Raw genomic sequence first — 57671 nt, forward strand, 5'->3', positions numbered from 1 at the left:
GTTTCTATTTAATAGCTTAGGAACCCGCCCAGCGGGATTATATTAAGATGAATTTTTTAATTTCAAGCAACTTTTAATTCTTACAGACAGATTCATATTCATCCATAAATCACAAGAATGAAACCTTAACGAACTATTGAGACTATTAAGAAAATTAAAAACAGTTAGCAATCTGATTTAATGACCATTACATAAAACAACATTTTTTGGTCAGAGTCTACCCAAACTAAAGGGATTGCCATTCAATGATACAGATAACACTAAAGGAGAATTATTGGAAAAACCTGATAGTAGATAATTTGTATGGACATAAACATCTTATCTTTTAATGTAAACTGCCTCAATATTCAATTTCTTAGCTATAAAAAACGGTTTAAAAACTTCATTTTACAATATAAATACTGTCCGGCAGAAATTTGATAGAATCTACACAATCCCTTTCAATCAAGTGGTAACCTAGGCGATACTGAAGCAAGGAATTGCATTTTTTTCTACTTATGCTCGAAGCCTAACGTGACTGCCCAGATAGGATCGTACTAAATAACTCGACAGTTGTTAAAATTGGCCTGATTTATTGCACAATATAACGCTTGCCGAAGAAGAATATATCGGTAAAACAAGTAATTATGAATTATATTAATGAACTGCTAACAACAAGACATCATTTTTAAACCAGTAGAGTTTAGATATGTATGCTATTTACCACTCCAAAATAGAATAGCAAAAGTTAATTTCACAGAAAACAAAGACTGATTCTATCTAGAATTCCGCTGTAGTAACTTCAACATCTATAACTATAGTTATAAATTCATTTCTAGTACCAATTGTACTAGGAATTACCAAAGTGGCTTTTCCACCAATTCTCATAAAACTCATGCCTTCGTGTAAACCAGAAAACCAACTCTCATCTCCGATTCGAATCACATCTGGTTCTCCTCCACCATAATTACTATATCTTTTTAACAATGCAGGCTCTTCTGTATCAGGATGCCTGAGTAGTTCATAATAATCGTATCTAAATGAGGCATATTTATGAAGTCCCAAAGTATCTCCCACTCCTCGCTCAGTACCAAGAAATAGCAAGCCAGATTTTTCTCTGTTATCAATAATCGTGTCAACCGCCAAGGCAAACAGACTATCCTCATACATTTCATAAAACTCGGCCAGAAGTTTTGCCTCCTCACGCTGAAATCTTGTATAGTCGATTCCCCTGTAGGGGTCACTACAACCAATCGCCAAAAGAGTAAAGATCGACAACCCTAAAATTACATTGACAATTTTCTTAAAAAAACTAATTAAAAACATACTATAATATTTTTTATTATTGACGCACAATTATTGACTATTTTGGATTTACCAGCTCCACATCAAAACGAAGAGGCGAATTTGGAGGGATTATCCCCTGTCTCCTGTCTCCATATGCAAGATGAGAGGGAATTAGAAAAGTTGCCCTGCTGCCTTTGGTCAGCAATCCGAAACCTAGGTGCCAGCCTTGTATCACATTTCCGGTTTCATACCTGAATTGAAAAAGCTTAAAGTTTTCATCTTTCATCTTTTCGTATGCAATTACTTTAGCTTGAAATTCGGCAAGTTCTTTATCATATTCTTCTTTCTCCTCATCTGTAGCATCATCTGAGGGTTTCACAGGTTTAAGGGGAACCGGGTAATCACCCGAACTAAATCTGCGATGTTTTATGGTATCAAAACCTTGGCCTGTTAATAAATGCCCTGTATAATAAACATATAAAACTTCATCCCTGACCGGTTTACTTCCTGACCCCTCGTAGTGCACAATTACATACATTCCGTTATCCATGCTGTCGACACCGGGAAAATGCTCCCTTGCGTAGTCATGTATATCAACATACTCATATTCAATTTCAGGAGTTTTGTCCTTGTCCTTGCTGCAACCAACAAAAAGGAAGGAGAATAAAAAGAAGCCTGCAATAAAAAATCTCATCATTGTTTAAAAATTATTTGTCTTTAACATCTAATACTTCAACTTCATATTTTAAAATGGCTCGATAAGGAATTCTGTCGTCATCGCCAATAAGCCCATGAGCAAGATGCGGCGGCATGATAAAGGTTGCTTTGCTCCCTTTCTTTAACATTAGAATACCTTCCTCTAGCCCTGACTCAACACCTCCGTGCCCAACCATAAAAACCTTATGGCCATCTTCATCAGAACTGTAACATAAAGTTCCATCTAACAACCATATATTATAATTAAGTGTAACTATCTGTCCCGTCCTAATATCAGCACCATCAACAGGATTTTCAATGGTATACCAAAGTCCTGTTTCAGTTCTTTGCATATCAAGATCCATTGAATCAACAAACTGAGAAATTATTCGTTGATCAGATTCTATCAACAGCCTGTTAATCTCAATGTATTGATCCCTGGTGATTTGGGAACTCCGCTGTGATTGTTGTCGATTCTGAGAATCGGAGCAATTGCAAAAAATGAACAGCAATGAGATTAGAAATATTATATTTAAAACCCTCATCTGATATTGTTTAACTGAAATGTTTCGTCACAACTGATATAAATCGTTCTACTACTTTTTCAAAATCACCCTTCATTTCTCCACCGGCAGCATTTCTGTGGCCACCACCAGAAAAATATTTAGCGGCAAAATCATTAACAGGTAATTTTCCGCGCGAACGCATTGAAATCTTCACAAATCCAGGCTCCTTCTCAGTTATCAAGGCTGCCACCTCTATCCCATCAATTGACAAAGGGTAATTCACCAATCCTTCTGTATCCCCTGGCTTATAATCAAATCTTTTAAGTTCATCCTCACAAAGGGCAATATAAGCAATTTTGCCATCTGCTAACAACTCCAACTTACTACATAAAGCGTGCCCAAATAAACGCATTCGTGATAAAGAGTTGCTGTGAAATACTTCCTGATGCACATAATCTTTATCAACACCGATCTCCAGCAAATCAGCAATTACATGATACAGCCCCGGTCTTGAAGAATTATGATTTAACATACCGGTATCTGTCATGATACCGGTATATAAGCATGTAGCTGAGAACGGCGATGGTTTCAAGTTAAGATACTTCATTACCGAGTAGGACAATTCGCAAGTCGATGACACCTCTGTATCTGAAATCATGACTTCAGTTAAATCCATATCAGGATAAGGATGATGATCGATGGTGATTTTTGGAATAACTAGTTTCGACAAAACCTCCTGCATATCGCCGGTTCTGCCTATCCCATTAAAATCGAGGTATAACGCCAAATCACAGTCATTAATCTCCTGAAGAGCGATGTTTTTATCTTTAGAAAAGACAATGATTGAGTCAGCTCCCGGCATCCATTGAAGTGTAACCTGCACATCGTTGGGTGACACAACCACTCCTTTTATTCCACTCTCTTTAAACAAGTTATACCATGCCAAAGAAGAACCTATGGCATCGCCATCCGGATCTTTATGTGGAATGATTAGTACTTTTTTGGCATCGGCCAAAAAAGATTTGAATCTTTTTATCTCTTGAATATCTGAACTCACAAAAATTCTGGTTTTCTATAAACTCTTTTACCCCCAAAGCACAAGTCTCAATTTCAACGGGGTTTTTAATCTTCAATCAACAAAGATAAATTAAATTATCAGCCAAGCGATTATTTTTTATGATTTATCAAGTAAAAAAGGTATATTGTTGGTATGCTAACTTTAAAGTTAGCATCAATTGTAACCCATTAAATTCTGGATATATGAACAACGGCAGAATTACATTGACCATGATAAAGCCATATGCTGTAAAGCAACATCACGTTGGGGCAATTTTATCAAGAATCGAAAAAGAAGGTTTTCATATTCGGGCGTTAAAAATGACCCAATTACCTGCTGAAAAAGCTGAAATATTCTACGAAGAACATGCCGGAAAATCCTTTTTCCCCGATCTGATTGAGTTTATGTCATCAGGGCCAGTGGTTGTTGCCATACTTGAAAAAGATAATGCAGTGGATGATTTTCGCAAGCTAATTGGAAATACTGATCCCACACAGGCAGAAGAGGGAACCATCAGGAGAACCTATGCAAAAGATAAAACCCGCAACGCCATTCATGGTTCAGACAGTGATGAAAGCGCAAAAAGAGAGACACGCTTTTTCTTTAGCTCGATGGAAGAGTTTCCATATTAACGGATTACCAAATCGTAAACCACGTTGCCACCTGCTTCGCGGTTTAATGATTCAATGATTTTTGTTTTGTGCATCAGAAGTTCGCTTCTGATGATGCTGGAGTTAAGATTTACATACAAAACTCCCTTATAAAACTTTACCTGTGTGGTTATACGAGCCACTGACGGGCCTAATACTTTTGGCCAGGCCTGTATTGCACGGCTCTCTTTTATGCCACGACTTAATGCCGGACTGTCAACAATATCAGAAAGAATCTCCTGAAGGGATTTTGTGTTGTTATATCGGTTTCTGTCGTCTCTATACATCGTCGAAAATCTTTACTTCTTCAAATATCAAAATTAATCTCTCCATTGTCAACCTGAAAAAAGCGATGCTCTTTACCGGTTTGCTTCACAATGTCATGAAGACGCTTTCTTTGAGTATCGGTAATAAAAATCTGTTGAAAAGTATCCCTGCCGGCCAACTCAATTAAACTACTCACCCTGTCATCATCCAGTTTATCAAACAGATCGTCGAGTAAAAGAATGGGCGAAAAACCAAAAAAATCTTTCAGGAATTCAAACTGCGCCAGCTTAAGTGCGATAAAGAAAGTTTTTTTCTGTCCCTGCGATCCGTCTTTCTTTACAGCGTATCCATTCAACAACAGTTCAAGATCGTCCCGATGAATGCCTTTGCTGGTGTATCCCAACACCAAATCCTTTGCACGTCTTTTTAATAGTTGCTCCGTAAGTTTTCCTTTCTGATGATGCGAATGATAAATGATGCTGACCTGCTCATGTCCGCCGGAGATAAAACGGTAATATTTCTGAAATACAGGCTCTAACTCCTTAATAAACGTTTCACGTTTATTAAAAATCTGTTCTCCGGTAATTGTCAGTTGTTCATCCCATACATCCAACTGCGATTCTATTAACTTAATATTGCCTCTTGCGCTTTTAAGAAGAACATTTCTCTGGTTAACAATCCTATTATACCTGATAATCAAATCCAGATAAGGCTTATCAAATTGAGACACCACACTGTCTATATATTTTCGTCGCAATTCGCTTCCTTCCGTAATTAGACGCTCATCACCGGGAGAGATCATCACTAAAGGTAACAATCCTATGTGATCGGATAAACGGGTATATTCCTTCTTGTTACGTTTAAATTGCTTTTTCTGGTTTCGCTTTAAACCTGCATAAATCTGATCTTCCTGATCTTCCCTGATGTAACTTCCCTGAATAACGAAAAAATCTTCGTCGTGATGAATCAACTGACTATCAATTGAATTAAAATAACTTTTACAGAAAGACATATAAAAAACAGCATCCAGGAGGTTTGTTTTTCCGGCACCATTTTTCCCAACAAAACAGTTTATTCCTGAGGTAAGATCAAGTTCACACTGCTTTAAATTCTTAAAATTTAAAAGATTGATATGTTTTAAGTACATTTATAACGAAATTATAGTGTACAAAAGTAATCATTTGAAAAAGCAAAAAACAGAAATCCCATTTAAAATAATTAACACCTTAATCATTAACAACATATAGTTTTGGCATTTTGTAAAATGCCAAAAATATTTAGGGCTATTGCTCATATTATATCTAATTTATTAAATTTGCGAATCTAAAAAATTAATGAAGATATGTCTAAGAAAGAAAACACTTCAGAAAACAAACTGGAAAATGTTGAGCAGGCGCTCGGTAGAACCGAAAGGTTCATTGAAGAGAATCAAAAAACTCTGACCATTGCTGTACTGGCATTGATACTTATTGTTGGCGGTTACTGGGCCTACATTAAATTATACTCGGAACCACAGGAAGCTGAAGCTCAGCGTCAGATGTTCCATGCACAAATCATGTTCGAAAACGAAGATTATAGTGCCGCTCTCGAAGGAGACGGAATTAATCCGGGTTTCTTGGAAATCATTGATAATTTTGGACGTACAAAAGCAGGTAATCTTTCAAGATATTATGCCGGAATCAGCTATCTGCATATAGGAGAGTACGAAGAAGCCATCAGATACCTCAGAAGGTTTAAAACCAAAAACGACAAGATGAACGCTGTTTCTTTAGGAGCTATCGGCGATGCACATGCAGAGCTTGGCGATATTAACGAAGCCATCAGATGGTATCAGCGCGCATCTCAAATTGAGAACAGCATAACGGCGCCATTTTTCCTTCTGAAAAAAGGCTTGGCATACGAAAGCATTGGCGACAATGTAAGAGCCCTTGAAGCATTTAGAACAATTAAAGAAAAATACAGAGAAAGTACCGAAGCTAGACAGATCGACAAATACATCACTCGCGTATCTCTCTGATATTTTAAACAATTATTATATTTAAGCTGTTAGAAATGATTTGATTTATTATTCCGGCAACCCTGTTGGATTGCCGGAATAGTAAATTTATAAAAGCTAACAGCTTTTTTATTGTACATATTAAAACACTGATAACCATGGCTACATCATTACAAAATTTATCAATATACGACGAACAATCGGTTCCGTCTGCCTCCAAAATGAAATTTGGGATTGTAGTATCGGAGTGGAACAGACCTATTACCGATGCACTATATCAGGGAGCTAAAAACACTCTTTTAAAACATGGAGCCACCGAGGAGAACATTGTGACCATTGGTGTTCCGGGCAGCTTTGAATTGACAGCAGGGGCACGTCTTTTGGCAAAAAAAACCGATGTTGACGCAATTATTTGTTTAGGATGCGTAATTCAGGGAGATACCCCGCATTTTGATTACGTATGTCAGGGAGTCACACAAGGAATTACCCAACTGAATGTAAAGTTTAAAATCCCATTTATTTTTGGTGTATTAACAACTGACAATCAAGAGCAAGCTGAGGAGAGAGCCGGCGGAAAGCATGGAAACAAAGGTGATGAAGCAGCCATAACAGCTATTAAAATGGTTGATTTAAGTTGTAGGTTAAAAAAATAATTGTAATTTCGCATCTGCAAATTGCAAGGGGGGATACCGAAGTGGCCAACCGGGGCAGACTGTAAATCTGTTGTCTTACGACTTCGGAGGTTCGAATCCTCCTCCCCCCACTCTTTTTTTTGCTTTCCAAAATAAAATCAATCAATTCAACTTAGACTAACATATTCCATTGCGTATAGTTAAAATTGTACGTTTTTACTTTTTTCTTAACTTTGTGTGGAATTTTGCTGTTATCATCCTGTTTTATTTATTTTTAAGCAGAGTAAACAGGTCAACATTAATTCAATAACGCTATTCAGCCAAATTTACTTAAATTTTTAACGAATGAAGCTATTAGAAGGAAAGACCGCGATCATTACAGGTGCTGCCCGCGGAATCGGGAAAGCCATTGCATTGCGTTTTGCAGCCGAAGGTTGTAATATTGCTTTTACTGACCTTGCCATAAATGAGGCGGCAGAAGCTACTGAAAAAGAAATTGCTGCTTTTGGTGTAAAAGCAAAAGGTTACGCCTCCAATGCTGCTAATTTTGAAGAAACTCAACAAGTGGTGGCAGAAATTGCTAAAGATTTTGGTCGTATCGATATTCTGGTAAACAATGCCGGAATTACTAAAGATACTCTTTTGATGCGTATGACTGAAGACCAATGGGATGCCGTTATTTCAGTTAACCTGAAATCCTGCTTTAATTTTACAAAAGCTGTACAGGGAACCATGTTAAAACAACGCTCAGGCTCCATTATTAATATGAGTTCGGTGGTTGGAGTAAGTGGTAATGCAGGTCAATCAAACTATTCTGCATCAAAAGCAGGTATGATTGGTTTCACAAAATCAATTGCAAAAGAACTTGGATCACGGGGCATCAGAAGCAATGCCATTGCTCCCGGATTTATTATCACTGAAATGACAGGTGTTCTTCCAGAAGATGTAAAAAAATCATGGGAAGCTCAAATTCCTATGAGACGCGGAGGAACTCCGGAAGATGTTGCCAACACATGCGTGTTCCTTGGCTCAGATCTTTCATCATATGTTACAGGACAGGTAATTCCTGTTTGTGGTGGTATGAATATGTAGTATTTGAATCAATATCAGATATAAAAACGGGACGGCCAATGGCCGTCCCATTTTGTTTATAAGCAATTCTCTATGAATTACAGAAAACTTTTGTATTTTAGAACTGTTTATCTAATCAATAGATCGTTAGACTTTTAGATATTAGACACAAGTAAATTTCTTATTATCAGCTGATTGTACAACACTACAACAAAACCATAAACGTTTGATAATTAGGCAAATAAAAATGTTTAACGAGTAATTATCAATTATAACAAAGAGTTTAACATATGAGAGATTTCAATTTCAAATTCAACACAAAGATTCTTTTTGGGAAAAATAATCTTGAGGAAATAATCCCGGAAATAAAATTGGTTGGCTCACGTCTTCTTTTGGCCTACGGTGGTGGATCAATTAAAAGTATTGGACTTTATGATGAAATTGTAGCTCTTTTAAACAAACATCAAATTCCTTTTGAGGAATTAAGCGGCATCAGGCCAAACCCCGGAATTGATTCTGTGCGTGAGGGAGTGAGACTTTGTCGTGAGCACAACCTGGATTTCATTCTGGCAGTTGGAGGTGGAAGTGTTTTAGACTGTTGTAAGGCCATTGCTGCCGGAGTGCATTATGAAGGCGACCCATGGGATTTCATGATTCAAAAAGCTGTTGTAAAAAAAGCGGTTCCATTAGGAACCATCCTTACTCTGGCAGCTACCGGCTCTGAAATGAATGGCAACGCGGTTATCAGCAACAGTGAAACACTTGAGAAAAGAGCGATGGGAGCCCCCATTCTCTGTCCTGTTTTTTCTCTCCTCAACCCGGAATATACATATACAGTAAATAAGTGGCATACAGCTGCCGGCATTACCGACATTATCAGTCATGTACTCGAATTATATTTTACGCCTGAGAAAGCAACACAAGTGCAGGATGCCATGAGCGAAGCATTAATCAACACAACTGTTTCGATGTCACCTGTAGTTTTGGAACAGCCCGAAAATTATGAAGCAAGAGCGCAAATAATGTGGACAAGCACTCTTGCATTAAATGGATTATTAAGCTTTGGAAAATTACCGGGCGATTGGTCAACACATCTTATTGAACATGAAGTGAGTGCTATTTATGACATAACACATGGTGCAGGACTTGCAATCGTTTTTCCTGCCTGGATGACATATGTTTTAGATGAGCAAAACGCGTGGCGTTTTGCAAAATTGGCGCGAAATGTGTGGGGTATTATTGACAAAGATGATTTGTCTGCTGCTCACAAAGGGATTGCAGCCATGAAATCATTCTTTTCGTCAATAGGCATGCCCGTTTCATTAAGTGAAGTAGATATAGATGATTCTCAACTGGAGACTATGGCTGAAAAGGCATGCAGATTTGGATCTATTGGACTTATGAAAAAACTGAATAAAACAGACATCGTTGAAATTTTAAAAATCGCGTTATAGATACGGATTAAACAATAAGATATAACCGTATGGGACTAAAAAAAATAAAGAAGAGCCTGGGATTTATTCTCCTTCCACTTGTTCTCAGTGCATGTTCTACCATGTCGTATATTGAAATAGACGTGTTAAGGCCTGCGGAATATTCAATGGCACCAGATATCTTATCTGTTGTAGCCGTGGATTACGCATATCCGCATCGTTCCGACTCAATGCACATATTGTATATTAACAATGACACCATTATTGCCGATTCTATTTGGGTGGATGATTTTGGTATAAGAGCAGTTCAATCAATGACCAAATCATTGCAACAAATGGCATTTTTTGACACAGTTTATTTCTATTCTACCTCATTAAATCTGCCCCCCAATGGAGATCCAAACCGCCCTATTCCTTTAAATGAAATTCGAAGAATTCTTTCGGAGTCCGATGCTCAGGCTTTAATAGCACTTGAGAAAATAAATTACAGTAGTGAAATCAATGTAACCTATCTAAATCAGGAAATTTATTTCGGAACGATGGATGTTTATGGAGCGATGTTTTGGAAGATATATGATAAAAATGGATATATTCTAGATGTTTATCTACAAAAAGACACTTTATCCTGGAATAATTTCCCTGCGTATCTAAATCAACCACACAGAAATTTACCTGAGATTGGAGAAGCCCTGAAAACAATAGCTAACTTTATGGGGCAGGAATACACCACACGCGTAGCGCCATATTGGGAATCGGTATACCGACCATACTATAAAAGCGGACACCATATGTTTGATCGTGCAAATGATCTGGTTAACATTAATAACTGGAATCAGGCTGGCCGTGTTTGGTACTATGTATTCGAAAATGGGAACAACCGACAAAAAGCCAGAGCAGCATTCAATCTGGCAGTTGCGTTTGAAGTCAGCGGGAATTTTGAGGAATCTCTTGCATGGGCGCAAGTCAGTCATGAGGTTATGAGTAACCTAAGTTCACTGGAAGTTTCGTCAAAAGAGAAACAAATTCTATCAGAATACATTAAAGAACTAGAAAGAAGGATAAACGACTCAAAGAAACTTCAGGAACAACTTGGAGCAGGATTTTAAAAACCAACGTTACAGCCATGCGGTGGATTATTGCTTTACCAATACTATTTTCTTGTTTGTGCAGCAACTTTGCTGCCTCAAATTCAAAAGTACCTGCACCACCAAATTTCCCAGGAGCATCTGTAGGGATATCGGTTATTGATCTCTCAAGCGGTCTTGAAGTAACTGGAGTAAATCAGGATAAATTATTCACCCCTGCCAGTGTTTTGAAACTATTAACTACAGCTACTGCTCTCGAGAGATTATCGCCTGAATACAGATTTTCCACTTCATTTTTTTATAGCGGAGAAATAAAAAACGGAATATTATATGGAAATTTGATTATTCGTGGTGGCGGAGACGGAACGCTCGGTTCTGTATATTTTGACTCTACTCAACCGGATCAAACTCTGTTATATTTTGCTGAACAGTTGAAGAAAAATGGGATCCATACCATTAACGGAAAACTCATTGTTGATCAAACCTTATTTCCTGAACCCCGATACCCGGCCGGGCGTCTTTGGGAAGACATGGCTAATTATTATGGAGCTGCTCCTTCTGGTCTCAGTTGGAGAGATAACACCTTTCACCTTACACTCAGTTCTCCCCCAAGATCCGGAGAAAATTGTCAGATTGTGTCAGTCTCCCCTCCCCTTGACGACATCAATTTTATAAGCCATGTATATTCAGCCACACATAACAGGGACAGTGCCTACATATTTGGTTATCCGGGCTTGTCTCAATGGGAGGTTAGAGGGAGTATCCCTACAAACCGCCCTGAATTTACGATACGTGGAGCTTTACCCAATCCCGGAGAAACATTTGCTCATGAGTTGGCAAAACATATTGATTACGATACAGATAATAACATCATAGACATTCAGGATGACATCAATTATGAAGATCTACATTTATTATTCACCCATCTCTCGCCTCCGCTTGAGGAGATTATACAAATTGTGAACCAACGCAGTCACAATCTTTTGGCCGATCATCTGTTTTTGTTGAACGGATTAAATGCACCTAAGCATCATTCATTGTGGGATGTTGCGACATGGAACACCATTAAATATTGGAAAAATGCAGGAATAGACATGCCTTTAAGATTTCATGACGGTTCAGGTTTATCGCCAAAAAACCTCGCATCACCTCGCTTTTTTACCGATTTATTGCGACACGTGAATCAAACGCAATATCAAAGCGTATTCCAAAAATCTCTATCAGTTAGTGGACAATCCGGTTCATTGCGAAGAATGTGGTCTACCAACAACAGGAGAGGTCGGGTATTGGCAAAAAGCGGATCCATGCAGGGTGTGTTGGGGTATTCAGGTTATATTTACACCAACAGCGGGCGAAAACTGGCCTTTTGCATTATTGTAAATAACTATACTCAGCCATTTCTGGAAATCAGAAACTCAATCGAAGAATATATCAATTTTTTCATTGACCATTATTAGCCATACATGAATGAAGGATTAAAAGTATCAGTTGTTCAGCACGACATTAAATGGGAGCAAATAGAAGTTAATCTGGAGCGAATTCAATACCTGATCCAGAATAATAAATTTGAATCAAGAGTAATCGTTCTTCCTGAGATGTTTGCTACTGGATTCTCAATGAAGCCTCACAAAACTGCTACTACAATGAGAGGGGTAGTTTTTAACTGGTTAAAGAAATTATCTGATTCAACCAATGCCATTGTCATCGGAAGCCTACCAATTGTTGAGAACAACAGATATTATAACCGATGTATCGCAATGTATCCCGGAGGCGACCTCTTTTGGTATGATAAAAAACATTTATTCCGCATGAGCGGAGAAGAGAAAGTATACTCATCAGGGAATAAGAGAGTCATCATTAATGTAGATGGATGGAGGATCGCTCTTTTCATTTGTTATGATCTGAGGTTTCCGGTATGGTGCAGAAATAGGAACGATTACGATGTTGCAATATATGTTGCAAACTGGCCTACAGCCCGTTCTTACATATGGAAAACGCTTCTATCCGCAAGAGCCATAGAAAATCAGTGTTATATAATTGGATCTAACAGAGTGGGTAAAGATCCAGCTACTGAATATGAAGGAGCCTCCGCTGTTTATGGTTTTGATGGCAAATCATTAAATAGAACGATTTTAAACAAAGAAACAATCATCAACACAACACTGGATTTCAAATTGTTATCAGACTTCAGAAAAGATTTTCCGACATGGATGGATGCGGATAATTTTTACTTAAATGCGTAACTATATGAAACGAGAACTCGTATATATGGCATGATTGCAATATATCAGGTACCACTTAAGAAGAATTTCAGGATAAGAATGTAACAATTTAGCAATTGCTTAAGCAACCCAGAGTCAAAGTAATTTGAATCAGAAAATGGTTGCATATAAGTTCAAAAACATTTTTCGACTGAATTTACTTGAATTATTGCAAACTCTTCCTTTCCACCCAAATCAACTTAACACACTTAACTTAATTAAACAAAGTTACCTGGCCTTGATTGCTATTGAGTGAAAATAGTGCTAAAAATTGTAGTAGAATCACGATGGACAATTATCACAATTATGCGTTAGAAGGCATTTAATGGCAAATTATACAGCAAATAAGAACTTTATATCATAATTATTTAAACGTTCATCCAAACTTTATTTAATATTATCAAAATTATTTACAAAATTCACAAGCATAGCGATAAATGTAATATTTTGTTTATACTTTAGTTTTACAAATCACTTATCGTACTAAATCTAACAAATATGAAGAGTTACCGGGTTAAAGTAAGAGATGAAAAAGCAGAATTCTTTGAAGAGTTATTAAGATATCTTGATTTCTGTGATTACGAAAAAGTTGAAGGATTCGCAGAACCCCGCATATATCCAAGTTTTGAGATTCGTTCTAAAGATGGAAATCACAAACAAGGTTCAAAAAACTCTGTTAAAGGATCAGGTGGAAAATTTGCTGATACCGAAAACAGCCTGGAAAATCTCAGAGAAGTTATGTCCCGAATTGATGCTTTAAGAGATCGAAGCAGAAAAGGCTGATTTTTTCAATAATATAATAGTTATTAAACATATTGAACATCTTGCAATAGTAAAGAATACTCTATTTGACCTTACAGTTTTAGAGTTTGGATTATCCTATCGTTATATTGCAAGTTAGGATCAACAAACCCAATATATTGAATCAAGCCGACTCAACTGATTTAATCTCATTCAATAGCCAACGGAATTGAATTAATAGCAATATTTAATTAGTGCTCCGACCTATAAGTTCAAGTCTCTATATCTCATCAACAAAGTTTACAATCTCATGATTCCATATCTATTTCTGATATAGCGATTTATAAATTAAAGTAAAAAATGATGTTAAATCATTTTTTAAACAGAGATATTATAAAAGCAAAACAAACAAATAGAGATAGTACGAAAAAGCTGATGAGAAGACTGTATACCTCTGCTATCAATCCAAGAAAAACCGGACCAATTAAAAATCCAACATTTGAAACCGCTGCAATAAATGAGACCCCATCCGAAGTTTTTACACCTTCAATGCGTGATGCCAAACGGTATATTTCAGGGACTATAACTGAAAACCCCAATCCAATCACCATAAATCCAGCCAGAGTTATTGTTGGTTGAGCATTCAAAACCAGAACAAAGCCAATCAGACTTGTGCCAATTGCTATTCGCAACAACTTCCAGGAGCCAAGCTTAAAACTTAATGCATCGCCGGTGAATCGACCAATGGTCATCCCCAAAGAAAAGAGCGCATATCCAAAACCGAGCATATATTTCTCTAATTCAACCTCTCTTTGAAGAAACAAAGCACTCCAATCGGCAATTGCTCCTTCAGAAGCCATAAGTATCAACCCGATTATAGCAACAGCAAGCAATGGCCTAACCGGGAATTTCCTTTTTTTACCAGATGATGGAGTTTCTCCTTTAATATGATAATACTCGTTTCTTAACATAATTTGAGCAGTAATCAAAATAGATAACAGTACTGTCAAATGCAGAACCGGCATACCAATCTTCCCCGCTAAAAATCCTCCGGATGAAGCACCAACAATCCCACCAACGCTCCAAAATCCGTGGCTACCTGTCATAATATTTCGCCCTGCTTTAAGCTCTACATTTGCAAGTAGAGAGTTTAATGCAATTACGAATACTGAACTCATCATACCAAAGTAAAAGAGTGCTATGCAGAGTAGAATATAAGTTGGTGCTAAAAACATTCCATATACTGAAGTGGCATAAAATATGAAACCAAAGAAAGTTTGACGCCCAACGCCAAGAACATCAATTAGCTTGTTACTTACCGGAATCATTAGAAAAGATCCAAGAGAAGCAAAAAATAAAGCCACACCTAATTGCCCTTCACTGATTTCAAGTTTGTCTACAATAACTGGAATGTATGTAACCCAGGTACTGAAAACCATGGCAAAACAAAAAAACAAAAAAGCCGGAGCAAAATAGCGTCGGGATCTTAGAAACACTGTAAATGAAAGCATATAAATCAGATTGCAAAAATCTTAAACCATGCAAAAGTAATAACTATTTGCTGCGGAAATATCATCATTTTAAAGATTAAATCTAATTAACAATATCATCAAACCCATATCAATATACAATTGGTATAATTATTGTTACTTAAAGATTATTAACACATCTGTTAAGTAGCTGTTTAAATATAGCTTCTTTAACATTCTAAAGATCTTAAATTATAGAATTTAGAAAGAAAGAATAGATTAAATAGATGAAACGAGCCATGAGAATCGACAGACCGACGAAATCAAAACTTTTCTCACACAGGCGATTTACTGAGCCCTGTCGAAGTAAGTTTGACTGGATTGGCGAGTTCCATCTGGCCTATAAAAAACAAATTATAAACAGATGAAAGCAACTTCTTTAAATTCAAGGAAATGGTTCATGCCATTTATATGGTTGATCTCCTCCATATTATTCGTTACCGAATTATATGCAGGTGAGCCATCCAAGCTGACTCCGGATTCCGTATATACAGTAGTTGACAGACTTCCGGCATTCAGGGGACGACCTTCCAACATCAACAGGTTTGTCACATCCAATCTTGTTTATCCCGATGAAGCATGGATTAACGGGATTGAAGGAGTCGTTAAAGTTACATTCATTGTAACAAAGGACGGAAAACTGATGAACGCAGCAATAGAGGAAAGCATTGATCCCCTGTTGGATATGGAAGCATTAAGAATTGTCGACATGATGACAGATTGGAGACCAGGAAGAAAAAACGGGGTTGAAGTACATACGCAAATGTCGATTCCGGTTCAATTCACTTTATCAGAAGAAGAACGTGAGTTTGTATCGACTCTAAAACGTTTTGAACTCCATGAAAACCCACCATTATACGTAATTGATGGAAAAATTGTCCATTCGCGCATTCACCTGCCATCACACAACGTTAAGTCAATAAGAGTTTTAAAAGGCGAATCGGCAATTGAGAGATATGGTGATGGAGCACAAAACGGTGTTGTTGTGATTACAACTAAAAGAGGAACTCCACCGATACGTTAGTGAAATATCCTTAATAATTCTTTAAACAAACTTTTCATCGCACAGCATTTAATCTATATTATTCAACAGCTAATCAATGCATTAAACAGAAAACTTAAATGCCGGATTTTAACAATCCGGCATTTCTTTAGCATCCGTGATTTTTAACGATAAACCATAGATTATCAGAAATTTGTATCTTTGTGTTGCAATTCGCTTTGAAAAATGCAAAATATTGATGCATAATCTGTTTAAATTTCTTAAATTTAATAGATTGTAATCCGGATTAGCACAAATATTCCCCCATTGATTAAGATATTTTGGGTACTACAACCAGACAAGAAGTGTGATTACAACATGCAAAATTCATACAACAAATGTATGATTTTGGAAACCATACATTTAGAGCAAACGTAAAAGTATTACAAAACATAAAAATTACTCATTTATTATGGAATTTATTCAACAACTAAAAGCAAACGCCAAAGCTAAAAAGCAAAGAATTGTTTTACCCGAGGGACTGGAGGAGCGAACTCTGCAGGCTGCAAATACTGTTCTGGAAGAAGATTTCGCAGAAATCATTTTAATTGGCAATCCACAAGCCATTAATGATGAGGCTTCACGTCTTAATTTATCACACATTGATAAAGCAAAAATCATTGACCCGGAAAGCCATGATAAAATTGACAGCTACCGGGATTTTCTTTACGAACTAAGAAAAAGTAAGGGAATGACCCTTGAACAAGCCTCTGAGCTTGTAAAAAATCCGCTGTATCTATCAGTGCTAATGATTAAAAACGGAGACGCTGATGGCGAAGTGGCCGGTGCTGACAACGCTACCGGAGATGTGTTACGCCCGGCTTTCCAAATCGTGAAAACCATTCCGGGGATCAGTGTTGTATCAGGTGCATTCATCATGATCCTGAAAGATAAAGAGTTTGGAGAAAACGGAATTCTTATTTTTGCTGATGGCGCAGTGCATCCAGATCCTGATGCAGATCAATTGGCAGATATCGCTGTTGCATCTGCCATGACAGCCAAATCAATAGTAGGAATAGAACCTCGCATTGCCATGTTGAGCTTTTCAACCAAAGGAAGTGCTAAGCATCCTATGGTAGATAAAGTTGTTGAAGCTACAGAAAAAGCAAAAAAAATCAATCCTGACCTGAAAATTGATGGTGAACTTCAAGCCGATGCGGCATTGATCCCATCCATTGGAAGCAAAAAAGCTCCGGGCAGCGAAATTGCAGGCAAAGCAAATGTGTTAATTTTCCCCGATTTACAATCAGGCAACATTGCATACAAATTGGTTCAACGTTTAGCACATGCAGAAGCCATTGGACCCGTATTGCAAGGAATGGCAGCACCAATTAACGATCTGTCAAGAGGTTGCTCTGTTAGCGACATTGTAAACCTGATAGCAATAACAGCCAATCAGGCAGCGGGAACTCTTAAATAAAACTGAAAGCATTAACAACACAAGAATTCGAGGGATATGGCAGAAATTGTAGTCGAACCTATTGAAAAATATGCACTAAACAAACGAAAAAGAGTTAAAACTCTTTTTTCAAAAATTGGTGTTGTTGGATGCGGCAAAGAGGGGCAAAGTATTGCCCGAATTGCTGCCTGGCACGGAATGGAGGTTGTTTTTATCGAGTTATCACTGGATAAAATTGAATCTGCCATTCACGGCATCAGCCGTGAGCTTGATCATCGGATAGAGAACTGGGGTTTAACTCTGAGTGAGAAGAAAGCAATACTTGGACGAATCAAAGGATCCATGGATTACAAAGATTTGGTTGATTGCGACTTTGTAATTGAAGCCATCCGCTCTGACGAAGCTACCGGTGAAAGAAGCATTGATGTACGCAAACAAATATTTAGGAGCATTGAAGCTGTAGTCGACAAAGATACCATTATAGCAACCAATGCCACCACCATTGTCATCTCAGAGCTAGCCTCTGAGCTGGTACATCGCGATCGATGTGTGAGTCTTCACTTTTTTGTAACGTCTGCCGAAGCCAGAATCATTGAAGTAGTAAAAGGACTTTATACCACCGATGAAGTTTACAGCAAAGTTTGCACATTCGTTAAATTGATTAATAGAGACGTTATTCCTGTAGAAGAATCAGCCGGTCTTGTGAGTGTACGCCTATACGTAACACTTCTAAACGAAGCATGTGAAGCTCTTATGGAGGGAATTGCAACACTGGAGGACATTGACAAAACAATGGTCATTGGATTGGGTATGCGTTTCGGGCCTTTTCATACAGCCGATATTATTGGATTAAACAAAGTGGTTAAATGGATGGATAACCTGTTTGATGAATTTGGAGAATCCAAATACAAACCATCACCGCTCATCAAGCGCCTTGTAAGGGCTAAAAGACTTGGAGTTCAAAGCGGAGAAGGATTTTACAAATACGATATGAACGGGAAAAGAATCAGCTAAAAAGCATTCTGATTAACTTCTGGTTTTTAATTCAATAAGTTTAAAGTTCAAAAAATGAAGATATTAGTTCTCAATTGTGGAAGTTCATCCATAAAATACCAACTCTTTTTCATGGAAGGTGACACATGGGATGTGATGGCAAAAGGTGGGGTTGAAAAGATTGGTTTAAAAGGATCATTTCTAAAGCATGAAAAAAGCAACGGAGAAAAGGTTCTCCTTGAAGGGGAAATTCTTGATCATGAAACAGGAATAGATTACATCCTGGGAATTCTTTTGAGCGACCTTCACGGGTGCATCAAGGAAATGGAAGAGATCGATGCCGTGGGGCATCGAGTGGTACATGGTGGAGAAACTTTTAATTCAAGTGTATTTATAACTGACGAGGTCATCAGTAAAATGGAGGACTGTATTGACCTGGCTCCTTTGCATAATCCACCCAATTTAAAAGGAATTCGCGCCATTTCATCTCTGTTACCCAATGTTCCGCAGGTTGGAGTATTCGATACGGCCTTTCACCAAACCATGCCCAAACATGCTTACATGTATGCCATTCCGTTTTCTCTCTATAAAAAATATGGAGTCAGACGTTATGGTTTTCACGGAACCAGCCACAGGTATGTATCAAAAAGAGCCTGCGAAGCTCTTGGAGTTGACTATAAAAAACAGAGAATCATATCATGCCACTTGGGTAATGGAGCCTCTGTAGCTGCCATCATGAATGGAGAATCGGTTGATACTTCCATGGGGTTTACACCACTTGAAGGATTGATGATGGGTACCCGCTGCGGTGACCTTGACATTGGTGCTGCCACCTATATTATGGACAAGGAGCTCATCGGCATTCAGTCGGCCAGTATTTTATTCAATAAACACAGCGGAATGCTTGGTGTAACAGGAATATCATCAGACATGCGTGAAATTGAGTCAGCTCTCGAGAAAAAGGATCCCATGGCTGAATTAGGTATGAGCATGTACAACTACCGAATTAAAAAGTTTGTTGGTAGCTATGCCGCTGCAATGGGTGGTGTTGACATTCTGATTTTCACCGGAGGAATTGGTGAAAATGGAGACCTCACCCGCAGGGAGGTATGTAAAGGGTTGGATTTTATGGGTATTATCTTGGATGATGAGATAAACACAGGCCTTCGTGGCAAGGAAATGGACATCAGCAAAAAGGAGTCAAAATGCCGCATCATGGTTGTGCCAACCAATGAAGAACTGGTAATTGCTGTTGACACAAAGAAAATTGTGACAGAATTGGTTCATAAATAGATTTCAAAGTGACTGACCCTCATGAATATCAGTTATCTGGTATTCATGAATGAATGATAAAACAAATATCATGTTTAAACATCTGAATGAACTGCAATCGTTAATAGACAAAAGCAAGCCACGCAAGCGGCTTGCTCTTGCTGTTTCACAGGATGCCTATTCACTGGATGCAGTTTATAAAGCCTATAAAGCAGGAATTATTGACCCCGTGCTCGTTGGCTCCGAAAAACTAACTAATGAGTTGGCCAATCAACATGGTTACGACTTAAATGGAATAAGCATAATTGACGAGCCCGATCCGGAAAAAGCTGTTGAGATTGCAGTCAGAATGGTACATGACGGGCGAGCCGACATTTTGATGAAAGGGAAAGTTCCTACACCTGTTTTGCTAAAAGGTGTTTTAAACAAGAAATGGGGCCTCAGAACAGGTCAGCTTCTCTCCCACTTCTCTTTTTTTGAAGTTAATACCTATCACAAACTTATTGGCGTTACAGACGTTGCCATGAACATTGCTCCCACTTTACAGGAAAAAATCGCAATAATTAATAATTCGGTTTCATATCTGAATAAACTTGGCATTAAACGTCCCAAAATAGCTGTGTTAGGAGCCATCGAAATGGTTAATGAAAATATGCAAGCCACCCTTGACGCCGCTTTATTAAGCAAAATGAATCAACGCGATCAGATAAAGAACTGCCTCATAGATGGACCACTTGCTTTTGATAATGCCGTAAGTAAAATAAGTGCCAAGAATAAGGGAATAAACAGCGAAGTGGCCGGTGATACTGACATTCTTCTGATGCCGGATATCGAAGTTGGAAATGTTCTTTATAAAAGTCTTGTTTGGTTTGCCAAGGCCAAAGTAGCCTCATTGGTACTTGGTGCTTCAGCACCAATCATACTCACTTCACGTTCCGATTCCGAAGAGAGTAAATTTGACAGCATTTTGTTGGCTGCATTGGGATAAAATAGTATCATTGCTTTCTGAAATAAAATATTTCCCAAATATCTAAAAAAATGAGATGTTTGGGTTTTATTTTGAATAAAACACACTCAGCTAACTTATTTCAAAACTTGATTAAAAGTCTACATTTATGTTTAAAGTCTTGGTAATTAACCCCGGATCAACTTCAACAAAGATTGCAGTATTCGAAGATGTTAAATCTATTTTCCTAAAAACCATTCGTCACCCTTCAGAGAAAATGGATCAGTTTGATACCATTGCCGACCAATATGAGTTTCGTAAGGAGGTCATTCTGGACGAATTAAAGGATGCAGAAATTGACATCTCTGAATTAAAAGCCGTAGTTGGTCGCGGAGGAATGGTACGTCCCATCGAATCCGGCGTTTACGAAGTAAACGACGCTCTTAAAAGGGACTTAAGAAAGGGTGTTATGGGACAACATGCCAGTAATTTGGGCGGATTAATTGCCGATGACGTGGCAAAATCGATTCCCGGAGCACGGGCTTTTATTGCCGACCCTGTGGTAGTAGATGAGTTGGAGGATGTGGCAAGAATTACCGGTCATCCACTGATGCCACGCCAATCCAAGTTTCACGCATTGAACCAAAAAGCCGTAGCACGAAAATTTGCTGAGGCCATCGAGAAACCTTATGAAGAGATCAATCTGATAGTAGCTCACTTAGGAGGAGGAATCTCTGTAGGAGCTCACCGTAAAGGGAAAATTGTAGATGTAAACAATGCTCTGGATGGATTTGGTCCCTTCTCACCCGAAAGAGCAGGTACAGTGCCGGCCGGAAAACTGGTTGACATCTGCTTTAGCGGAGATTATTCCCGCGAGGAAGTACGCGCCATGATTACAGGAAAAGGAGGACTGGTTGCGCACCTGGGAACAAATCAGGCACACGTAGCTACTCAATGGGCAGAGGAAGGTAACGAGAAAGCCAGACTGGTTATTCATGCCATGGGGTACCAGGTAGCCAGAGCCATTGGCAGTGCACTTGTTGTATTAAAAGGGGAGGTTGATGGAATCATCCTGACCGGCGGAATGGCGCACAATAAAATGGTGGTAAAATACATCCGCGAATACATCGACTTTTTAGGAAAAATCACCATCTACCCAGGTGAAGATGAAATGGAGGCATTGGCAATGAATGCACTGGGGGTTTTAAAGGGTGATTTAGTTTGTAAGGATTATGAGTAAAGTTTCAGGTTTAAGGTTTAAGGTTTAAGGTTTCAGGGTTTAGGGTTTGTGAGCTCTATATAGATAAAAATGGGATGAGCGAATTTGATTTGAATCAAATTCGCTCATTCTTTTTAACTCTGCTTTTTTGGTGGGAAGTTGTCATCATCTACCATTTTGACGCGTGTTCGAGGTAAATATTCGGGATAGTTTAATCTAAGAAATTCGAGCAAATCTTCGCGAAGTTTTACTCTTAAATCCCATGCCGAGGGAGAATCCTTTGCACTGGCAAGAGCACGAAGTTCCATCGACTTCTCAGTACAATCGGTCACCTGTAGTACTTTTACATTACCATCCCACCATGGATTATTCGCCAATGCCTCATCCATATAAGCTCTTAGTTTGTCAACCGGAAAACCGTAATCCACATATATAAAAACGGAACCTAAGATATCAGCCGACTGCCGCGTCCAATTCTGAAAAGGAGTATCAATAAAGTAGTTAACCGGAACCACCAATCTTCGTTTATCCCAAATGGCAACAACTACGTAGGTTAATGTAATCTCCTCTATCCTTCCCCATTCTCCTTCAACAATCACAACATCATCAATTCTGATGGGTTGTGTAATGGCAATTTGAAATCCGGCCAACAACATTGAAATACTTTTTTGCGCGGCAAAACCAATAATCAAACCTGCAATGCCTGCGGAAGCCAACAAACTGACACCAATTTCACGGATGGTTTCAAAACTTAACAAAATAAGAGCCAGCGTAATAAACAAAATCAGGAAAATAGTTATTCGCTCAAAAACTCTCATTTGAGTGTGCATTTTGCGAGCTTTCAAATTGTCCGATTCATTCACATCGTATCCGGCAATAACAGCAATTTTGATGGCTTTAACAATAGATATCCCAAGCCATGACATAACCGTTAAAAACAGAATGTAAAGAATGAGGCCAATTTTAATTCCATAAATATCTGTTACTCCAATATGAGATCTTATAAAAACAATGGCTATTAATAACACTAAAGCCTTAAAAGGATACTGTATTACAGATGCAATATTTTTCCATGAAGGGTTTTTATTCTCTTTTAGTATCCGCTTCATAATACGATACAACCAGATGGATAAGATAAAAGCAGATATTAAAAATATAGCGGAAATCAACAGCAAGCGAAAATTTTCATTTTCAAAATTAAATAATTCCATCTCATTTATTTTTAGGTGTTTATTTATTTTTTCAAAGCCTCAATCAATTCATCTAAAATCGGACCTGCTTTTCCCTGCAGATGAAGATCAGTGACATCCCTTGTAAACAAAGACTCTTCAGGATTCACCTCGATAATAACTGCACCATTACGTTTGGCAACCACCGGAACAGATGCAGCAGGCATTACTTCCCCTGTACTTCCAACAATAATGCAGACATCGGCGTTTTGCGCAGCTTTCATACTTTTATCATATGCAATTTGAGGGATGCGTTCTCCAAAGAAAATGAAATCCGGCTTTATCAATCCATTGCATTTATCACAGGTGGGTGGTAGTTTAGAAAAATCTGCATCAACAGAAGGAAAATGATTATTACAGTTCATACAAACAAGTCGTTGGGAGTTTCCATGAAACTCCCAAACTGTCTTTGAGCCGGCTTCTTGATGCAAATTATCAATATTTTGGGTAATGATGCATTCAAGCATTCCTTCTTTTTCGAGCCAGGCCAAAGCGTTATGACCTTTATTAGGCTTGGCATTTCCAATAAAATCGTAAAAAATCTCTTTTATTACAGGCCATGTTTTATCTGGATGTTCAACAAAATAGCTCAAATCCAGATTAATGGGGTCATATTTACTCCATATGCTGTTTTCTCCTCTAAACGGCGGAATACCACTTTCAACAGAAATACCTGCTCCGGTAAAGCCAATACAATATTTGGACTCTTTGATGATTTCAGCTGCATTTTTTAGTAAATCTATTTGCATAAAGTATGTTGTATATTTAATCTCTGTTTAAATTCAGTTGTGTGCGGCCTCACAGTAATTCTAAGATGTCAGGGCTACGCCCCTATTTATCTGTATTATAATCATTAAGGGGCGATAGCCCTGTAATCTAAATATTTTATCACAATTATGAATCCCTATGCTTTTATCATTTCGTGTATGGATTTGAGCCGATAATAAATATTGAAAAATATTTAAACAGATACTAAGTAACTGTTTAAATTTAATTTCTAAAGAATTCTAAAGATTATAGATCTTTAGAATTTAGACGGATAGAATAGATTTGAGAAATTATTAGATATCACTGGTTTTCTATTTATTCTTGTCTATCGGTCTAAAAATCTAGTATCTAAAATCTATTCGATTTAAACAGTCTCTTACAATGGTTTAAAATCATGCAGATTGCAATAAATCTGCAATTCTGACTAATAAAAATAAGAAAAACTGAGGAGAATAACCACGAAATCAACGAATTATTACAGTTGCAACACACTAATAAAGTGAACTTTATATATTTCACCATAAAAAAACCTCAAATAAATTAAAATTATTCGTTCAGAACCAAATATTTACCGTATGTTTGTATCATTAAATTTATATCATTATTATTATGAACAAAGGAGTAGTAAAATTTTTCAACGAAACCAAAGGTTTTGGTTTCATTAAAGATGAAAGTTCATCTGAAGAGTATTTCGTACACGTTAGCGGATTAGTTGATTCTGTTCGCGAAAACGACGAAGTTGTTTTTGACCTTACTGAAGGCAGAAAAGGATTAAATGCGGTAAATGTTAAGCTGGCTTAAGTTTATATCATTATAAAGTATTTATGATTTTTAGGCTCCCTGTTTTATAAACAGGGAGCTTTTTATTTTATATAAACATCAGATTGTAATTTTGGTCTGTCAAATTCATGCTTGAGTATGCATTTCATCAAAACATTTTGTATATTTAGTAATAAGCAGAACAGAAATCGGTGCTAATTTGAACTTCAATCAAAATCAGCATGACAGATAATTCAATCAGGATATTGTTAGTAGATGATTCCAAGTTGAACCTGGAAATCCTGTCGGATGCACTCAGGAGATATAATCCCATTACCGCCATCAATGGAGAAAAAGCGCTTGAATTAGCAGCTCAAACTCCTCCACCCGATCTGATTCTTTTAGACATCATCATGCCCGGCCTAAACGGAATTGATGTATGTAAGCAGTTAAAACAAAATCCGAAAACAGCTGAGATTCCGGTCATCTTTATCACAGCACAATCAGATTCCACAACAATTCTTCAAGGTTTTGAAGTCGGCGCAATTGACTATATTACAAAACCTTTTAACATTCCGGAATTAATGGCGAGAGTAAAAACTCAGATATCCATTAAATTAGCCAGAGATCAAAATCGCAGATTGATGCATAAGATCGAAGCTATGAATCAAAAACTTACCGACAGTATCAGGTATGCACGAAAAATTCAACTTGCCAGTTTACCAAAACAGGATTTTCTGGATAAAAACATGCCGGAACACTTCATCCTCTTTAAACCCAAAGACATAGTTAGTGGAGACTTTTACTGGATTAAAAACATCGATAGTAAATTGGTGATTGTTGCTGCCGATTGCACCGGTCACGGAGTGCCGGGTGCAATTATGAGCATTTTTGGAATTGCATATTTACACGAAATCATAGATACCAATAAAGTGACTCAACCTGCCACCATTTTAAACTCTCTGCGGAGCACTTTGATTGAATCACTCCAACAGGATGAGACCAGTGAAATAAAAGATGGCATGGATATATGCATTGTAACTTTGGACAAAAAAATGGGAGTTCTGGAGTATGCTGCAGCATTTAATCCTTTATACAAAATACGTGATAACAAAATCACTGTTTTTCCTGCCGATCACATGCCGGTATCCATTGGTGAAACCGATAATCCATACACTCATCACGCCATACCATATCAGTCGGGAGATTGTTTCTATCTGTTTACCGATGGATTTGTGAGTCAGTTTGGTGGCCCAAACAATAAAAAAATTAAACACCAACGATTCAGGGAAATGTTGCTGAACAATTATCATCTTCCCATGCAGAAACAACTCAAAATCTATGATGAATATTTTGAAAATTGGAGAGAAAGTCAGGAACAGGTTGATGATGTATTACTTATAGGAATTCGATTATAAATATTGTGCATAGAAGCTGTTTGAATTGCCTTTAGTAGCCACCCGATAACAATTTTTAAACTATCTTTACCGCCTCAAAAATAAACTTCAATTTATCATGAGCGGATTTTTCGGCAGCATCACCAAAAGCGATTGCGTAATGGATGTTTTTTATGGCACCGACTACCATTCCCACCTGGGCACCAAACGTGCCGGGATGGCTTTTTTCGATGAGAAAAAAGGGTTTCAAAGAGCCATTCACAGTCTTGAAGATGGATATTTCAGAAATAAGTTTGATAATGATATAAAAGGTTTCAAAGGAAAGTCTGGAATTGGCGTAATCAGCGATAATGAAGCCCAACCCATACTCGTTTCGTCCCACCTTGGACGTTTTGCCGTTGTATCTGTATGCCGAATTGCCAACATTGATGAATTGGAGCAGCGGTTTATCGACCAACGTCACACATTTGCCGAAACCAGTCAGGGAGCAGTGAACCCAACCGAACTGATTTCAAAACTCATCGCAGAATGCAGCGATTTTGTTTCCGGAATAAACAATGTTTTTGATCATATTGAAGGTTCGTGCTCTCTATTGATTTTAACGGAAGATAAAATCATTGCTGCACGCGATCGTTTGGGAAGAACTCCTATTGTAGTTGGGAAAAAAGATAACGGCCATGCCGTTACCTTTGAAACATCTGCCTTTCCAAATCTTGAATATGAAATGGCTCACAATTTGGGTCCCAACGAAATTGTTGAAATAACAGCTGACGGATACACCCAACTTCAGCAAGCCGGGAAAGATATGCAAATATGTTCGTTTTTGTGGGTTTATTACGGGTATCCTCCATCCTTTTACGAAGGAATCAATGTTGATGAATCGAGATACAAGTGTGGCGCAGTTATGGCAGAGGATGAAGATGTTAAAGCTGATTTTGTGGCTGCCATACCCGATTCAGGAATCGGTCATGCCATGGGATTCAGCAACAAAACCGGAATTCCTCTAAAAAGGCCATATTCAAAATATACCCCAACCTGGCCCCGTAGTTTCATGCCTCAAAATCAGGAAACCCGCGAGTTGGTAGCAAAAATGAAACTTATTACCAACCAATCAGTTATCAAGGAGAAAAAAGGAATTTTTCTGGACGATTCCATAGTAAGAGGGACACAATTAAGAGACAATGTAAAGGATTTACATGCCGGTGGAATTAAAGAAATCCACATGCGCATAGCTTGTCCGCCTTTGATTTATCCATGTGAATTTCTCAATTTCAGCAGATCGAGAACAACCCTCGATTTGGCTACCAGGAAAGCCATCACCCATATTGAAGGAAAAGAAGACGTAGACCTGAAGCCATACACTGACATCAAAAACCAGAAATATATTGATATGGTGGAACAAATCCGTAAGGATTTGGGATTAACATCATTAAAGTTTCAGAAATTGGATGATTTGGTAAAAGCCATCGGACTGCCAAAAGAGAAATTATGTACGCATTGCTGGGATAATTCAAGCTATTTCTGCGCCTCGAAAAAGAAAGGTTTTGAAGGTTGATAGGTCATTAGGTTGTTTGGTTTTGAGGTTTTGAGGTTTTGAGATCATTAGATCATAAGATTATTAGATCGTAAGGATGTAAGGTCGATAGGTTCTTAGGTCAATGGAATCTGCAAAGACATCTCCACCAAAAATATACTAAATGGCTAATATGGTTTTATGAACCTATAATCCCAAAACTTCTATTGCCATTCCTGATAAGAATATCACCAACCCGGCAATGGTGTGACTGTATTTTTCCAGCGGTTTAAAGGATACATATCGTAATCCGTAGATCATTATAAAAACAGCTCCCATCATAGTTAAAAGTGTAGAAACACCAAAAACCAAAGATACGGATACCAGAGCTCCGGCGCTTGCATTCGCTGCAGGATACATCAATACAGGAATCAACACTTCACAGGGTCCCAATATAAATATGATGAATAAAACCCACGGCGTAATCCTTTTTCCTTGCTGTGTGTCTTTAATATCTTCCTGCTTTTGCTTTGCCCAATATCGCATTCCCCACACAGCGTAAATGAGTCCAAACGCAATGAGTCCCCAGGCAGCAAGTCCATCTCTGAACTCCTCAATCATAACAAGATTTTCAAGTTGAGAGCCAATTGCAATGCCAACTAATCCAATGATTACAGAACTTAATACATGGCCTGTTCCACAGACAAAAGTCCACCAAATTGTTTTCCCCACACTCCAATCACGAGCTTTGGAAATGGCAACAAAAGGTAAATAATGATCAGGCCCAAGTATGGTATGAACGAATCCGAGTGATGCGGCAGTTAATAGTAATATCTGAAATTCTGCAGTCATAGTACTGGTGATATTTAAATTGAATTTTAGATTTTAAATATAGTATATTCCAATTACGAATTCTTTCCGGCCAACAAATAAATCCCTACTCAATGAAAGGGATAATAGAATTCACTGTGATCTGACTAAGGTTTTTTATAATGATAATCATGTAATATATTTCTCAAATCGCTCTAAATGACAGGCTCTTACGTTTTAATAGGAGATTGGGTGATGGCGGCTTTGCCACCATCACCCAATCCCCCACCTTGACCACTTGAAAGTTTTTCCATTTCGAGCAGAGCGAGATATTTATATTAATTAGTCGGTCAGTAGTGATAACTTAAGGTTATCAAAAACCGATGAAAACAATTCTATTATGGTTGTTTCACTTCTTTTATTAGTTTTGTAGTTTTATCTTATTAAAATAGACCGTTAGACTTTTAGATTATTAGACAATAAACACAAGTAAGCTTCTTATTATCAAATATTTACACAACAATACAGTAAATTCATAAACATCTGATAATTAGGCAAATAAAAAAGATTAACGAACAATTATTATTATACACATAAACAAAACTAAAATACAATGAGCAAAGTTATCATCAATAGTTTCGCAGAGCTGGAAAAACTGGTAGGTCACGATTTGGGAATCTCTGAATATCATGAATTTACCCAAGAGCAAATTAACTTGTTTGCCGATGCCACATTAGATCACCAATGGATACACACCGATAAAGAACGCGCGGTAAAAGAATCCCCATTTGGAGACACCATTGCCCATGGCTATCTTACGCTATCCATGTTGCCACATTTATGGAATCAGATAGTGGAAGTCCGGAATCTAAAACTACAGGTGAATTACGGTATTGAAAAATTCAAATTCAACCAACCGGTATTGGTCAACAGCAAGGTGCGATTGGCAGCCAAGGTTATTAGTGCTGTCAATCTTCGCGGAGTTACCAAAGCCAACATTGGTGTTAAACTTGAAATAGAAGGGAATAAAAAACCGGCCTACGAAGGAGAAATCGTATTTCTGTACCATTTTAACTCATAATTGGTTGTGAAAAGAGCCATTTTAAACCCGTTTGGCACGAAAATAGATGAGAGAGGAATATGTTTTGGCTGTTCAGAGCATAATCCCATTGGATTGCGCATGTCTTTTTTTGAAGAGAACGGAATGGTTTGTTCTGAATGGGTTCCTGACAAGAAATTTGAAGGCTATAATGGTGTGATTCATGGTGGCATACAAGCCACCATGATGGACGAAATTGCAAGTTGGTATATCTATACTCAACTGAACACAGCTGGTGTCACCAAAAGTTTATCCACTCATTACCATGAACCTTGTCGAATCAGTTCTGAACCAATTCTTATCAGAGCTGTTTCACATAAAAAGCAAAACAGGCGAGATGTGGCTATAGAAACCGAAATATTGTGCGGCAACCAGTTATGCACCTCCGGAACCATTGTTTATGTATTGTTTCCGGAAGAGATGGCCAAAACAAAATTCAATTATCCCGGGATTGATGCTTTCTTCGCCAAATAACTTAATAACAATCAAAAGCATGAAGAGACTTAGTTTTTTTGTATCGCTGTTAACAGTTGTGTTACTAAGCAGTTGTAATGATGGGAAAGTTAATTTTTTCACCCTGAATCAGGACGTGGAGTTTGGTCAACAAGTGGTGGCAGAGATTCTGTCAGATAGTCAGTATAATGTCCTTGACAGAGATGAACATAAAGAAGCATATGAATATCTTGAAGGCATTCGGGATAAAATTCTTGCATCTAAGGATATACGATACAGAGACCGGTTTCAATGGGATATATATATCATTGACGAAGATGTGCTGAATGCTTTTGCTTTACCGGGTGGACCAACTTTCTATTACACCGGGCTGATGAAGTTTCTGGATGATGAAGCCTCTCTGGCCGGGGTTATGGCTCATGAAATTGCCCATGTTGACCGCAGGCATGCCACCAATCGGATGACTAAAATGTATGGGTTTAGCATTTTATTTTCTGTGCTTAGAGGCGATAATGAATCTCTATTGGGTGATATTGCAGAATCATTGGCAACCGGCGTTACCGCTTTAGCATTTAGCCGACAGGATGAGTATGAAGCCGACGAATATGCCGTTCGTTACCTCTACCCTACCGAACTGGATTCAAGAGGCGTAGCTTACTTTTTTGAAAAAATGGATTTAGCCCCTGCATCAAGGGTTCAGATTTATCTAAGCACACATCCCGATCCGGGCGACCGGATTTCTGAAATTCACAGACACCATCAGCGATTAGGAGGAAAAGAAGGTAACCCGTTTACTCAAAGATACCAGGAATTTCTACAATTACTTCCATAAAAACTTAAAAGAGAACAGCCATGGAACTGGTGATTTCTACCGAAAAACACCCCATCAAGCTGTGGCTTAAAGAGATTGATGAAGAGGCTTTAGAGCAGGCTCGCCATTTGGCCAATCTGGATTTCGCCTTCCGGCATGTAGCACTTATGCCCGATGCACACACAGGGTTCGGCATGCCCATTGGAGGTGTTTTAGCCACAAAAAACCACGTCATCCCCAATGCGGTTGGTGTTGATATTGGATGTGGTATGTGTGCTGTTCCCAGCGGATTGCGAGAGGTATCTCCCCCACAATTGAAAGAAATCATGTCGGGTATTCGTAAACAAATACCCGTTGGCATGAGAAGCCATAAAAAGATGCAGGATATGCATCATATGCCAAAATGGAACAATCTCCCCAAAATTGTAGAACAAGAGTTTGATAAAGCAAGAACGCAAGTGGGAACCCTTGGAGGTGGAAACCATTTTATTGAAATACAGAAAGGCTCCGATGGTTTTGTCTGGATTATGATTCACTCCGGAAGCCGGAACTTAGGTAAAACTGTGGCCGATTTCTATAATAAATCGGCTAAAAAGCTCAATGAGAAATGGAGATCACCTGTTCCAAAGCAATGGGATTTGGCCTTTCTTCCCCTCGATTGCGAGGAGGCAAAGGAGTACATTGCAGAAATGAATTACTGCATTGATTTTGCACTTGCCAACAGAAAACTTATGATGCATTTTGTTCAGGACGCCATAAACGAGGCCATTGGCAAAGAAGTATCATACGGAAACATCATCAACATTGCCCACAACTATGCCTCTTTTGAGACTCATTTTGGTGAGAAGGTTTTGGTACACCGAAAAGGGGCTACAAGAGCTTTCCCCGGCGAAACCGGAATCATACCCGGTTCTCAGGGAACCTCATCCTACATTGTAGAAGGCGTTGGAAATCCTGAAAGTTTTATGTCGTGTTCGCACGGTGCAGGTCGTCGTCTTGGACGACGCCAGGCTCAACGCCAACTTGATTTTTCTGCCGAAGTTCAAAAACTCAACGATAAAGGAATTATTCATTCAATCAGAACTCAACGCGATCTTGACGAAGCAGCAGGAGCCTACAAGGACATTGATGAAGTGATGATGAACCAATCTGACCTGGTTAAAATTAAACTTAAACTGGAACCTTTGGCGGTGGTGAAGGGGTAGGGTTTTGGGTTTTAAGTTTTAAGTTATAGGTTTGAAGTTCAAAGTTTAGGGTTTAGGGTTGATGGTTTCGGAGCGTAGCGAAGTCCCGCGGAGCGGGAATAGTTTTAGGTTCTAGGTTCAAAGTTGGGAGTTTGAGTTATTTTCAAATAAACACCATGTACTAATTTTTTTCAAATGGTACATGGTGTGTAATCGGAATTCGTTGGGAATTATATCTTCAATAATTCTTTGGATACTATTTTTTCATGGCTTTCTGCATGGTTGTACCGAGGTGTGCGGGGTTATCAACCACATGAATGCCACACTCCTTCATGATTTTCATTTTAGCGGCAGCTGTATCGTCTTTTCCACCCACAATGGCTCCGGCATGCCCCATTCGTCTGCCGGGAGGAGCTGTTTGTCCGGCAATGAATCCAACAACAGGCTTTGTACCATGTTCTTTAACCCAACGTGCGGCATCCGTTTCCATGCTTCCGCCAATCTCCCCTATCATGATAATGCCCTCGGTTTCGGGATCGTTCATGAGCAGCTTAACGGCGTCCAGTGTGGTGGTACCAATCACCGGATCGCCACCAATTCCAATACAGGTACTTTGACCTAAGCCAAGTTTTGTCAATTGGTCAACAGCCTCGTATGTCAGGGTACCAGAGCGGCTTACAACGCCAATCCTACCCTCTTTATGAATAAATCCCGGCATAATGCCTACCTTCGCTTTTCCGGGGGAGATTACACCGGGACAGTTGGGACCAATTAAAATGCTCTCTTTTCCGTCAATAAATGCTTTTACTGTAATCATGTCGGCGACCGGAATACCTTCGGTAATGGCGATAATCACTTTTATGCCGGCATCGGCGGCTTCCATAATTGCATCGGCGGCAAAAGCCGGTGGCACAAAAATCACCGAAGTGTCGGCTCCGGTGTTCTCCACTGCCATTTGAACCGTATCAAAAACCGGCAATCCCAAATGCATGGTTCCACCTTTTCCGGGTGTTACGCCACCAACAACATTGGTTCCATATTCCATCATTTGTCCGGCATGAAAAGTTCCTTCGCCTCCGGTAAATCCTTGTACTATTATTTTTGAATTGTTATCTACCAATACGCTCATAAGTAAAAAAGTTAAGTTTCGGATTAAATTTAATATTTGTTATAACACCTTCCAAATCGCAATGTTCATTTAATTGCCCATGAACGATTAAAAATAATAACTTTGTAACAGGTAATAACAGATCGTTAGATTTATAGATTATTAGACCGATAGACAAGACTAAAAAATAAAATAAGATCTTTTTAATCTTTTTTTTCTATTCTATCTCTCTAAAATCTAGAGATCTTTGCATCCTAAAAACAAATCCGGAATAATCCTCACCTAACAACCAATTAGTTGACAACAATTAATTACAGAAAATTTCATCGAATATAGTATAATAGCAACATGACCACCAACGATACCATCTGTGCCATATCCACTGCAAAAGGAATGGGAGCCATTGCTGTAATAAGAATTGCAGGGGAAAATGCATTTAAAATAACCGACATCATATTTAAACCGGCAAAAAAAGGCAAAATCATTGCAGAGCAACCGGCCAACAGCATTCATTTTGGGACAGTTTGCGATGGCGATAAAGAAATTGATGAAGTACTGGTGTCAGTTTTTAAATCACCACACTCTTTTACCGGTGATGATGTTATAGAGATTGCCTGCCACGGAGCACCATACATTCAACAACAGTTGCTACAATTGCTCACAAAGCAGGGTGCCCGGCTCGCAGAGCCGGGGGAGTTCACCCAACGCGCCTTTTTAAATGGAAAGATGGATCTCAGTCAGGCCGAAGCGGTGGCGGATCTCATTGCTTCACAAAGTGAAGCTGCCCGCAGAGTGGCTTTACAACAAATGCGCGGCGGTTTTTCAACCGAACTGATGCAGCTTCGCGAAAGACTTTTGTGGTTTATATCGATGATTGAGTTGGAACTGGATTTCAGTGAAGAGGATGTAGAGTTTGCCAATCGTGATGAACTTAATCAACTGGTGGATGAAATCAGCACACACATTGAAAGACTGGTAAAATCATTCTCCCTGGGAAATGCCATCAAAAATGGCATTCCTGTGGCCATTGCCGGACACACAAATGCCGGGAAAAGCACCTTGTTGAATGCCCTTTTGAATGAAGAAAGAGCCATTGTATCAGACATTCACGGAACCACCCGCGATGCCATTGAAGATACCATTAACATTGAAGGAATTACTTTCAGATTTATTGATACAGCAGGCATCCGCTCTACGGCCGACACCATTGAAAACCTGGGAATTCAGCTAACTTACAATAAAATAAAACAAGCATCGATTATTCTGCTTTTAGTGGATGTTACCGATCCGGATGAAAAAATACATGAAGCCATTCAAAACATTCTGCCTAAACTGGAGTCGGATCATCAACAATTAATTGTGGTTGTAAATAAAACCGATCTTGCCAAGAATGATGAAATTGAGAATCGTTTTTCGCAGGACGCTTTCAAAGAGCTTACCGGAAACAACACCATTGTTCCAATATCAGCCAAATTCAGGACAAACCTCGAAAAACTCACATCCGAGCTTCTGCGTACAGTTAATCTCAGTGCCATAGACTCAGACGATGTAATAGTCACCAATGCCCGACACCACGAGGCACTCACCAATGCACTTGAAAGCATTACCCGGGTAAAAGAAGGACTTTACAGAAATATTTCAGGCGATTTTCTGGCTCAGGACATCAGAGAGGTGCTCCACTACCTCGGCAGCATCACAGGACAAATATCAACGGATGAAATTTTAGGGAACATATTTAAGAATTTTTGTATTGGAAAGTAACTACCAATTTTTGTATCTACCTTTTATTTATCTAATCCTTTATTAATAAACAAATAAGAATGATTATTTGCCTTCTATTTATTTTTTGTTTTACCTATACTTGTCCCTCTAGTGTCCCCCATTTATACTAAAGGGACAAATGGGGGACAAGACAAATATAAAGAAGTGTAAAATTTCAGGTCATGTAGGTTTATTTGAGATAAAAACCAACTCCAAATTATTTTGCAGAGTATTTAGTATTTTCATTTTAGTTTTATAAATTAGCCTCATAGTTTTAAAAAAGCACGTAATTTGCGTATAATGACTGAACGAAAACAAATAAACAGGTTAAAAATTGTTCTTGCCGAGCAGAATAAAACAAATAAATGGTTGGCTGAACAGTTGGGGAAAAGTTTAACCACGGTTTCGAGGTGGTGTACCAATGAATCGCAACCCGGTATTGAAACCATAATTGAAATAGCAGCAAAACTTAATGTTGATGCCAGAGAACTGATTGTATCAACCAAACAAGATAAATAATACAAAGCAACGATGCCAACGCTTAATTGGATAGGAAAAGATAAGGTGATTAACCACCACATGGATGTACCATATAAGATTTTAGACCATGTTTACGGATTCGATAACGGAGAGCAAGCCCCAAAGGAAACCAATAGCGGAAACAAAATTATTCATGGAGACAACTTAGAAGCCCTAAAAGCTTTATTGCCCGAATACGAAGGAAAGATTAAGTGCATATATATAGACCCTCCATATAATACCGGAAACGAAGGGTGGGTTTATAACGATAATGTAAATGACCCTAAAATAAAAAAATGGCTGGGTAACGTGGTAGGCAAAGAAGCGGAAGACTTGACTCGTCATGATAAATGGTTGTGTATGATGTATCCAAGATTGAAACTTTTGCATAAACTCCTATCGAACGATGGTGTGATTTTTATTTCAATTGACGACAATGAAGCGTTCCATTTGAAACTCGTTTGCGATGAAATCTTTGGTAATGTCAATTTTGTCGCTCCTTTGATTTGGCAAAGCAGACAAAGTGTTGATGCACGAAATAAAACTGGTATTTCGAATGATCATGAATACATATTTGTATATAAGAAAGGTGATATAACAGCCTTCAAGGGGGTAGATAAAGATTTAACAAAATTTTCAAATCCAGACAATGATTCTCGTGGAGCATGGAGAAGTGCTGATTTGACAGGAATAGCAACTAAACAACAGCGTCCTAATCTGCATTATGAATTAATAGATCCAAAAACAGGAATTATCTACCCCTGTCCAGACAAAGGTTGGCGATACGATCAAAATTCAATGGCTAAACGAATAGCAGAAGGCCGGATTATCTTCCCTAAAAATCATAATGGGAGACCTAGAAATAAAGTATTCATGGATGAGATGGAAAGCTCAACCAAAGCATTCTCATCTGTAATTACCGAAATGAATACAGGAGATGGCTCCAAGGAATTAAAACAAATTTTTGGAGCAAACGAGTTCTCTTTTCCAAAACCTTCTAGTATGGTTAGTTTTTTAATCGAGCAAATCACCAAATCGGACTCCATTATATTAGATAGTTTTGCAGGTTCAGGTACTACTGCTCATGCGGTTTTGAATCTGAATAAGCAAGACGGAGGTAATCGGAAATTCATTTTAATTGAAATGGAAGATTATGCCGAAAACATAACAGCCGAAAGAGTTAAAAGAGTTATTAAAGGTTATGGCGAAAATGGTAAAAATACTGAAGGTACTGGTGGCAGCTTTGATTATTACCAATTGGGAAAACCCCTTTTCCTTGAAAATGACATGCTAAACGAAGAGGTTAGCTTGGAGAAAATACGTGAGTATGTATGGTTTTCAGAGACCCGCCAATCATATAAGACTGTCAACCAAAAAGAAGAACATCTTTTAGGAGTAAGCAACTCATCGGCTTATTACTTTTATTATTACAAAGACGAACTCACTACTTTGGATGATAGTTTTTTACGAAAAATATCAACCAAAGCAGAGCAATACATTATTTATGCTGACAACTGTGTGCTGGATGACAGTTTGATGCAGAAATATCATATTACGTTTAAGAAAATCCCAAGGGATATAACCCGGTTTTAAACCTGAACAGTTATGATTGATTATATAGAAATAAAAGGTTTTAAATCTATAAAGCATTTAGAGTTGGAACTAAAACCAATCAATGTGTTTATAGGGAGTAATGGTTCTGGGAAGAGTAATTTTATATCATTTTTTAAAATGGTATATGCAATTTTTAACAGACAACTGCAACGATATGTAATAGAAGAAAAAACGGACAATGTTCTATACTTTGGACGAAAAACGACAGAAGCGATGTTTGGTAAATTAATTTTCGCCAAAGATGAAATGAACAACAATGCATATTGGTTCAGCTTAGCTCAAACAAAAGAAGGTGGCTTATACATTGCAGATGAAGCATCCGGCTACAATATCTCAAAAAACGATAATTATGCAGGGTATAATATATCCTCAAATAATGATGAGTCAATTATTCCTGAGTCTAATTCGTTTCGAAATAACTATCTAAAAGAGTATTTATCCAATATTCAGATATATCATTTTCATGACACATCTGCAACTTCAATGTTACGCCGTGAGTGTGACATCAATGATAACGATGCCCTAAAAACCGATGGACGAAATCTTCCGGCATTTCTATATTATTTGCAAGAAGAACACCCAAAGGTTTTTAAGCGTTTAGAAAAGACAGTTAAATCCATAGCTCCATATATCGACAGGTTTATTTTGCAACCAAAGAAGTTGAATAAAAATGAAATTGAATTACGATGGGTAGAAAAAGGAGATTTAGATTCAAATTTCAATGCCTATCAGTTTTCAGATGGCACATTGCGTTTCATTGCTCTGGCTACGGTATTAATGCAACCTGAGCCACCTGCCGTTATAGTTATTGACGAACCGGAACTAGGACTTCACCCGCAAGCAATACAAAAATTGGCAGGTTTAATAAAACTGGCTTCAAATAAAACACAATTAATTATTTCAACCCAGTCTGTTAACCTTGTTGATTGCTTTGAAACAAACGACATTGTTACCGTTGACCGAAGCACCATAGAAAACCAATCCATATTCAAACGCTTAGATGAAAGCAAGTTAAAAGGTTGGCTCGAAGAACACTCCCTTGGCGAATTATGGGAACGAAATATTATTAACTCTGCTCAACCTTTTTCAAAATGAAGAGAATTATAATAATTGGTGAAGGTCCAACTGAGCAAATATTCTGCAATGATGTTTTGCAACCACTCTTTAATGCTCATGATATATTTTTGGAAACACCTAAAATTAAAAAGTCGAAAGGTGGCATAGTTGCTTGGGAGCATTTGAAAAAACAAGTTGAACTGCACCTAAAAGATACAGGGGCTTATGTTACAACCTTAATAGACTATTATGGCATACATCCCTGTCATGCATTCCCTAAATGGGAAGAAGCAAAAGCAATTGTAAACAAAAGCGATAGAATATCATTTCTTGAGAAATCAATGCTCGATGAAATTGACGAATCAATTCGACATAGATTTTTACCCTACATTCAGGTGCACGAGTTTGAAGCATTACTATTCAGCGACATTTCAGTTATAAAGGATAACTTTGAATCCGAGGAGTTTAAAGACTATGACTTTCTTTTGGAGACTGATAAAGCTTTTAGTAATCCTGAGAATATTAACGATGGAAAAACAACCGCTCCGTCAAAAAGGTTGAATAGAATTATTGAAGATTATAGTAAGGTGGTATATGGTTCGTTGTTGGCACAGGAAATTGGTCTGGATAAAATTCGGGAAAAATGCCCACGTTTTAACAATTGGATTGAACGGTTATTAACAATTGAATAGTAACGACAAACTCATAGGAAAGTGGAATTAAAACCATATCAACAACAAGTAATCAACGACTTAGACAAGTTTCTTGAATATTTAAACACCTTTCAAGATTCTGCTAAAGCGTTTAATCAATTTTGGGAAGATAAAGTAGGGAAATACCAAGCCAACATAGATGGCTCCTATTCAGGCATGCGCCCTTACAAAAATAATATTCCGGGAGCTACACATATAGCTATCAAAGTCCCAACAGCAGGGGGCAAAACTTTTATCGCTTGCAATGCGCTTCATTCAATTTTCAAATCGTTTGATGTTACAAAACCCAAAGCAGTTGTTTGGTTGGTTCCTTGGTCGAACCTTTTGCAGCAAACAGCCGGACATCTATCAAACCCTACACATCCTTACAGAGAGAAACTGAATACTCTATTTGGCAATAGGGTCGAGGTCTTTGAAAAGCTTCAATTACTGCAAGGCGCCGGATTTAATCCAACTTCTGTAAAGGAGCAGGTGAATATATTTGTATTCAATTTCAGCAGCATTCGAATTAATTCCATAAAAAAGGATGACCGTAAGGTTTATGAGCAAAATGGAGCTTTAGAACAATTTAGGGGTTTTGTTGATAAGGATTTGGTAATAGATGATACCGATGAAACGGCTTTGATAAATGTGATTCGATCATTAAATCCAGTTGTCATTGTTGACGAAAGTCACAATGCCGAAAGCGTATTGAGTGTGGAGATGCTGAATAATCTGAATCCCTCTTTTGTTTTGGATTTAACAGCTACACCCAAAGAAAACAGCAACATCATCAGTTTTGTAAATGCAATGGCTCTCAAAAAAGAGCACATGGTAAAGCTTCCCGTAATTGTTTACAACCACCATAAAAAGGAGGAGGTCATTACAAGTGCTTTGCATCTACAAAGACAGTTGGAGTTACTGGCCATTGAGGAAGAAAAAGTGACAGGCCAATACATCCGCCCCATCATTCTGTTCCAAGCGCAATCGAACATTAAGGGGAAGGACAATACAACCTACATTCACATCAAAGAGCAATTAACGAAACTGAGGATTCCCGAAGAGCAAATCAAAATCAAAGTGAGTGGTTTGGATGAGTTAAAGGGTATCAACCTAATGGCTAAGGATTGCGAAGTCCGTTATATCATTACCGTCAATGCGCTTAAAGAAGGATGGGATTGTCCCAATGCCTATATTTTGGCTTCATTGGCAGATAAGTCTTCCGCAGTGGATGTGGAGCAAATATTAGGTCGGGTTCTCCGTCAACCTCACGTAACCAAGCATCAAAGCCCATTGCTTAACCTTTCCTTTGTATTATCGGCAAGTTCCAAATTTCAGGAGACCTTGGATAATATTGTGAAAGCCTTACAAGATTCAGGCTTTAGCAAAGAGGACTATTATGCTGAAGAAGAGCCTGAGGTTGAATTGACCAACAATGAGGTACTACAACAAGAACTATTTGGAACAAGCCCGGTATCTTCCGGGAATTCAGAAGATGGGAAGGTTCCTGTTGATGAAATTAACATTGACGAAATTGATTTTGACCCAAATGTCGAAATGGATTCCAACCAGATAGGAAGTACAACTGATATTGTTAAGCAAATTACTCAAAAGGGCGAAACAGAGGTTAAAACATTTGAACAAAAAACAGAATCCTACACAGAGGATAATACTGACTATTTATTACGGGAAATGGGTAAACAGCCAAAGAAATATAGAATTGAAGACCCTTTTGTTGATGTGGCAAACGACTTGTCGATTCCTCAATTCTATCGAAAAGTTCCGGCAGATGAACTACATGGCACCATCATGTTTGAGGAATTGAAGCAGGAAGAGCAATTGTTGAACAGAAACAGTCTTTTAAAAGGGTTCAAACTTGCTTCAAAAAGCACCGAAATTAATTTCGATGACACAGCTACCGACGTGTTTCAGGTGGATTACAACGAATCGAAGCATACTGCAACAAAACAAAAAGTTTCAATAAGAGCAAAAGCCATTCTTGTTGATACAATTCTGGCAAAGCCCAAAGTGAATCAGATTAAGGACATCACCCAGCTTATTGTCCGTAAATTAGGTGACATGACCCCTATTTCGCATGAAGACATAACAAAGTATGTAACCCGTGTTTTTGAGGACTTGAACAACGACCAAATACGAGACATTATTAACAATGAATTCTTGTATATCAGCAAGATCAAAGCAAAAGTAAAAGAGCTTGAATCGGAATACGCAAGAGAGCAATTTCAAAAGCTTTTAGATACCAATAACATTTTGGTAAAACCAAGCTTTAAGTTTGCCAATGAAATAACTCAAATCAGCCCAAGTATTGCCATCGACAAGTCACTATACGAAGCAGAAGCCTCAATGAATGGGTTTGAGCAAGAGGTAATCATGAATATTGCATCTCTTGAAAATGTGTTGTTCTGGCACCGGAATATTGAAAAACGAGGTTTTGCCCTAAACGGATTTGAAAGCAACCATTATCCCGACTTCATTATTTTTACCAAAAATGGAAACCTGATTCTCATTGAAACAAAGGGCGACCATTTGGATAACGATGAAAGTCGTGCAAAAAACCTACTTGGTAAAAAGTGGGCAGAAAAAGCCGGAGACAATTTCAAGTATTTCATGGTATTTCAAAAGAAGGAAGTGCCAGATACTTATACGGCACAATCAATTACAGAGATTGTAAGGATGTTGTAATTATATTGAAAAATTCGTTAAATATTATAGCCTAATTTCAGATAATCGTCAAACAAAAGCAAGGATTGTTCTACTTCCAGTAACTCAACTTTATGAGCCAGAATTTCATTCAGAGAATAGCTGGAAGCAAGAATCTGATGATAAAACTGTGGTTACTCTCAAAATGAAAGCCCTTGTATATGATATGGCTCAAGTTAGAAGATCCCTTTTTTAAATTCAATATCGAAGATCCGGCAAAATTATTTTATATCGATAAACATATAATTATTGAATATCCCACAATTATATACGCATTTGAATATAATTTTAATACATTTGCATTAATTATATCTAAAAGCATACAATGAGTCAATTAGCCGATTTTGTAAAACAGCGCCGAAAGGAGGTAAACCTCACACAAGAAGAGTTTGCTGAGAGGACAGGCGTGGCTTTAACCGTAATACGGAAGATTGAACAGGGAAAAACCAATCTCAATCTGGACAAGGTAAATCAGGTTTTGGCTATGTTTGGTCATGAATTGGGACCCATTGCTATATCTAATACAGATGATTCATATCAATAATGAGAAAAGCCAACATATATTATCAGGATATATTTGCCGGAATATTGGTTGAAACGGATGATGGTGAATATGAATTCACCTACGACAAAATTTATGTGAAAAAGTATCCAAACCAATTCCTGACTTTCACTATGCCTGTTTCGGTAAGACCTTATAAATTGAACAGGCTGTTCCCATTTTTTGAGGGACTCATACCCGAGGGATGGTTATTGGAAATTGCCACTCGAAGTTGGAAAATAAATCGAAACGACCGAATGGGATTATTGTTGGCCTGTTGTAGGAATTGTATCGGCGCTGTGAGTGTGGTACCAATCGAAGAAACAGATGAAACAGAATAAATGTCTCTATTGCTTCAACCCTGTGTCAGGAGTCGGTGAATATCATGAATCTTGCAGCCGCAAGTTTTTTGGTTCGCCTCAGCCGCCTGTTATTCCATACTCATACAATGAGATGAGCAAACTTGCAAAAGAGGTGGTTCAAAGAAGCGTTGCTGTTCCGGGTGTTCAACCCAAACTCTCCATGAGTATCATTAAAGATACTCAAAGCGCAAAGGACAAAAGATTAACTGTAGTTGGAGCACTTGGTGGGGACTACATTTTTAAACCACCATCATCTGATTTCCCTGAAATGCCGGCAAATGAACATGTAACCATGCGTATTGCTGAATCATTCGGTATTAAAGTAGTTCCATCCTGCCTGATTAGACTCCAGACGGGAGAACTTTCTTATATCACGAAAAGAATTGACCGCAAAAACAATGGCCAAAAAGTACATATGCTTGATATGTTTCAGATAACGGAGGCATTTGACAAGTATAAAAGTTCGATGGAGAAAGTTGGTAAGGCTCTGGGTTCATATTCTGCAAACCCATTGCTGGACAAACTGTTTCTTTTTGAGTTAACCGTTTTCTGCTTCCTTACAGGTAACAATGACATGCATCTGAAAAACTTTTCCATGATTCTAAATGGCGATAAATGGAGTCTCTCTCCTGCTTATGATTTGTTAAATGTGTCGATAATTCTGCCGGATGATACTGAAGAGCTTGCTTTAACACTTGATGGAAAGAAACGTAAACTCAACAAGCCGATATTTGAAAAATTTGCTCGCGAAATGGGTCTAAATGAAAAGCAAACATCAGGAGTATTCAACCGCTTTATTAAAAATTTGCCTAAAACTGAAAACCTGATAGATAGCTCATTCCTATCAGAACAAATGAAAACAAAGTATTTGGAACTATTGAGAAACAGGTACAATACACTGTTCCATTAGGAAATCAAATGCATTAAAGTTTTACAAGATATTTACAACACGAAAACAATCATGCCAAATCAAAGCGCTTTAGATAAGACAATTAGAATTGAATAGAACTTTTTGTATTGGAAAGTGAGTGAGACCCACTTTCCAGAAGCGAAGCGCACTGGAAAATGATGGTCGAACTCATCCCGATGAGCTCAGCGAAATCGGGATAAGGATATAACGCAAAAAAGAATCTATCCGTCCGTTACACACCCCTCGGATGCCGAACTTACCGAACGGCGAAACTTTTTGAGAATTCCAATTAGTTCAGAACCTTCAGTTCGTTTCCAACTTTTTCGTCTTTCTGCAATCTCCTCCTCTGAGAGATCAACCGAGATACTGTTTTTGGTAATATCGATAATTATTTTGTCCCCATTTTTCAGGAGACCAATCACTCCGCCTTCGTATGCCTCGGGGGTTATATGGCCAACAACAAAACCATGAGAGCCACCGGAAAACCGACCATCGGTAATCAGTGCCACATCTTTGCCAAGTCCGGCTCCCATAACTGCTCCGGTAGGCTTAAGCATTTCAGGCATACCCGGACCGCCTTTGGGTCCACTGTTACGAATCACAATAACTTCACCCGGCTGAACTTCGTTTTTTATACCCTCAATGGCTGCGGCTTCATTGTCATATACTCTGGCGGGACCTTCAAAACGTTCCCCTTCCTTTCCGGTAATTTTAGCTACGGCACCTTCTTCTGCCAGATTCCCGTATAAAATCTGCAAGTGACCGGTTTTTTTAAGCGGATTGCTTAAAGGTCTGATGATGTTCTGATTGGCAGGAAAATCAGGTAACGGTTCAAGATTTTCTCCCAATGTTTTTCCTGTTACCGTCATGCAAGAACCATCCAACAGCCCTTCTTTCAATAAAAACTTCATTACACCCGGCACTCCACCAATGTCATGCAAATCCTCCATAAGATATTTTCCGCTTGGTTTTAAATCTGCCAGGTAAGGAACTCTGTCACTAATGGTCTGGAAATCGTCAATGCTCAAAGGAACCTCAACAGCTTTTGCCATGGCAATAAGATGAATTACGGCATTGGTAGAGCCTCCTAAAGCCATAATTAACGAAATGGCATTTTCAAATGCCTTTCGTGTCATAATGTCTCGTGGCTTAATATCCTTTTCCAGAACAAGTTTGATTGCTTTGGCCAATCGTTCTGCTTCATTAAACTTTTGAGGGCTCACCGCCGGGTTAGACGAAGAGTAAGGCAGGCTCATTCCCATACATTCAATGGCCGCAGCCATTGAATTTGCAGTGTACATTCCACCACAGGCTCCTGCCCCGGGAATGCTGTGTTTTATTATGCCTTTATAGTCAAAATCGGTGATGTTTCCACGCAAACGCTCACCATATGCTTCAAAGGCCGAAACAATATTCAAGTCCTGACCTTTCCATTGCCCTTTTTTCACCGTTCCTCCATACATCATTATGGCTGGACGGTTCAATCGGCCTAATGCAATCATGGCTCCCGGCATATTCTTATCACATCCCACAACGGGAATAACAGCATCGTAAAATTGAGCACTTACAACTGTTTCGATGGAATCGGCAATCAAATCTCTGGATGGCAAAGAATACATCATTCCGGTGGTTCCATTGGTTATTCCATCACTCACCCCAATGGTATGAAATATTAGCCCGTACAAATCCTCCTGTCGATCGACCTCCTTTTTAACAGACGTTGCCAAATCATTCAAATGCATATTACAGGGATTCCCTTGAAATCCGGTGCTCACAATTCCTACTTGTGCTTTTTTCTGGTCATTTTCATCCATGCCTATGGCATAAAGCATTGCCTGTGCAGCAGGCAAACTATCATCCTGGGTTATTATGCGGCTGTATTTATTAAGAATTCTTGTCATATTGTTTTTATTTAGCTCATTATTTTAGGCAACAGTTACATTTATTTCAACATATCGACATTAATATCTCCATAACAAAAAAAATTGAGACATTGTTGCAGTAAAAAAGGTTTTATGTCACTAAAAAACCTAATTAACAAAAATCATTAAATTGCGAATACAATTTAATGATTCAGTTGTTCGCTTAACCAGATCTTATCATGATATCAAAAACAAACAAGATTCCCGATGCATCACTATTAAAGCCCGATGAAAACAGTTTTAATTATATTGATTGTTTTCAAACCGTTGTATTAACAGAAAATAGACATGTGGATAAAACGGAGTTTATAAACATGTTTATAAACTCCGGACCCAAATGGGGTGATTTTTTGATGTCATTGCGGGATAAAATCGTTGGAATATTTGGATTGAAAACTTCAAAAAATAATCCTAAACTCCAATCCCAAAAACAAACAGAGTATTTACCGGGCGAACAAGTTGGGATTTTTAAACTATTTGAGAAATCAGATTACGAATATCTACTTGGAGAAAATGATAAACATTTGAATTTCCGTGTTTCAATATTGGCACTTCCCATCGAAAATGAAGGCTACAAAACGGAATTAAAAATTACCACAGCTGTGAAGTTTAACAATCTGTTTGGGAACATCTATTTTTTACCGGTTAAACTCATACACAAGCTGTTGGTGCGTTCTTCACTAAAAAACATCGTAAAAGAAATAAACACCTGATTATCTACTTATATCAATTAATAAAACAATACAATAGTTCACGTCGGTCATAAGACGGACGTGAACTAAAGAAAAAAACATGCAAAATGGTCTAAGATCTATGACCAAAAATTACTGCCCTTGCCCCAGCGAATACGCTGGCTTTCCGTCAAAGATATACAAATTCTCCGTTTTTATAACGTCAATATTGTTATCAAAAGCAGCTTGCATCAGTTGAATAATATCCTGTTTGGTAATGTTTTTTTCATCTACATGTTTAAATCTGCAACGCCAATGGTCGGTGCAAAAAGTCTCGGAAAACCCATCGGGAAAAACTTTAATTCCCCTGTTTGTAATCATGCTTAACTTAACTGATGGAGTATTGATGTTTTCAAGAATCCCTGCCAGTTCATCAGCACTGGATCCGTTCCAATGCACAAAAAGATCGACGCCCGACAGCTCTTTCTTGCGGGCAGGCTTTCTAACATACTTAGGAAGATTTAAGGCGGCATTCCCGGAAAGACTTACTGCAGCCAATTGTGAAGGTTTATTACCAAGATTCCCTATTACAGCCTCTGCAAACTCCTTAGTTCCTACTTTTTGACGACTGGTTCCTTCTTTAAATATATCGTATGTATGAATACCGTCCTCAATGGTTTTCAGCCAGGCGTTCTGAACTTTCTCGGCCACATCAACCTGACCAATATGAACCAGCATCAGCACCGCTCCCTGCAACAAACCTGAAGGATTGGCCATATTTTGTCCCGCTCTTCGGGGGGCGGAGCCATGTATGGCTTCGAACATGGCACACTCCTCTCCTATGTTTGCAGAGCCGGCCAAACCCACCGAACCGGCAATCTGGGCAGCGACATCACTCAAAACATCACCGTACAAATTAGGCATGACTATGACATCAAAAGCCTCAGGAGTATCAGCCATTTTCGCCGCTCCAATATCAATGATCCAATGCTCATTTTCAATGGTTGGATAGTCTTTTGCTATTTCGTCAAACACTTGGTGAAACAAACCATCGGTTTGTTTCATAATATTGTCTTTTGTGAAACATGTAACTTTTTTTCGGCCATATTGCTTTGCATATTCAAAAGCATAACGAACTATTTTCTCACATCCGGGGCGACTAATCAACTTCAAGCACTGCACAACTTCATCGGTTTGCTGATGCTCGATTCCTGCATACAGATCCTCTTCATTTTCCCTGACAATGACGATGTTCATTTGTGGATGTTTGGTTTTCACAAATGGATGCAAACTGATACAGGGACGAATGTTGGCATACAATCCTAAGAATTTCCTGGTGGTAACATTCAGACTTTTATATCCTCCCCCCTGTGGAGTGGTAATGGGAGCTTTCAGAAATATTTTATTTCTGCGAATGATGTCCCACGACTCTTTTGCAATACCGGCAGTATTCCCGGCCAGGTAAACCTTTTCACCAACTTCAATTTCATCCACTTCGATTTTTGCACCGGCTGCTCTAATGATTGCGAGTGTAGCATCCATTATTTCGGGGCCAATGCCATCCCCATTTGCAACTGTTATTCTGGTCATTTTTATAGAATTTCGAATTAAACAAACACAAATTGAGAAAATTTATTCATAAATTTTTATTTAAATTTACAATGCCATACATAAATAATATTTATGAACCACACTTAATCAATTGCGGATGTACCAGAAAGTGGTGCAAACAAACAGCATTACAAAAACTGCAGAAGAGTTACATCTCACCCTACCGGCAGTTTCAATTCAGTTAAAAAACTTTCAGGAATAGTTTGAAGTGCCATTGATTGAAATTATAAACCGGAGGATTTATGTGACTGATTATGGCATAGAGATAGCCTCCGCCGCAGAAAAATTATCATAAGAGTATATTTTAAAACATGCCACGTATTTTCCGCGAACAAGGTTCGGCAGCTAGGCACGTTATGGAAAAAATCATTTGGGAATTGAGAGGGATAATATTATAAAAAAATTATCTGGTTTGAAGTATATTAATTCATAAAGTCGGACTTGTTATAACAAGTTTTTGTGAATTTTCATTAAAAACTTCTTTGATTTTTGTATTTTGCATAAAATACAAAACACCTTTATCATGAAACAAGTAATTACAATTTTATCAATACTGTTAATTATCGCCCTTTCATCCTGTGGCGGATCTTCCTCATCAGTTAATATAACAAAGGAGTTAATATTAAGCGACGATTTTTCAAATGGGCTGAATAAAATGAAATGGGTGGTTGAAATCGACTCCACACCACAATCAAGGGTTTATGTTGAAAATGGTCAACTTATTACCGATACAGAGGGAGGTGTAACAGTATGGCTCAATAAAGAACTGAGTGGAAACTACATCATTGAATACCAGAGAACCGTGATGGTTGAAGACGGAATAAACGACCGTTTATCTGATCTGAATCAATTTTGGATGGCATCTGATCCAAATAATGAAAACCTCTTCACCCGATCTGGGAAATTTGAGGAATATGATGATTTATCTCAATATTATGTTGGCGTAGGAGGAAACTATAACACCACAACCAGATTCAGAAAGTATGACGGGTATGGCGAAAGGATAATTATTGAAGAAAAAAATGAACCACCCTATTTACTTGAAGCAAATACCACATATAATGTGAAAATTAAAGTAAATAATGGTAACATATCATTTTGGATGAATGATCTGTGCTATTTTGAGTATAAGGACTCGGAACCACTCACCAGTGGTTATTTTGGTTTTCGGTCAACATGGTCACGACACCATATTGATTTCATTAATATTTATAAAATCCACTAGTTTCTGAAAAACCTGTTAGCCGAATTCAATAAATCATTCACTTGGGACTTCTTTCATTAAAGACGATGTACCAAACACCTCATATTTCAATGAAAAAAAATAAACTTTTACCTGTGTGGATCTTATCCATTATGCTAACCAACTTCAATATTGGATTTGCAGGAAACCCAACCAAAACAGCCAACATAAATTGGCTTGATCAGTCTGCTCCATCTCACTTTTCAGGTACCACCTTTGGTGTACCTTGGGAGCGCGGGTTAATTGAACCAGGCCAGACCTTTAAACTAATGAGTGATGAACAAACATCTCTTGATATCCAGACATGGCCATTCGCATTTTGGCCAGATGGTTCAGTCAAGTGGACTGCAGTGGCAGTTAGTCCCGGCGACCATTTGCCTGAAGATCTAAAGTTAATTGAGGATTTAAATCCGAAATACAAGAAAACCCTTAAAGTAATTGAAGATAAAAAATCAATAACCATTAAAACCGGAATAATGGAAGTTACCATTAATAAATCCGGATCAAATATTTTTGAGTCCATATCTCGGGAAGGTGTGATATCTGCAAAAAATGGACATTTGGTGGTTTTGCACCAAAACACACCTGAATTAAGTCCAGAATTCGCAGTTGTAACGACCCATTTTACGGGACAGATCAAGGATGTGTTATTGGAGCAAGACGGACCGATACGATCTGTTGTAAAACTATCAGGTATTCATCAATCGGAAAATAATAATCAGCTCATGCCTTTTTCAGTTCGTTTGTATTTTTATGCGGGATCAGAAAATATTAGAATTATGCACTCCATTACATATGATGGAGATGAAGAGAAAGATTTTATTCGTGGTATAGGAGTTCGTTTTGATGTTCCCATGCACAATGCTCAAATGCACGATCGGCACATTCGTTTTTCTGGAGAGAATGATGGTGTTTTTGCAGAAGCAGTTAAAGGGTTAACAGGATTACGCCGTGATCCCGGATCGGAAATTATTTCAGCTCAATTGGAGGGTCTTATGACACCGGCTGTTGAAGAGTTTCCTGAAAGAGTGCGTCGTGGTTTGCCTTATATTGCGACTTTTGGTGATTATACCCTATTTCAATCTTCCTCAAATGCATTCAGAATAAGAAAAAGAACTGAACCGGGTCACACATGGCTAAATGCAGGTTATGGTTCCCGCTCGTCCGGAGCTGGTTTTGTAGGTTCACCCTTGGGAGGTATAGGGTTTGGAATTAGAAATTTTTGGCAATCTTATCCTGCTCAAATCGATATACGAAAGGCAAATACCGACAACGCGCAAGTTACTTTGTGGTTATGGGCACCTGAATCAGATCCTATGGATTTGCGATTTTATCACGACGGTATGGGTATGGATACCTACGAAAAGCAATGGGAAGGTCTTGAGATCATTTATGAGGATTATGAACCAGGTTTTGGCCGTCCCATAGGTGTCGCCAGAACCAGTGAACTGGATTTATGGGTTCCGGGTAAAACTCCCGCAAGAGAAAATTTTGCTAGTTACGCTGCCTCCGTTGCCAAACCGCCCATATTGATGGCCGATCTTCAACACATCTATGATGCAGGAGTTTTTGGTGGCTTATGGACTGTAAAAGATTCATCTGATACAGACCCAATTAGAAATCAAATTACCGACAAGTTAGATTGGCTATTTGATTATTATAAGAAAAGCGTGGATATGCATAATTGGTATGGTTTCTGGGATTATGGTGATTTTATGCACACCTACGATTATGACCGTCATGTGTGGAGATATGATGTTGGTGGATATGCCTGGGACAATTCAGAACTTGCTACAGATATTTGGTTATGGTACTATTTTCTCCATTCTGGCAGAGCGGATGCATTTAGGATGGCTGAGGCCATGACACGTCACACCGGAGAAGTTGATGTTCATCACATTGGACCATTTGCACCACTTGGATCCCGGCATAATGTTCTGCATTGGGGGTGTAGTGCCAAACAGTTAAGAATTAGCACGGTAGCTAACAGACGATATTATTACTATCTCACAGCCGATGATCGAGTGGGAGATTTAATGGATGCTCAGATTGAGGCTCATCGGACGCTTCACGATGTGCCCCCACTTCGAAAAAGAGTTGATGTTGATTTAAGTGATCCCTCTAAAGTATTGTTAAGTTTTGGAACCGACTGGGGATCGATCGCGTCTGCCTGGCTAACCGATTGGGAGCGAAATAGGAACAAAGCATCATACAAAAGAATTCGTAATGGAATGAAATCAATAGCCGCCCAACCTCAGGGCTTCTTTACCGGTGTTGGTATGATGGATGTTGAGACTGGAGCTTTTGAAATCTCCGATAGCGATCAAATTGTTGTTTCACATTTAAATGCCGTTTTTGGTCTGATTGAAATTGTTGCTGAACTGATTGAACTGATTGACATTCCTGAATTTGAAGAAGCATGGTTGCAGTATTGCAAACTCTATAATGCTTCCGATGAGGAGCAATATGCGGCATTGGGAACAGTCTCACGCAACAGGGGCCTAAGACCAGGACATTCTCGTTTAACAGCTTATGCTTCAATGAAAAAATCAGATAAAGAATTGGCTTTGCGCGCCTGGGAAGAATTCATACTTAATGATGCTGAAAGATCTTTAAAAATACCTGAGGCTGTTGAAATAAAATCGCCTTATTCTTTAAATACAATAATTGAAGCGCCTGATATTTCTACTAATTATGCGGCTCAATGGGGACTTGCTGCTATGCAGATTTTGCGGCTTATAGATGTTAGCAAGACTTCTAAAAAATAATACGGGGCCAATGCCATCCCCTTTTGCAACTGTTATTCTGGTCATTTTTAAATATTTTGAATTAAACAAACACAAATTGAGAAAATTTATTCATAAATTTTTATTTAAATTTACAATACTACACATAAATAATGTTTATGAACTACACACTTAATCAATTACGAATATACCAGAAAGTGGTGCAAACAAACAGCATCACAAAGGCTGCAGAAGTGTTACATCTTACCCAACCAGCAGTTTCAATTCAGTTAAAAAACTTTCAGGAACAGTTTGAAGTGCCATTGATTGAAATTATAAACCGGAGGATTTTTGTGACAGATTTTGGGAAAGAGATTGCCTCTGCCGCAGAAAAAATATTATCCGAAGTGCACGCCATAAACTATATGATGCAAGCACATAAAGGCTTGCTTACCGGAAAACTCAAATTTTCAATTGTTTCCACAGCAAAATACGTAGCACCATTTTTTATTGTCGATTTCATTAAACAACATCAGAACGTAGAGCTATTGCTGGATGTAAAAAACAAGGCACAGGTTATGAATAGCTTAGAACGAAATGCTGTTGATTTTTCATTGGTAAGTGTTTTGCCAATCAACCTGAACATTGAAAAAATGGGATTGATGCAAAACAAACTTTTTGTGGTAGGAAATAACGATGAAACTTTCACCAAGAAAAAATATGACAAGAGAATATTTGAAAACATGCCACTTATTTACCGCGAACAAGGTTCCGGAACAAGGCATGTTATGGAAAAATTCATTTTGGAAAACAACCTTCCCGTCACAAAAAAAATGGTACTCACCACCAATGAAGCTGTAAAACAGGCAGTAATAGCAGGGTTGGGCTATTCTATTATGCCCCTCATTGGTATAAAAAACGAACTTCTGAATCAACAACTACAAATCATTCCGGTGGAAGGATTCCCGATATTTTCCACATGGTATTTAATTTGGTTAAAAGATAAAAAGCTTACACCGTTAGCTTCAGCCTATTTAAAATATATCGAAAAAGAGAAGGATAATATTATAAAAAATAAATTTAACTGGTTTGAAGAGTACTAAACATAACTTCAACAAAAATGCTTTATCTTTATTCTAAATATCAGGCTATTTAAATATCAGTTTATCAATCGCTTTTTGTCGCATAAAAACATACAAATGGAGCTACACATCAACCTTTCGAAAAGAAACAAGTCAAGAACCAGAATCTTTTATGGGATAATCCTTGTACTCTTTTCAATTTCATTTTTAATTATAAAGCTACTTATAGATGGCCACATCAGCACCTTTGATTGGATATATGTTATAGCATTTATCCTACTGGGCATAGGCCATCTGATTGAAGGATATGGATTCTCTTTTGCCACATTATTAAATAGAGAAGCTTTTGTTCATATTGGAGAATCCGGCTTTAGAATTAAAAAAGATGCTTTTTCCAAGGAAAAAGTAATTGAATGGAATCATGTTAAATCAATTGAATACAAATCGGCTCAATATAAAATAGGATTGAATAATAACGAAATCATCCGTATAGATATCCCTACAGATGATTATCATCGGGTTCAGATTATTAAGGAATCCGTAAATCATTATGCAGAAAAAAATGAAATTCATATAGTCCATTTGTAATAATCATGACACACAGATTCATGGATAAAAAAAGAGTTGCATTAGTAACAGGTGTAAGTAGAATTAATGGTATTGGAAAAGCCATATGTATTGAATTGGCCAAACAAGGAATAGACATTTTTTTCACCTACTGGCGACCATATGACAAATCCATGCCATGGGGGATTGATGATAATGAACCGGCAATAATTCAAGATGAAATATCAGACCTGGGCGTTCATTGTAAACACTATGAAGCTGATTTAATGAATGAATCAAGTATCGAACTGATATTTAATAAAGTAAAAGAATATTTTGGTTCAGTCTCTATTTTAATAAATAATGCTACATACAGCACGCAAACAGATATTAAAAGTATTACATCTGAGAATCTGGATAACCATTACATGGTTAACCTAAAAGCACCACTACTGCTAACACAAAAATTTGTAGACCGATATGATGGAAATGCCCATGGACGAATAATAAACATCACATCAGGCCAAAGTTTGAGTGCAATGAGCAACGAAATTGCCTACGCAGTTACGAAGGGAGGAATAGAAACATTTACTAAAACCATGCAGCATGAACTTGGTTTTAAGAACATCACAATAAATGCAGTCAATCCTGGCTTAACTGATTCCGGGTGGATAAACTCCGGGTGGATAGACCAAAAGCAAACCGAGATTTTTCGAAAAAGATTTCCTAGAGGAAGATTTGGTTTGCCTGCTGATGCAGCAAAACTGGTGGGATTCCTTGTAAATGAAAATGCCGATTGGATAACAGGCCAAATCATACATTCAGAAGGGGGATTTATAAGAGAAAGTTATGAATGTTAAAAACAACACTCTATAATTTGATAAGCCGGAGTTAAAACATGCTCATAAGTGCTAACTAAATAAAGGTTGACGAAGGATTAACAAAATAATTTTCGGATGAAACGAGACAGGAGGCTTCGGGACGAGTTCCATCCCGAGTACTCGGGATGGAAAAACAAATTATAGACACATGAAAGCAACAATTATTTTAATGGTTATCTTTTTAACAACCATTGGCGTAAACGCCCAGGACGTATCAGGAAAATGGTACGGAATAGTAGAAGTTCCCGGAGCTTCGTTACCTATTGTTTTTAATATCGAAGAAACCGATGATGGATTTGTGTCAACCCTCGACAGTCCTGACCAGGGAGCTTATGGAATAGAGGTAAAAACAACAACATTTGTTGAAGGCATTTTATCAATTGAAATTCCGGGATTATTTCTGAAATACACAGGACAATTTGAAAACGAAGAAATTAAAGGAACATTTTCACAATCGGGATTTGATATCCCTTTGGTGTTAACCCGCAACAAACCTGAAAAAAAAGCTTTACAGAGACCACAAGAGCCAACTCCTCCATTTCCTTATCATTCTGAAGATGTGATTTTCAAAAATGAAGAAGCGGGAATTAACCTTGCCGGAACACTCACCTTACCAAACATGGATCAAGAGCATCCAGCAGTGGTGCTCATAACTGGCAGTGGTGCACAAAACCGGGATCAGGAGATTTTTGGCCACAAACCTTTTTTGGTCATTTCAGACTATCTAACACGACACGGAATAGCCGTACTAAGATTTGACGATCGTGGATACGGTGAGTCGGAAGGCGACTTTTCCAGTGCAACGTCGAAGGATTTTGCATCCGATGTGCAAAGTGCTGTTGAGTATCTTATGGCCCGCCCGGAAATTGACAGCAAGCGAATTGGTTTGGTTGGTCACAGCGAGGGAGGAATGATTGCTCCTATGGTAGCTGCTAAAAATGAAAAGATTGCATTTATAGTCCTTTTGGCCGGAACCGGCATGAAAGGGAGTGATCTGCTGCATCTTCAAGTTAAACAGATTAGCCGCGCTTCTGGAATGCAAGATTCTGAGATAGAGAAGTCATTGAAAATTAACAGGAATGTTTTCAATATCGTCAGCAAGACTGAGGATATTAATGATTTAAAATCAAAACTCGAAACCTATTACAAAAGCATTCCATCAGAAGAAATACCTGGAGGAGTATTAACCGACGACATTATTAACTATCAGGTTAACATGTGGGCAACGCCCTGGATGCGATTTTTCTTAAATCACGACCCACTTATCCCATTAAAAGAAGTAAAATGTCCGGTTTTAGCTGTAAATGGAGAAAAAGACCTCCAGGTACCTCCCAATGAGAACCTGTACGCCATTGAAAAAGCTCTGAAGCAAAGTGGCAATAAAAACCATTCGATTGTTATATTTGAGGGATTAAACCATCTTTTCCAGGAATGCGAAACAGGGCTGCCTTCATCATACGGTCAAATAGAACAAACCTTTGCCCCAATTGTACTTGAAACAATAACTGAATGGATAGTTACGCAAACAGAATCGATCCCTTAATCATAAGTATCTAATGTTTAGAAAACTGGTAGCCATTGAGCCTGTTGGCATAGTCCCTCACGTCGAGAATAAATTAAAACAATTTGCCAAAGAAGTAATCATGTATCCGGACATCCCTATGGATTCAAATGAAATAGCATTGCGCATTAACGACGCGGATGCGGTTTTATTAAGCTATACAACCACACTGGATGCGGAAACATTGAAAAAATGCCCAAATGTTCAATATATCGGAATGTGTTGTTTGTTATATTCTCCAGAAAGCGCAAACGTAGATATTCGTTATGCTGAAAAAAATGGCATAACCGTGACAGGTATTCGGGATTATGGAGATGAAGGAGTGGTTGAATATGTGATTAGTGAGTTGGTGCGATGTTTACATGGATTCGGAGCAAACGATAATGGAACTGACACCAAACCATGGTTTGGTATGCCTTCGGAAATTACCGGTTTAAAAACCGGTATTATTGGTCTGGGAAAAGTTGGAGGAATGACTGCCGATGCACTCAAATTCTTTGGTGCAGAGATTTCATATTTTTCACGTAGTGAAAAAGAAGAAGCCAATGCAAAAGGTTTCCGGTATATGGATCTGAACAATTTATTATCGTACAACGATGTAATCATTTGCTGCCTCAACAAAAACACAGTTCTTCTTCACAACGAACAATTCAATCACCTTGGGAATAGGAAAATTCTATTTAATGTAGGTTTATCGCCAGCATGGGATCGTGAAGCATTCGAAAAATGGATAAAGGAAGATAATATCTGTTTTTGCGATTCCTTTGAAGCATTAGGAAGTATAGAATTGGCTAATCACCCTAATGTGAAATGTATGGGAGTTTCGTCGGGAAGAACAAAACAGGCATTTGAGCGACTAAGTGAAAAAGTGCTCAAAAACATAGAAGAATTTATTCAGAATAGAAAATATCATCAATGAAAACGTCCAGCGCAAGCTTTACTGCTTCAACATCTCCCGATCGCAGGTGACATCCAATAACATGATCTCCGGCATCGGGGATGGCTTGCTTCAATTTTAAATGCGACGGGGTGAATAACTCATCAAACATTTTTAACATGGCATCAACACGAACCACATCATCTTGTTCCTGTTCGTTTTTGTAGTAATAAAGCATTAATGCTGGCTGAGATACCCTTTTAAAGAGAGCCGGTTTCATAGCTGTTTTCAGGAATTCCTGGAGTTCTGCCACTGCATTTAAGCTATACTGACGGTACCAATATTTATCGTACCAGTCAGCCGGGTGATCTGAAATTGTTTTGTTACTTCCCGTAATTGCTTTCCCCAGTTTAAGTCCCCAGGGTTGGTTCATAATCCATATATTCGGGTCGTTGACCCGAATATTGGGTGAAAGCAAGATGATTGCTTTCACATCCTCAAACTGAGCAGCCATCAATAAAGCCAATGAGGCACCGGTGGATGTTCCCATCAAAACAATCTCATCTCCCAATGCCCTGGCAATGGAAAGATGCTCAAGAGCATCATCCCAAAACTTTTGAACAGAAAATTGCTGCATGGGTAATGTATCAGTCAATCCATGATCATAAAGCCGGGAAAGCAAAAGATTAGCTCCCATCCTGTCAGTAACGTGTTGATGAACCGGGTTTCCTTCTTCGTGACTAGCACCAAAACCATGCAGATAAACTAACACCTTTGGGGTAGCTTCCTTTGATGAGTCACAAGCCCAGACAATGGAGGCCTGGTTATTTGGCTTAATGGAGAAGTTTGCTTCACGTAAAGTCAGTTTGGCTTCTGCTTCAATTGGACTTATTGGTGTTTGAGGAACATTGGTATGATAAACCGGCATATCTGGTCTTGGCCCAATAAACCATACCAGAGCCAAAACAAATAATATCCCCGGAAGATAATATTTTACACCACGGTTCATCACTCTGGAATTATTCTCCCCTACTCTCTCTGATTTTCATAAGGGAACGGTTTACGCGTTTTTTCGATCCTTCGTATAATCCGAATTTATGAAAACCACATTTTAAAGCACCATTGAAAAGCGTATGCTTTTCAGATGGTTTAAGCCCCACCAATTTTAAAGCCTCCAGATTGG

The 57671-nt window shown here is 38.3% G+C and carries 55 protein-coding genes and 1 tRNA gene (1 of these 56 cut by a window edge); 41 read left to right on the plus strand and 15 right to left on the minus strand.

Translation table 11 applies throughout. The annotated features are described in order from the left end of the window. Positions 1 to 759: 759 nt before the first annotated feature. The 4 genes from EV194_RS06210 to EV194_RS06225 all read right to left on the minus strand — a co-directional run bounded on the left by EV194_RS06210 (position 760) and on the right by EV194_RS06225 (position 3525). Positions 760 to 1257: an FKBP-type peptidyl-prolyl cis-trans isomerase gene (locus EV194_RS06210; RefSeq protein WP_132433181.1), complete on the minus strand. Its 498-nt coding sequence runs from the start codon at positions 1255 to 1257 to the stop codon at positions 760 to 762. An 85-nt stretch (positions 1258 to 1342) separates the two neighbouring features. Continuing rightward, entirely contained in the window at positions 1343 to 1963 is a 621-nt protein-coding gene (locus tag EV194_RS06215) for an FKBP-type peptidyl-prolyl cis-trans isomerase (RefSeq protein WP_132433182.1), read from the minus strand. 10 nt (positions 1964 to 1973) lie between these two features. Continuing rightward, positions 1974 to 2507, minus strand: a complete 534-nt coding sequence (locus EV194_RS06220) for an FKBP-type peptidyl-prolyl cis-trans isomerase (RefSeq protein WP_132433183.1) — start codon at positions 2505 to 2507, stop codon at positions 1974 to 1976. 10 nt (positions 2508 to 2517) lie between these two features. After that, a complete protein-coding gene (locus EV194_RS06225) occupies positions 2518 to 3525 on the minus strand; it encodes a DHH family phosphoesterase (RefSeq protein ID WP_132433184.1) in 1008 nt (335 codons plus the stop codon). Positions 3526 to 3728: 203 nt separating this feature from the next. Here EV194_RS06225 and ndk point away from each other — a divergent pair, with 203 nt between their 5' ends. Then, positions 3729 to 4157 carry a nucleoside-diphosphate kinase gene (gene ndk / locus EV194_RS06230; protein ID WP_132433185.1) on the plus strand — a complete coding sequence of 143 codons (429 nt, stop codon included), beginning with the start codon at positions 3729 to 3731 and terminating at the stop codon, positions 4155 to 4157. Here ndk and EV194_RS06235 read toward each other — a convergent pair. Together EV194_RS06235 and recF are read right to left on the minus strand one after the other, a co-directional pair. Beyond that, positions 4154 to 4462: a DUF721 domain-containing protein gene (locus tag EV194_RS06235; protein WP_132433186.1), complete on the minus strand. Its 309-nt coding sequence runs from the start codon at positions 4460 to 4462 to the stop codon at positions 4154 to 4156. The two genes, ndk and EV194_RS06235, sit on opposite strands and share 4 nt — an antisense overlap. 20 nt (positions 4463 to 4482) lie before the next feature. Further along, positions 4483 to 5589 (minus strand): DNA replication/repair protein RecF, encoded by a 1107-nt coding sequence (gene recF / locus EV194_RS06240; RefSeq protein WP_132433187.1) that lies wholly within the window; start codon positions 5587 to 5589, stop codon positions 4483 to 4485. A gap of 195 nt (positions 5590 to 5784) precedes the next feature. Between recF and EV194_RS06245 the strand changes: the two genes are divergently transcribed. The 9 genes from EV194_RS06245 (at position 5785) to EV194_RS06285 (ending at position 13703) form a co-directional block, all read left to right on the plus strand. Continuing rightward, the gene (locus EV194_RS06245) at positions 5785 to 6459 is read left to right on the plus strand and encodes a tetratricopeptide repeat protein (protein WP_132433188.1); all 675 of its coding nucleotides are present in this window, start codon (positions 5785 to 5787) and stop codon (positions 6457 to 6459) included. A 137-nt stretch (positions 6460 to 6596) separates the two neighbouring features. Next, on the plus strand, positions 6597 to 7091 hold the full coding sequence (ribH, locus tag EV194_RS06250; RefSeq protein WP_132433189.1) for a 6,7-dimethyl-8-ribityllumazine synthase: 495 nt from the start codon (positions 6597 to 6599) through the stop codon (positions 7089 to 7091). 27 nt (positions 7092 to 7118) lie between these two features. Next, positions 7119 to 7201 (plus strand) — tRNA-Tyr (locus tag EV194_RS06255). Between the two features lie 214 nt (positions 7202 to 7415). Beyond that, the gene (fabG, locus tag EV194_RS06260) at positions 7416 to 8162 is read left to right on the plus strand and encodes a 3-oxoacyl-[acyl-carrier-protein] reductase (protein WP_132433190.1); all 747 of its coding nucleotides are present in this window, start codon (positions 7416 to 7418) and stop codon (positions 8160 to 8162) included. 269 nt (positions 8163 to 8431) lie between these two features. Then, positions 8432 to 9595, plus strand: a complete 1164-nt coding sequence (locus EV194_RS06265) for an iron-containing alcohol dehydrogenase (RefSeq protein ID WP_132433191.1) — start codon at positions 8432 to 8434, stop codon at positions 9593 to 9595. Between the two features lie 29 nt (positions 9596 to 9624). Then, positions 9625 to 10680, plus strand: a complete 1056-nt coding sequence (locus EV194_RS06270) for a DUF6340 family protein (RefSeq protein ID WP_132433192.1) — start codon at positions 9625 to 9627, stop codon at positions 10678 to 10680. A 17-nt stretch (positions 10681 to 10697) separates the two neighbouring features. Further along, a complete protein-coding gene (dacB, locus tag EV194_RS06275; RefSeq protein ID WP_132433193.1) occupies positions 10698 to 12116 on the plus strand; it encodes a D-alanyl-D-alanine carboxypeptidase/D-alanyl-D-alanine endopeptidase in 1419 nt (472 codons plus the stop codon). 6 nt (positions 12117 to 12122) lie between these two features. After that, positions 12123 to 12902, plus strand: coding sequence for an amidohydrolase (locus tag EV194_RS06280; protein WP_132433194.1), 780 nt, complete (start codon positions 12123 to 12125; stop codon positions 12900 to 12902). Positions 12903 to 13418: 516 nt separating this feature from the next. Further along, entirely contained in the window at positions 13419 to 13703 is a 285-nt protein-coding gene (locus EV194_RS06285; protein WP_132433195.1) for a hypothetical protein, read from the plus strand. A gap of 329 nt (positions 13704 to 14032) precedes the next feature. Here the strand turns inward: EV194_RS06285 and EV194_RS06290 are convergent, their stop codons facing one another. Further along, positions 14033 to 15172, minus strand: coding sequence for an MFS transporter (locus tag EV194_RS06290; protein ID WP_132433196.1), 1140 nt, complete (start codon positions 15170 to 15172; stop codon positions 14033 to 14035). 382 nt (positions 15173 to 15554) lie between these two features. Between EV194_RS06290 and EV194_RS06295 the strand changes: the two genes are divergently transcribed. From EV194_RS06295 to buk, 6 genes are all read left to right on the plus strand, one after another. After that, on the plus strand, positions 15555 to 16214 hold the full coding sequence (locus EV194_RS06295) for an energy transducer TonB (protein ID WP_132433197.1): 660 nt from the start codon (positions 15555 to 15557) through the stop codon (positions 16212 to 16214). Between the two features lie 430 nt (positions 16215 to 16644). Continuing rightward, positions 16645 to 17652, plus strand: coding sequence for a phosphate acetyltransferase (gene pta / locus EV194_RS06300; protein ID WP_132433198.1), 1008 nt, complete (start codon positions 16645 to 16647; stop codon positions 17650 to 17652). Positions 17653 to 17688: 36 nt separating this feature from the next. Next, positions 17689 to 18645 (plus strand): 3-hydroxyacyl-CoA dehydrogenase family protein, encoded by a 957-nt coding sequence (locus tag EV194_RS06305; protein WP_132433199.1) that lies wholly within the window; start codon positions 17689 to 17691, stop codon positions 18643 to 18645. 54 nt (positions 18646 to 18699) lie between these two features. Further along, entirely contained in the window at positions 18700 to 19917 is a 1218-nt protein-coding gene (locus EV194_RS06310) for an acetate/propionate family kinase (RefSeq protein WP_132433200.1), read from the plus strand. Between the two features lie 70 nt (positions 19918 to 19987). Further along, complete coding sequence (locus EV194_RS06315; protein ID WP_132433201.1) at positions 19988 to 20884, plus strand: bifunctional enoyl-CoA hydratase/phosphate acetyltransferase; 897 nt, start codon at positions 19988 to 19990, stop codon at positions 20882 to 20884. A gap of 127 nt (positions 20885 to 21011) precedes the next feature. Beyond that, a complete protein-coding gene (gene buk / locus EV194_RS06320; protein WP_132433202.1) occupies positions 21012 to 22082 on the plus strand; it encodes a butyrate kinase in 1071 nt (356 codons plus the stop codon). A gap of 113 nt (positions 22083 to 22195) precedes the next feature. On the opposite strand, the gene EV194_RS06325 is transcribed toward buk, so the two are convergent. Continuing rightward, positions 22196 to 23272, minus strand: coding sequence for a mechanosensitive ion channel family protein (locus tag EV194_RS06325; protein WP_132433203.1), 1077 nt, complete (start codon positions 23270 to 23272; stop codon positions 22196 to 22198). Between the two features lie 23 nt (positions 23273 to 23295). Further along, positions 23296 to 24039, minus strand: coding sequence for an SIR2 family NAD-dependent protein deacylase (locus EV194_RS06330; RefSeq protein WP_132433204.1), 744 nt, complete (start codon positions 24037 to 24039; stop codon positions 23296 to 23298). Positions 24040 to 24667: 628 nt separating this feature from the next. Between EV194_RS06330 and EV194_RS06335 the strand changes: the two genes are divergently transcribed. The 3 genes from EV194_RS06335 (at position 24668) to EV194_RS06345 (ending at position 27769) form a co-directional block, all read left to right on the plus strand. After that, entirely contained in the window at positions 24668 to 24859 is a 192-nt protein-coding gene (locus EV194_RS06335; RefSeq protein WP_079556770.1) for a cold-shock protein, read from the plus strand. A 200-nt stretch (positions 24860 to 25059) separates the two neighbouring features. Further along, positions 25060 to 26235: a PP2C family protein-serine/threonine phosphatase gene (locus tag EV194_RS06340; protein ID WP_132433205.1), complete on the plus strand. Its 1176-nt coding sequence runs from the start codon at positions 25060 to 25062 to the stop codon at positions 26233 to 26235. Positions 26236 to 26332: 97 nt separating this feature from the next. Beyond that, positions 26333 to 27769 carry an amidophosphoribosyltransferase gene (locus tag EV194_RS06345; protein WP_132433206.1) on the plus strand — a complete coding sequence of 479 codons (1437 nt, stop codon included), beginning with the start codon at positions 26333 to 26335 and terminating at the stop codon, positions 27767 to 27769. 165 nt (positions 27770 to 27934) lie between these two features. Here the strand turns inward: EV194_RS06345 and EV194_RS06350 are convergent, their stop codons facing one another. Beyond that, positions 27935 to 28579: an urease accessory protein UreH domain-containing protein gene (locus tag EV194_RS06350; protein ID WP_132433207.1), complete on the minus strand. Its 645-nt coding sequence runs from the start codon at positions 28577 to 28579 to the stop codon at positions 27935 to 27937. Positions 28580 to 29150: 571 nt separating this feature from the next. On the opposite strand from EV194_RS06350, the gene EV194_RS06355 reads away from it, so the two are divergent. The 4 genes from EV194_RS06355 to EV194_RS06370 are packed head-to-tail and all read left to right on the plus strand — an operon-like array spanning position 29151 to position 32105. Continuing rightward, on the plus strand, positions 29151 to 29618 hold the full coding sequence (locus EV194_RS06355; RefSeq protein ID WP_132433208.1) for a MaoC family dehydratase: 468 nt from the start codon (positions 29151 to 29153) through the stop codon (positions 29616 to 29618). A 6-nt stretch (positions 29619 to 29624) separates the two neighbouring features. Beyond that, positions 29625 to 30110 carry a PaaI family thioesterase gene (locus EV194_RS06360; RefSeq protein WP_132433209.1) on the plus strand — a complete coding sequence of 162 codons (486 nt, stop codon included), beginning with the start codon at positions 29625 to 29627 and terminating at the stop codon, positions 30108 to 30110. Positions 30111 to 30129: 19 nt separating this feature from the next. Beyond that, positions 30130 to 30921 carry a M48 family metalloprotease gene (locus EV194_RS06365; RefSeq protein ID WP_165921815.1) on the plus strand — a complete coding sequence of 264 codons (792 nt, stop codon included), beginning with the start codon at positions 30130 to 30132 and terminating at the stop codon, positions 30919 to 30921. A gap of 20 nt (positions 30922 to 30941) precedes the next feature. Next, positions 30942 to 32105 (plus strand): RtcB family protein, encoded by a 1164-nt coding sequence (locus EV194_RS06370; protein WP_132433211.1) that lies wholly within the window; start codon positions 30942 to 30944, stop codon positions 32103 to 32105. 235 nt (positions 32106 to 32340) lie between these two features. On the opposite strand, the gene sucD is transcribed toward EV194_RS06370, so the two are convergent. Next, on the minus strand, positions 32341 to 33213 hold the full coding sequence (gene sucD, locus EV194_RS06375; RefSeq protein WP_132433212.1) for a succinate--CoA ligase subunit alpha: 873 nt from the start codon (positions 33211 to 33213) through the stop codon (positions 32341 to 32343). A 327-nt stretch (positions 33214 to 33540) separates the two neighbouring features. On the opposite strand from sucD, the gene mnmE reads away from it, so the two are divergent. The 9 genes from mnmE (at position 33541) to EV194_RS06420 (ending at position 43368) form a co-directional block, all read left to right on the plus strand. Beyond that, positions 33541 to 34953: a tRNA uridine-5-carboxymethylaminomethyl(34) synthesis GTPase MnmE gene (gene mnmE, locus EV194_RS06380; RefSeq protein ID WP_132433213.1), complete on the plus strand. Its 1413-nt coding sequence runs from the start codon at positions 33541 to 33543 to the stop codon at positions 34951 to 34953. A 300-nt stretch (positions 34954 to 35253) separates the two neighbouring features. Next, positions 35254 to 35472 carry a helix-turn-helix transcriptional regulator gene (locus EV194_RS06385; protein ID WP_132433214.1) on the plus strand — a complete coding sequence of 73 codons (219 nt, stop codon included), beginning with the start codon at positions 35254 to 35256 and terminating at the stop codon, positions 35470 to 35472. 12 nt (positions 35473 to 35484) lie between these two features. Further along, positions 35485 to 37065, plus strand: a complete 1581-nt coding sequence (locus EV194_RS06390; RefSeq protein ID WP_132433215.1) for a site-specific DNA-methyltransferase — start codon at positions 35485 to 35487, stop codon at positions 37063 to 37065. Positions 37066 to 37077: 12 nt separating this feature from the next. Then, positions 37078 to 38181 (plus strand): AAA family ATPase, encoded by a 1104-nt coding sequence (locus EV194_RS06395; RefSeq protein WP_132433216.1) that lies wholly within the window; start codon positions 37078 to 37080, stop codon positions 38179 to 38181. After that, positions 38178 to 38834 carry a DUF4276 family protein gene (locus tag EV194_RS06400; protein ID WP_132433217.1) on the plus strand — a complete coding sequence of 219 codons (657 nt, stop codon included), beginning with the start codon at positions 38178 to 38180 and terminating at the stop codon, positions 38832 to 38834. The genes EV194_RS06395 and EV194_RS06400 overlap by 4 nt, the downstream gene beginning before the upstream one ends. Positions 38835 to 38855: 21 nt before the next feature. Then, positions 38856 to 41537: a DEAD/DEAH box helicase gene (locus EV194_RS06405; protein ID WP_132433218.1), complete on the plus strand. Its 2682-nt coding sequence runs from the start codon at positions 38856 to 38858 to the stop codon at positions 41535 to 41537. A 343-nt stretch (positions 41538 to 41880) separates the two neighbouring features. Beyond that, positions 41881 to 42099 (plus strand): helix-turn-helix transcriptional regulator, encoded by a 219-nt coding sequence (locus tag EV194_RS06410; protein WP_132433219.1) that lies wholly within the window; start codon positions 41881 to 41883, stop codon positions 42097 to 42099. Next, positions 42099 to 42437: a HipA N-terminal domain-containing protein gene (locus EV194_RS06415; protein ID WP_132433220.1), complete on the plus strand. Its 339-nt coding sequence runs from the start codon at positions 42099 to 42101 to the stop codon at positions 42435 to 42437. The genes EV194_RS06410 and EV194_RS06415 overlap by 1 nt, the downstream gene beginning before the upstream one ends. Next, positions 42424 to 43368: a HipA domain-containing protein gene (locus EV194_RS06420; protein ID WP_132433221.1), complete on the plus strand. Its 945-nt coding sequence runs from the start codon at positions 42424 to 42426 to the stop codon at positions 43366 to 43368. Before EV194_RS06415 ends, EV194_RS06420 begins: the two co-directional genes overlap by 14 nt. A gap of 221 nt (positions 43369 to 43589) precedes the next feature. Here the strand turns inward: EV194_RS06420 and ilvD are convergent, their stop codons facing one another. After that, entirely contained in the window at positions 43590 to 45269 is a 1680-nt protein-coding gene (gene ilvD / locus EV194_RS06425; protein WP_132433222.1) for a dihydroxy-acid dehydratase, read from the minus strand. A gap of 200 nt (positions 45270 to 45469) precedes the next feature. On the opposite strand from ilvD, the gene EV194_RS06430 reads away from it, so the two are divergent. Then, the gene (locus EV194_RS06430; RefSeq protein WP_132433223.1) at positions 45470 to 46003 is read left to right on the plus strand and encodes a DUF2867 domain-containing protein; all 534 of its coding nucleotides are present in this window, start codon (positions 45470 to 45472) and stop codon (positions 46001 to 46003) included. A 111-nt stretch (positions 46004 to 46114) separates the two neighbouring features. Here EV194_RS06430 and EV194_RS06435 read toward each other — a convergent pair whose 3' ends face one another. After that, complete coding sequence (locus EV194_RS06435; protein WP_132433224.1) at positions 46115 to 47551, minus strand: NADP-dependent isocitrate dehydrogenase; 1437 nt, start codon at positions 47549 to 47551, stop codon at positions 46115 to 46117. A 112-nt stretch (positions 47552 to 47663) separates the two neighbouring features. On the opposite strand from EV194_RS06435, the gene EV194_RS17200 reads away from it, so the two are divergent. The 8 genes from EV194_RS17200 (at position 47664) to EV194_RS06475 (ending at position 56530) form a co-directional block, all read left to right on the plus strand. Beyond that, positions 47664 to 47774 carry a LysR family transcriptional regulator gene (locus tag EV194_RS17200; protein ID WP_394346316.1) on the plus strand — a complete coding sequence of 37 codons (111 nt, stop codon included), beginning with the start codon at positions 47664 to 47666 and terminating at the stop codon, positions 47772 to 47774. 321 nt (positions 47775 to 48095) lie between these two features. Next, a complete protein-coding gene (locus EV194_RS06445) occupies positions 48096 to 48797 on the plus strand; it encodes a DUF6250 domain-containing protein (RefSeq protein ID WP_132433225.1) in 702 nt (233 codons plus the stop codon). 89 nt (positions 48798 to 48886) lie between these two features. Further along, positions 48887 to 51583 carry an exo-rhamnogalacturonan lyase family protein gene (locus EV194_RS06450; RefSeq protein WP_132433226.1) on the plus strand — a complete coding sequence of 899 codons (2697 nt, stop codon included), beginning with the start codon at positions 48887 to 48889 and terminating at the stop codon, positions 51581 to 51583. Between the two features lie 137 nt (positions 51584 to 51720). Continuing rightward, complete coding sequence (locus EV194_RS06455) at positions 51721 to 52644, plus strand: LysR family transcriptional regulator (RefSeq protein ID WP_132433227.1); 924 nt, start codon at positions 51721 to 51723, stop codon at positions 52642 to 52644. Between the two features lie 96 nt (positions 52645 to 52740). Next, positions 52741 to 53211, plus strand: coding sequence for a hypothetical protein (locus tag EV194_RS06460; RefSeq protein ID WP_132433228.1), 471 nt, complete (start codon positions 52741 to 52743; stop codon positions 53209 to 53211). Positions 53212 to 53231: 20 nt separating this feature from the next. Further along, a complete protein-coding gene (locus tag EV194_RS06465) occupies positions 53232 to 54029 on the plus strand; it encodes an SDR family oxidoreductase (RefSeq protein WP_132433229.1) in 798 nt (265 codons plus the stop codon). A gap of 169 nt (positions 54030 to 54198) precedes the next feature. Continuing rightward, positions 54199 to 55593, plus strand: coding sequence for an alpha/beta hydrolase family protein (locus tag EV194_RS06470; protein WP_132433230.1), 1395 nt, complete (start codon positions 54199 to 54201; stop codon positions 55591 to 55593). 13 nt (positions 55594 to 55606) lie between these two features. Continuing rightward, positions 55607 to 56530: an NAD(P)-dependent oxidoreductase gene (locus EV194_RS06475; protein WP_132433231.1), complete on the plus strand. Its 924-nt coding sequence runs from the start codon at positions 55607 to 55609 to the stop codon at positions 56528 to 56530. On the opposite strand, the gene EV194_RS06480 is transcribed toward EV194_RS06475, so the two are convergent. Beyond that, complete coding sequence (locus tag EV194_RS06480) at positions 56502 to 57497, minus strand: alpha/beta hydrolase (protein ID WP_132433232.1); 996 nt, start codon at positions 57495 to 57497, stop codon at positions 56502 to 56504. The genes EV194_RS06475 and EV194_RS06480 overlap by 29 nt on opposite strands. A 10-nt stretch (positions 57498 to 57507) precedes the next feature. Beyond that, positions 57508 to 57671 carry the 3' end of a THUMP domain-containing class I SAM-dependent RNA methyltransferase gene (locus tag EV194_RS06485; RefSeq protein ID WP_132433233.1) on the minus strand. It continues 1012 nt past the right edge of the window, so 164 of the gene's 1176 nt are visible here — the last part of the coding sequence; the start codon falls outside the window, past its right edge; the stop codon is at positions 57508 to 57510.

Origin of the sequence: Natronoflexus pectinivorans, from assembly GCF_004345615.1 — a bacterium.
Lineage (GTDB): Bacteria > Bacteroidota > Bacteroidia > Bacteroidales > Marinilabiliaceae > Natronoflexus > Natronoflexus pectinivorans.

Bases quoted from the DNA above. Each gene is read 5' to 3' on its own strand.
- EV194_RS06290 (WP_132433196.1), bottom strand. From the start codon at position 15,172: ATGCTTTCATTTACAGTGTTTCTAAGATCCCGACGCTATTTTGCTCCG.
- EV194_RS06265 (WP_132433191.1), top strand. From the start codon at position 8,432: ATGAGAGATTTCAATTTCAAATTCAACACAAAGATTCTTTTTGGGAAA.
- EV194_RS06315 (WP_132433201.1), top strand. From the start codon at position 19,988: ATGTTTAAACATCTGAATGAACTGCAATCGTTAATAGACAAAAGCAAG.
- EV194_RS06345 (WP_132433206.1), top strand. From the start codon at position 26,333: ATGAGCGGATTTTTCGGCAGCATCACCAAAAGCGATTGCGTAATGGAT.
- EV194_RS06220 (WP_132433183.1), bottom strand. From the start codon at position 2,507: ATGAGGGTTTTAAATATAATATTTCTAATCTCATTGCTGTTCATTTTT.
- EV194_RS06395 (WP_132433216.1), top strand. From the start codon at position 37,078: ATGATTGATTATATAGAAATAAAAGGTTTTAAATCTATAAAGCATTTA.
- EV194_RS06480 (WP_132433232.1), bottom strand. From the start codon at position 57,497: ATGAACCGTGGTGTAAAATATTATCTTCCGGGGATATTATTTGTTTTG.
- sucD (WP_132433212.1), bottom strand. From the start codon at position 33,213: ATGAGCGTATTGGTAGATAACAATTCAAAAATAATAGTACAAGGATTT.
- recF (WP_132433187.1), bottom strand. From the start codon at position 5,589: ATGTACTTAAAACATATCAATCTTTTAAATTTTAAGAATTTAAAGCAG.
- EV194_RS06295 (WP_132433197.1), top strand. From the start codon at position 15,555: ATGAAAGCAACTTCTTTAAATTCAAGGAAATGGTTCATGCCATTTATA.
- EV194_RS06245 (WP_132433188.1), top strand. From the start codon at position 5,785: ATGTCTAAGAAAGAAAACACTTCAGAAAACAAACTGGAAAATGTTGAG.
- EV194_RS06370 (WP_132433211.1), top strand. From the start codon at position 30,942: ATGGAACTGGTGATTTCTACCGAAAAACACCCCATCAAGCTGTGGCTT.
- EV194_RS06285 (WP_132433195.1), top strand. From the start codon at position 13,419: ATGAAGAGTTACCGGGTTAAAGTAAGAGATGAAAAAGCAGAATTCTTT.
- EV194_RS06365 (WP_165921815.1), top strand. From the start codon at position 30,130: ATGAAGAGACTTAGTTTTTTTGTATCGCTGTTAACAGTTGTGTTACTA.
- buk (WP_132433202.1), top strand. From the start codon at position 21,012: ATGTTTAAAGTCTTGGTAATTAACCCCGGATCAACTTCAACAAAGATT.
- EV194_RS06415 (WP_132433220.1), top strand. From the start codon at position 42,099: ATGAGAAAAGCCAACATATATTATCAGGATATATTTGCCGGAATATTG.
- EV194_RS06455 (WP_132433227.1), top strand. From the start codon at position 51,721: ATGAACTACACACTTAATCAATTACGAATATACCAGAAAGTGGTGCAA.
- EV194_RS06335 (WP_079556770.1), top strand. From the start codon at position 24,668: ATGAACAAAGGAGTAGTAAAATTTTTCAACGAAACCAAAGGTTTTGGT.
- EV194_RS06330 (WP_132433204.1), bottom strand. From the start codon at position 24,039: ATGCAAATAGATTTACTAAAAAATGCAGCTGAAATCATCAAAGAGTCC.
- ndk (WP_132433185.1), top strand. From the start codon at position 3,729: ATGAACAACGGCAGAATTACATTGACCATGATAAAGCCATATGCTGTA.
- EV194_RS06460 (WP_132433228.1), top strand. From the start codon at position 52,741: ATGGAGCTACACATCAACCTTTCGAAAAGAAACAAGTCAAGAACCAGA.
- EV194_RS06270 (WP_132433192.1), top strand. From the start codon at position 9,625: ATGGGACTAAAAAAAATAAAGAAGAGCCTGGGATTTATTCTCCTTCCA.
- EV194_RS06465 (WP_132433229.1), top strand. From the start codon at position 53,232: ATGGATAAAAAAAGAGTTGCATTAGTAACAGGTGTAAGTAGAATTAAT.
- EV194_RS06420 (WP_132433221.1), top strand. From the start codon at position 42,424: ATGAAACAGAATAAATGTCTCTATTGCTTCAACCCTGTGTCAGGAGTC.
- EV194_RS06390 (WP_132433215.1), top strand. From the start codon at position 35,485: ATGCCAACGCTTAATTGGATAGGAAAAGATAAGGTGATTAACCACCAC.
- EV194_RS06385 (WP_132433214.1), top strand. From the start codon at position 35,254: ATGACTGAACGAAAACAAATAAACAGGTTAAAAATTGTTCTTGCCGAG.
- EV194_RS06215 (WP_132433182.1), bottom strand. From the start codon at position 1,963: ATGATGAGATTTTTTATTGCAGGCTTCTTTTTATTCTCCTTCCTTTTT.
- EV194_RS06400 (WP_132433217.1), top strand. From the start codon at position 38,178: ATGAAGAGAATTATAATAATTGGTGAAGGTCCAACTGAGCAAATATTC.
- ilvD (WP_132433222.1), bottom strand. From the start codon at position 45,269: ATGACAAGAATTCTTAATAAATACAGCCGCATAATAACCCAGGATGAT.
- EV194_RS06280 (WP_132433194.1), top strand. From the start codon at position 12,123: ATGAATGAAGGATTAAAAGTATCAGTTGTTCAGCACGACATTAAATGG.
- EV194_RS06310 (WP_132433200.1), top strand. From the start codon at position 18,700: ATGAAGATATTAGTTCTCAATTGTGGAAGTTCATCCATAAAATACCAA.
- ribH (WP_132433189.1), top strand. From the start codon at position 6,597: ATGGCTACATCATTACAAAATTTATCAATATACGACGAACAATCGGTT.
- EV194_RS06325 (WP_132433203.1), bottom strand. From the start codon at position 23,272: ATGGAATTATTTAATTTTGAAAATGAAAATTTTCGCTTGCTGTTGATT.
- pta (WP_132433198.1), top strand. From the start codon at position 16,645: ATGGAATTTATTCAACAACTAAAAGCAAACGCCAAAGCTAAAAAGCAA.
- EV194_RS06235 (WP_132433186.1), bottom strand. From the start codon at position 4,462: ATGTATAGAGACGACAGAAACCGATATAACAACACAAAATCCCTTCAG.
- EV194_RS06470 (WP_132433230.1), top strand. From the start codon at position 54,199: ATGAAAGCAACAATTATTTTAATGGTTATCTTTTTAACAACCATTGGC.
- EV194_RS06445 (WP_132433225.1), top strand. From the start codon at position 48,096: ATGAAACAAGTAATTACAATTTTATCAATACTGTTAATTATCGCCCTT.
- EV194_RS06340 (WP_132433205.1), top strand. From the start codon at position 25,060: ATGACAGATAATTCAATCAGGATATTGTTAGTAGATGATTCCAAGTTG.
- fabG (WP_132433190.1), top strand. From the start codon at position 7,416: ATGAAGCTATTAGAAGGAAAGACCGCGATCATTACAGGTGCTGCCCGC.
- mnmE (WP_132433213.1), top strand. From the start codon at position 33,541: ATGACCACCAACGATACCATCTGTGCCATATCCACTGCAAAAGGAATG.
- EV194_RS06355 (WP_132433208.1), top strand. From the start codon at position 29,151: ATGAGCAAAGTTATCATCAATAGTTTCGCAGAGCTGGAAAAACTGGTA.
- EV194_RS06475 (WP_132433231.1), top strand. From the start codon at position 55,607: ATGTTTAGAAAACTGGTAGCCATTGAGCCTGTTGGCATAGTCCCTCAC.
- EV194_RS06305 (WP_132433199.1), top strand. From the start codon at position 17,689: ATGGCAGAAATTGTAGTCGAACCTATTGAAAAATATGCACTAAACAAA.
- EV194_RS06430 (WP_132433223.1), top strand. From the start codon at position 45,470: ATGATATCAAAAACAAACAAGATTCCCGATGCATCACTATTAAAGCCC.
- EV194_RS06450 (WP_132433226.1), top strand. From the start codon at position 48,887: ATGAAAAAAAATAAACTTTTACCTGTGTGGATCTTATCCATTATGCTA.
- EV194_RS06410 (WP_132433219.1), top strand. From the start codon at position 41,881: ATGAGTCAATTAGCCGATTTTGTAAAACAGCGCCGAAAGGAGGTAAAC.
- dacB (WP_132433193.1), top strand. From the start codon at position 10,698: ATGCGGTGGATTATTGCTTTACCAATACTATTTTCTTGTTTGTGCAGC.
- EV194_RS06350 (WP_132433207.1), bottom strand. From the start codon at position 28,579: ATGACTGCAGAATTTCAGATATTACTATTAACTGCCGCATCACTCGGA.
- EV194_RS06435 (WP_132433224.1), bottom strand. From the start codon at position 47,551: ATGACCAGAATAACAGTTGCAAATGGGGATGGCATTGGCCCCGAAATA.